The following is a 56,797-nucleotide window of genomic DNA, read 5'->3' on the forward strand; positions in this document are numbered from 1 at the left end:
TCTCCGTAGTACCGAATGGGTTACGGCTGTCGGTGGCCGCCACCGAGGCGGAGGTCCTGATGGTCTGCAGCAGCAATCCCGAATAGCTGGCGGTGGCGGAGACGGTATTTTCGTTGTACCCCTGCCCGGCGTCGCCCCCTCCCGGGTACATGAAAAAGTCGTCCCCCAGGTTGAGCCCGACAACATCCGTCGTGGTGAGGGCGGTGTTGTAGCTGGCGTACGTGCGTACTTTGGAGTAACTGTGGGAGACGTTGTCGGAGCTGGCGTACTCCACGCCGCACTTCAGATCGCCGAAGTTGGCATCACCGCGCAGGTTGTAGGTGGTGCTCTTGCTGAGGGGGACGATCACTTCCCCGTTCAGTTGCTTCTCCCTATGCACGGCCATGTTGCCTGAGATGGTGTAAAGGTTGCCAAGCAAATTGAGAATGAACCCGTTGGTGTAGCCGGTGGACTGGTAGGTTATATCGGGGTTCACCGCCACTGCGTACGACACCAGGATCTGGGTACCGGGCGCGATGTTGATTATCTCGATCGCCCCCTCCGCGACGTTGAGCCGGAAGTGCACGTTCTCGATGTACGTCGTATCGGGGTTCAAGCTGCGGACAGTGACGATGCGGACAACGGTCCCTTGAGCGTTAAGCGGGATATGTTCGCCCAACTGCGTCACCGTGTATGGCGCGTCAAGCACCGGTATTTCGGAGAGCAGGATCTTTTGGTCGGTCATTTTGGCCGTGTAGCCGAAGTTGAGCCCAAGCCTCGAGTTGGCGGGAAGCACCTTGTTGTAGCCCACCGCGACGCCGCCGCCGTAGTTGAATGATGTTCCACCGTAGGCGCGACTGTCGCTCACTTCGCCGGAGACCGTCGTATTCAGGCTCTGGAAGAGCTGGTGGGACAGCGAGGCGGCGGCACTTCTCGTGGTCTGGCTCTGGGGTTTGCCGGAAAAGTCCGACGTGGAGCTATCGGAGAGATCGAAGGCAAGGGACGCGGTCAGCGCCTTCCCCAGCCGCGCGGAAAAGGACTCCGACCAGTTGATGGTCCGGTTGGGCACGTCAACGGGCTTTATGTCGTTTACGCTGATCAGCGAGTTCAGCAGGTAGGACCTGCTCGCGTCCAGGGCGCTGGAGTTATTGATGGAGGCGCGGTAGGACCTGCTGTCGCGCGCGCCGGAGCGGTCGGACGTAAAGCTGAGGCCAAAGGCCGTGCTGCTCAAGTCGACGTCGTAGTTGCCCGAAAGCGACATGGAATCCGTGGTCGAGCTGTAGTCGACGTCGAGGCCGTTGGAGGTGGTTGTGCCGTGCCCGTAGCCTATCTGCAGCGGCACGATGTCGTGCATCAGCCGTCCGTAAACCGAGGTGCTGGTGCTGGTAATGGTGTGTGACGGCGTGTAGCCGTTGGCGATGAAGGTGGTGGTGCGAGAGGTGCTGACACCAAACGGCGTGGAGCTGGCGGCGAGCCCCGTGCCGACGATGTTGTACTGAGCGTCGAGAGCCGAGGCGCCTTTGCCGCCAAACTCGTTCTGGTAACTCGCTCCGGCGCTGATGTCGAAGAGCATCAGTTTGGGGTCGAAAATGGCGAGACTGGTCGCCAGGGAGTACCGCTCACCCAGGGACTGGCCGGTGGTCTTGGTGGTATCGGTGACACGCTGGTTCATGACGTAGGTCACCCCGACGGCCTGGCTCACATCACTGAACATGAGAAGGCTCGGTTGCTGGATGACCGCAACGTTACGCGCGGCGCCGCACAGGCGCGGCAGCGCCAGGCAGATCACGAAGCAGGGGAGCAGGATACGAACGTTCATGGCTAGCGGAGGAAATACGCAGAGGCGCCGCCATGGGGATCATGACAGTCCACGCAAAACATGCCGTTGGAGGAGACCTTCTGGTGCATCGCCAGCGCGAGCCGTTTCTCCTGGTGACATCCGGAACAAAGCTTGGCCTTCTCGGTCTTCATGAGCGCGGGGTAGTTGGAGGAGTGCGGTTCGTGGCATTCCAGACAACTGCCGACGGCAGCGGGGCCGTGAGCCATGCTCCCCTTGATGATCTTCGGGTGACACACGAAGCACAGCTGCGCCTTGGGCTTTATCAGTCCGGAATCCTGGGTCTTGTCGTGACAGGCGTTGCAGCGTTTCTCACGGTAGGGAAGGTGGCTGGAACCGGCAGCCGCAGCATCGGACGCCACCTTCACATTGTCCTTCTTTTTCTCGTCCTCCACCTTGGTGACCTGGTACTCCTGGCACAACTGTTCCGGTGGCGGGAGGCTGGGCACCCCATCAAAGATGGTGGACGTGACCTTATGCAAGGTGACCGGATCGCAACCGCATAGCACGCTCAAGGCATAAGCAATAAAAAGTATGGATCCTAGCTTCTTCAGCATCAGCGCTCCAGGTACGTGGTGGTCTACCAGGCTATTGTTTATCCCCAGTCTTTCCGCCCTTCTCCTTGGGTTCGGTCTTCACTCCCGGTTTCGGTTCGCCCTTAGGTTCGACCTTGGGTTCGACCTTGGTTTCACCCTGGGGCTTCCAGCCGGCCATAACGCCCATGCCATAAACGGCGACCAACTTATTGATGCTGCTTTTGAACTGGTTGGTGACAAATATGAGCTCCGTAAGCTTGAACCCCGGAGCTGCGTACTTCTGGAACAGCTCCACATGGTCCTTGGTGGTAACCACCCCGGCGGGGAGGTTGAGGGAGCCCTGCAGGAGCCCAGGACGGCCGAAATCCCCGAGGATCCGGCGTTCGGAGTTGAAAACCTGGACGACCCCATGTCCTGCGTCAACGACGAAAATGTTGCCGTCGTCGTCCACATCGATTCCCCTGGGACGGGTGAATTGGCCGGGAACGTCGCCGAGGGTACCAAAGGAGGAGCGCATGTTGCCGTCGAGGTCGTACTCCTTCACGGTACCGTTGCCGACGTTGACCACGTGGATGAAACCCTGCTTGTCAACTGTCAGGCCATTGGGCAGAGAGGGGTTCTTGGTGGAATCGGGGCTGTTCCCCAGGGTGTTGAGCACCTCCCCGGACTTGCGGTCCAGGACGAAAATGAGCCCGCTGGCGTTGTCCACGGTGACCACGAAATCCTTGTAGACGGCCACTCCGACCAGCGTCCTCTTGGCGAGCCCCTTCCCCAAGGATCTGAGGAACTTGCCGTTGTCGTCGTAGACGGCGATGTCCTTGCGGCCGGAATCGGCCACGTAGACGTTGCCGTCGTCATCGACCGCCACGCCGATGGGCTTTCTCAATTCGCCGGCACCTGCCTCGTCGCTCAGGTTGCGCATCGTGTTCTGCACGATATCGATCACGATGACCTGCCCCGACTCGACGTCGCAGACGTAGACTTTTCCCTTCTTATAGGCGATACCGTACGGCTTGCCGATGGAGGTGACGACCTGGGAGCCCCCCAGAAGCAGTCTTCCCACTCCGCCACTCGAACTACCCAAGTCGCTCGAGTTGTTGATCCCCATGAGGTACTGGATGTGCGGTTCATCGGGCGGCGGCGGGAAGAACGCCGGCGGCAGTTTCGGCTTCGAGGCCGCGCAGCCGGAAAGCGCGGCGCCCACGCAGAAGAATGCAATGAGACGCTTCAAGTTTTTACTCAAGGTGTCCGTGAGGGTCATGTCACTGCTCCTTTTGCACAAGCCCCGGGTAGCGGAGGGGGCGTTGAATGGTCACTAGTTGTACTTCACCGGGTTCTGCCGGTCGTAACTGAATGGTCTGTGGCACCCGGGTGCGCAACTGCCGCCGGTCCCGCTGACGGCGAAGTTGATGGGGATCTTCCAGTCTCCGAAGCGCGCGCCGTCCTTGTTGATCAGCTTTTCGCCATCGGCGGCATGCGGTTCATGGCAGATGCGACAGGTGCGCCCCTTGCGGGTCTTGACGTGCACGATGTGCAGGTTGCGGTTGCCGTTTCTGAACTTGGTGTAGATGGTCGTTTCGGGGAACCTGAGCAGATTCCTGTCGTGACACTTGAGACAGGCGTCGTAGAGGCCGTCCTGGTACGGCGCGTACAGGTCCTCCGGGTACTTGCCGCGCAAAAGCCGGAAATTGTCGGAGCCGTGCGGATCGTGGCAGGCGCTGCAGGAACCCTTCTGCAGCGGGCCGTGCAGGAACTTCTTGTCCTTGATCTCGGCCTGGATGTCGCGCAGGTTGCCGGCCTTGCCCTTCACGTGGCAGGAAAGACAGACTTCCATCTCGCTGCCGGAGAGAAGCTTCTTCGCCTTGGAGAAATGGGCGGAATGGCAGTTCGAGCACCCCCCCTTCTCCTGCATCGGTTTGTGCTGCACCTTCACCTGGGCGATCTGTTTGCCGACCTTCGCGTGGCACCCTACGCAGAGCTCCGGCGACTTGACCTTGAGAAACATTTCCACGGCAGAGCCATGCGGGTCATGGCAGGCCGTGCAGGGGTCCTTGGAGACGGGAGGATGCACGAAGGTCGCCTGCTTGAGCTGCGCCGCGAAATCGGCGTGGCACCCAAGGCAGACGTTGCGCGTCTTGTCCTTCATGAGGCGCTTTTCGACCGAGCTGTGAGGATCGTGACAGGAGTTGCAGGCGCCGACCGCGGCCGGCCCGTGCATGAATTTGGCCTTGAAGGGCGCGGCGTCGTGACAGTTGAAGCAAAGCTTGGAGCGGTCCTCACCCACGTCGAGGAGGAAGCGGTTGCCGCCGCCATGCGGGTTGTGACAGCTGGCGCAATCCCCTTCGCTCACCGGAGCGTGCACCACCTTCTTCTGGCCGGGTATGTCGTGACAGTCCTTGCATAGCGCCGACGCCTTGGCGGTCAACTCGAACGTCTTCGCCCCCTTCACAGGGTGCTCTTTTCCCTTTTGGCTATGACAGGGGGAACAATCACCCTCCTTGACCGGAGCGTGGGGATATTTGAGGGCGGAGAGGGGGGCGTGGCATTCCGTTGTCGTACAGGACGCACCGAGGGCCGGGCTGCAGCAGAAAAGCGCGAGGGCGGCCAGCGCAGTTGACGCTAAAGACAACACTTTCATGGAAGGCTTCCTAATCCGGGTGGTTAATGGGGTAAAAAGAACAGCACAACTGCGCGGTGCACCAGCGGAAAGAGAGTTTCGCTCCAGACCGCAGGACACATAATCACACAGTTTACCGGAGTATTATTCATGACCCTATAAGGAGAAAGGCCAACGATAAATATCACTATCGGAAAAACATTTCAATATTAAAGATCCCGCCGCACCGGCCGTAGAACCGCAGGGGGCGGGAGGAAATGGGTACCGGAAGAGGTGCCCGCGGGTCGAGGGCGGGCCGGGGTTACCCCTCCGGGTAGTCGGAGAGGGCGAGGAAGGTTTCCTTCAACTCGAAGGAGAAGATGGAGAACATCCTATCGGCCAGCCGGGTGGTGAGCACCGGCGGGAAAAGCGGCACGGCCAGGCGGTAGATCAGGTCCAGCATCCCGTCGTGGGGGTTCTCCTCGAGGAACAGGGCGCCGTACTGCAGGACCGGCGCGAAGAGAAGCGCCTCCTCCATGACGGCATCGTCCTCGCTGAAATAGGGGAGGATCATCTCCAGAGAAAAGCAAAGCCCGGAGCCGCCGGCATCTTCGGAGATGCTGAGCAGCAGTTCGTCCTGCGGCGAGCCGTACTCAAGTGCTTCGGGGGAAACGTGCCCCGCGGGGAGCACCATCACCTTGCCATGGACGGGATCGATGCCGTAGGGGGCACAGCGATTGGCGAGGAAGCGCTCCAGCTGCTGATATCCCTTGGTTTGCAGCCTCCCCATGCCGCGGTAGAAAGCGGGACGGAACAGGTCCCGGTTGGCGATCAGCTCCTCGAGCGGAACGAATTCCTGCTCGGCGGCGGACGGCCTGGCGCTCCTGATTTCCGCGTTATTCACCACGAGCCTTAGGTGCCTCTTGCGCTCGTCCTTGTCCTTGCTCACGTGATACCCCCTGATACTGACTGCCCTTCTGTAATACACCGCCGGGAAGACGGGTGTCAACCAGCAAAACCGGCGCAGGTCGACGGCTTAAAAAAACGCCGGGTCGCGCGGCTTGTGCGCGTTCCCGGCGTTTTCGGTGTGGTTCGGTTCCCGGCGCCCTTGCGCCTGGCTAGAAGAAGCGGGCTCCCGCCTTGAGTTCGTTGACCGAGATGGTCACCTTGCCGCCGTCGACCTTGGCGGGAAGATGGGAGGGGTTGCAGCCGCCGCCGGAAGCCGCACCGATGCGGTTGATGGCGAACTTCTGGTTGCAGTTGAGGCAGTTCATCTTGTCGCCCTGCTGCTCGTATCCCTTCTTCTCGTGGTAGCAGACGTCGCAGGCGTCGAAGGCGACGTGAAGCTGGCCGTCGCTCCCCTTCACGATGAAGAAGTTGATCTCTTTTCCGGCATCCTCGAACTTGTAGAAGTGCGCCTTGCCGTCGCTGACCTTGGCGACGGGAATGGTGACGCTGCCGGCCGCCGGCTTCACCTTCTCGTATTTCCCCATCCCGGGGAGGCTGAAGGCGAAGGCAACGCTCGCCATGGCCACCAGGGCGATGGCGATAAGGAGGAGGGTCTTGAATCCTTTTTTGCTCGACTGAACCATGTGTTGCTCCTTTTCGGGCCTGCCGGGCAGGCCGTGGCTGATCGCGCCACGCGAACGTGACGAAGAATATTTACTGAGCGCCGCCGCAGCCGCGCGAACCGCAGCATCCTCCGACGGCGGCCTTACCGCCGACGTCACGCCCTACCACGCTGCGGAACTGCTGCGGCGTGATCACCTGGGCCACCTGGGATTGGAAGCCGCATTTCCGGACGGCCTGGGCGAGTTTCTCGGGCGCGGTCTGCTTCGAGTCGTAACCGGCCACGACCAGACCCGACTCCAGGTCCACCTCCGCCGCCGCCACCCCGTTTTGGGACTGCAGGGTCTCTGTGATCTTCTTGACGCAGCTGCCGCAGGTCATGCCCGCCGTGCGCAGCACCACCACCTGGTCGGCGGTGGCCCCCACCCGCACGTAAAAGGCGAAAACGGCCAGGACGGTGACGACGACCAAAACCAGTGCACTGTTGAGGATCTTGTTTCTCATGGGCGGCTCCGACGGGCGCGGCAGGCGCTGGATGCGCCGGGGCTGCCCGGATGCTCACCCTTATTACAAGGAGCATGCCACGGTCCCGTGCGGAGCTAACCATCAGAGATCATTGTGCCCGGTGGAGAGGGGAACACCCGGGGCGGAAGCCCCCTGTGGAATATCCTGCAGGCACAGTAGGATTTTCCACAATTTCATCCCACAGCGGGGAGCAGCACCTTGAAGGTCGCCCCCCTACCCGGCTCGCTCGTCACCTCGACGCTGCCGCCGTGTCCCTCCACGATCTTTTTGGTGATCGGAAGCCCAAGTCCGGTGCCGCTTCCCTTGGTGGTGAAAAAGGGCTCGAAGATCTGGGAGATGGCTTCGGGGGCGATCCCGGGCCCCTGGTCGGTGAACCGGATCTCGACCCGGTCACCCTCCTGGTCGAAGGAGGTCGTTACCCGGACCGTCCCCCCCTCGGGCGAGGCCTGGATGCCGTTCAGCATGATGTTCAGGAAGGCCTGGCGCAGCTTCTCCGGGTCCGCCACCAGCCGCGGCAGCGTGCCGCAGCGGAGATCGAGGCTCACCCCGCAGCCGCGCGCCTGGGCGGTCAGCAGCGTCACCATGTTGCGCAGCTCCTCGTTGACGTCGCACTCCCTCTTGTCCGCGGGCTCGGGGCGCGCCATGCGCAGGAAGTCCTCCACTACCCGGTTCAGCCGGTCCGACTCCTTGACCAGGATCTCCAGAAACTCGCCGCGCTGCGCTGCGGGCGGAGCCTCCTCCATTAGGATCTCCGCCGTGCCGCGGATCGAGGCGAGCGGGTTCCTAATCTCGTGGGCAAGGATGGCGGAGAGCTCCCCCAGGGCCGACAGACGCTCGGCGCGCCTTAGCTGTTCTTCTATCCTGATGATCAGTTCCGACTGGGTCTTGAGCTGCCGGTAGGAATCCTCGAGTCCCTGCGCGGTCCGTTCCAGCTCCTCGCGCCGGCAACGCTCCTGCTGTGACAGGAAACCGGTGATCCCCCCCACGACGTTGTAGAGGATCACCTCCAGGTACTTCTCCATCTCCATGGCGATGTGCCCGCCCCACTGGAACAGGATGTGCGGGGCGTAGGCCAGGGTGACCAGGATGGCGCAGCCGATGCCGCCGCGGAACCCGAACCAGTAGGCGGCAAGTATGATGGGGATGTAATACAGGCGCTGGAAGATGTCGTGCAACATCCCGAGCCTGAGCGGCGTCAGGTAGTGCAGCAGGCTGATCGCCACGACGCAGGCGAAGAGTGCGCCCCCTTTGATAAGGCCCGCAGGCCTGCTGCCCGCTGTCACCTTACTCCTCCCACCCGATGCACGACACCGGGCAGAGCTCTACGGCCTGCGTCTGGATCACGTGCTCCGCGGCGCCGGCAGGGTCGTAACACTCCGACTTGCCGTGCGCGTCGAAGCGGAACACCTGCGGGCAGTTGGCGATGCAGATGCCGCAGCTGATGCATTGTTCCTTGTCCACCCATGGTCTTCTTGCCACCGACTCCCCCTTCTTCTTCGCGAGGTCGGCCCGGCGGGATGCCGGACCACTGGCCACTATAGCGCAGATGCCGGCCAACTTCCCAATGAAAAATGGCAGATGGCAACCTTGACAATCGCACCGGCCACCGGAAAATCGTTAGATTATTTTAAAGTTCAAGACAAGGGGGCGACATGCGCGCATGGCCGGACATGAGCGGCAAGATCTGCCTGGTGACCGGAGCCAGTTCCGGAATCGGTAGAGCCACGGCGCTCGCCCTGGCCCGGGAGGGGGCGACGCTGATCGGGGTGGGTCGCGACCCGGTGCGCTGCGAAAAGAGCGCGGAAGCGATCAAGCGGGGAAGCGGCAATTACCAGGTCGAGTTCTGGCGGGCCGATCTCTCCAGCCAGGAGGAGATCCGCGCACTCGCGCGCCGTTTCCGCGCGGTCTACCCGCGCCTGGACCTGCTGGTTAACAACGCCGGGGGGAGATTCGCCCGACGCCTCACCACGCCCGAAGGGGTGGAGATGACCTTCGCCCTCAACCACCTGGGGTACTTCCTGTTGACCCTGCTCCTTTGGGAGCGGCTGCATCAGGGGGAGCGGGCCAGGGTAGTCAACGTCGCCTCCGGCGCCCATCGCGGCTGTTCCGGCATCGACTTCGAGGACCTGAACCTCGAGCGGGAGTACGACGGCAGGAGGGCCTATGCCCAGTCCAAGCTGGCGAACCTGCTCTTCACCTACGAGCTGGCCCGCCGCCTGGAGGGAAGCGGGGTCACGGCCAACGCGGCGGCACCCGGAAACGTGCTGAGCCGCTTTGCGCTGAACAACGGCGCGGGGAGCTGGCTCTCCCATCTGGTCGGCTCCCTGAAAAGCGGCAACCTGGTCGGACCGCGCCGGGGGGCCCGCACCGTGCTCTATCTCGCCTGCGCCGGCGAGGTTGGGGGGCGAAGCGGCGGCTACTACGCGGCGGGGAAGGATACCTCATCCTCCCCCGCTTCCTACGACCGGGCCGCGGCCGAGCGTCTTTGGCAGATAAGCCTGGACCTTACCGGACTCGGGGACCAGGCGCGGCAAAGGAGACTGCCATGATAAACCTGCGCACGCTGACCTTGCTCCTGGCGCTTCAGGGATTGACCGCCGACTTGCACGCCGACGAGACCTACTACCCCTACCAGTTCTACGATGACTATTACCGACAACTGGAGCAGGGCCCGCCGCCGGCTCCCGCGCCGCCGGGGGAGGAGCCGGTCCGGCCGGAGCCGTCCGCGGCGAAGCGTCCCCCCTTGTTCCTGTTCCCGGCCGAGCTGGGGTTCGGCGTGGCGGCTGCGAGCAACGAGGATCTCTTTTACCTTGCCGGGACCTATTTCAAGGTGAGCGACGGGGGATGGTACCGTTCCCGTTCCTGGCGCGGGCCATGGACCCGGGTGCCGCGCGGCAAGCTCCCCCCCGAGCTCTCCCGGCACACGCTCGTCAAGATACGCACCCTGCGCAACCGGGAATTCCGTAGTTTCTGGGAGCTAAAGGGGAGCTACCGGGGACGGGTGTTCCGCCCGGGCGTCGAACCGGCGCCCCCGGCAGTGAAGCGGCCCAACTAGGCCACGATGCTGCCGCCTCAGGTGAATCCGGAACCGACCGTGCAGGCATAGCAGTGATCGGCGGCGGCAATGGCGGTTCCCGGGGGGGGGAGTTCGGTGAGGGCGGAGACGAGGCGTTGCTCTCCGCCGAGGAAGATGCCCTGGGCCAGATGGAAATCGCAGTCGTAGAGCCGCCCGCACCAGTCCACGGACAGCTGGCCGCGGCACATCAGACCGGCCACGGCACAGGGGTTGAAGCCCGCGCGGAGCTGCTCCAGGTAGCCCTCCAGGTTGCCCGATCGCTCCAGGAAACTGCGGAACCGCCCCAGCGGGACGTTGGCGAAGGTGTAGAGGTTGTGGAAACTGACGCCGTGTTTGCGGGCCAGGTCGCGCCGGAACTTCTCCTGGGCCTGGAGCTGCGGCGGCGGCAGGAAGGCCCCGGAGGGGTTGCTGACCAGGTCCAGTTCCAGGGGGCTCCCCGGCAGGCCGTACCCCAGCTCGTTAAGCCTCTGCAGTGCCCGGATGCTCCTTTGCCACACCCCCGCGCCGCGCTGGGCCTCGGTCTGGGCCTGGTTCCCGGCCGGCAGCGAGGCGACCAGCACCACCTTCAGCTCACGGTACAGCCGCAAGAGCGCTTCACCCCGCTCTCCCTCCAGCGACACCAAGTTGCTGCGCAGGATGAGCCTCGGGGTCTCCGATGCCAGCCCCCGTACCAGGAAGGGGAGTTCCGGGACCAGCTCCGGAGCGCCTCCGGTCACATCGATGCTGTCGAACCTGAAGCGGCGGGCACAGGCAATAACCTCCCCCATGACCGAGCGCGACATCATTTCGCTGCGTGCCGGGCCCGCCTCCAGGTGGCAGTGGCCGCAGGCGAGGTCGCAGGCGAGGCCGACGTTCACCTGCAGCGCCGTGGTCCGCTCCCGGGTGAGCGACAGGTCATGGCGCGCAAGACGCTCCCCGAAACTCTCCCCCTGCCTCCCCGTTGCCACGTCCATCCCCGTCTCCTAAAGCGAGAGTTTCTCGGCTATCTTGCGCATCTGCACACCGTGCACCAAAGAGGCGCCACCGCGAATCGCCGTCACCACGTGCAACGCTTCGGTCATCTCGCCCAGGTGCGACCCCTTCTCCAGGCAGGCCCTGGTGTAGGCGTCGATGCAGTAGGGGCATTGCACGGTGTGGGCGACGGCAAGGGCGATGAGCGCCTTTTCCCGTTCGGTCAGCTCCCCTTCGGCGAATACCTCGTTGTAGTAGTCGAAGAATTTCCCCGCCAGTTCCGGCGCGTCCTTGCCGATCTCGGCGAAGCTCCCCAGATCCTTGGGATCGTAGTAGGTTTCCATCTGTTCTCCTTTGCCGCAGGTGTCTCCGGCGGCGACGCCGGCGGTACTCACGCGGCGCGGGCGCCAGCATACCGGAAAGCCCACTGGGGGTAAAGAGGGAAAGCGCCGTCACGTTCATTAGTAAAAGAGGAGACGGGGACGCCGCCACCCCGTGCCGCACCGGCGACCGCGCCGCTGCCGGATCGGTGAACGCTGTCATCACCTCAGCTTCATGAAAAAGTCGCTTGAAATGGTGCAAGCTGTCATTATACTTGTGCCGAATCGACAGACAACAGCAGGGAGGAAGCATGGAGAACGAGGGGAGGAGGAAGTTTCTCGGAGTCTGCGTCGCCGGGGCCACGGCCGCCGCTGCGGTCGCCGCGGGATATCCGGTTTTCCGTTACCTGGCGCCCAAGTCCGGCCAGGGGGGCGCCGCCAAGCTGGTGATCCCGGTAGGGGAGCTCAAAGAAGGGGACGCCAAGTTTTTCGAATTCGCCGGTTCCTCGGCCGTACTGATCAAGACCAAGAGCGGTGAGTTGGTCGCCCTCTCCGCGGTCTGCACCCACCTTGGCTGCATCGTGCAGTGGGTCAAGGAGAAGCAGCAGTTTCTCTGCCCCTGTCACGGCGGCCAGTTCTCCACCGACGGCACGGTGCTGGGAGGCCCCCCGCCCCGTCCGCTCGCCAAGATCCCCCTCACCGTCACCGAAGGGAACATCACCATCGGCTAACCCCCAGGGAGGCAAACGCCCATGCTAAAGAGGCTGTACCGCTGGCTCGACCTGCGCATCGGGGTCGGCGAGATCGTGGAGAAGGAGCTGACCGGCTACCTGCTGCCGCGCAACATCAACGAATGGTATTCACTAGGAAGCGTGCTCCTGGTGATCTTCGCCCTGCAGGTGATCACCGGGATGCTGCTCATGATCTACTACGTCCCAGACGCCGACAAGGCCTTCAAGAGCGTCACCTTCATCATGAACGAGGTCCCCTACGGCTGGCTGATCCGGCTGTGCCACGCGGTGGGCTCGAACATGATGGTGGCGGTGCTCATCCTGCACATGCTCTCCACCCTGCTCATGGGGAGCTACAAGGCGCCGCGCGAGCTGAACTGGGTCACCGGCTTCACGCTGCTCGCGCTGGTGCAGGGGATCTCGCTCACCGGCTACCTGGCACCCTGGAGCCAGCTCTCCTTCTGGGCCACCACGGTCGCCACCAACAGCGCCAGCGCGGTCCCGGTAGTCGGCCCGTACCTGGTGGAGTTCCTGCGCGGCGGCAAGCTGGTCGGGCCGCCCACCCTGGGACGCTTCTTCGCCCTGCACGCGGCGGTTCTCCCCGTGGTGATCGCCGCCGTCATCGGTGCCCACCTGTTCCTGCTCAAGCGGACCGGCATCTCGGCGCCTCCCTTCGGCAGGGAGGGAACGGCAAACCCGTTCGAGGCGCAACAGTACCACTACCAGGGGCACCCAGGCGGCATACCGTTCTTCCCCAATTACGTGCTGCAGGACCTGACCTCGATCTCGATCTACTTCGCGGTGTTTCTGGCGGTGGTCTTCTTCTGGCCCGGCATGCCCTTCACCCCGGACGCTTTCGTGCCGGCCGACCCGTTCAAGACGCCGGCCCACATCAAGCCGGAGTGGTACTTTCTGGCCAACTACCAGACCCTGAAGATCTTCCCGAGCGAGTTGCTGGGGCTCTCGGTGCAGGCGGCGGCGATGACCTTCCTGGCGCTGCTCCCCTTCATCGACCGCTCTCCGGAGCGGCATCCGCTGAAGCGCCCCGTATTCCTGACCCTGGTGATAGCGGGCATCCTGCTCTGGATCGCCCTTAGCGTATGGGGGCACCTGTCATGATCCGCAAAAACACCCTGGCCATACTGGTCCTTGCCTCGTTCGCCTTCCTGAAGCCGGCCCTGGCCGCACCGGTGGAGCAGCCGGAGACGGTCTGCATCCAGTGCCACGGCACCCTGCCCGACCGGTTGGGAGCGCCGGTCAACCTCTGGCGCGGCAGCATCCACGCCGACAACGGCATTTCCTGCAACGGCTGCCATGGCGGCGACCCAAAAGACGCGGCCAACGCCATGACCCCGCAACGCGGGTTTCTGGGAGCACCCAAGGAGAAGGACATCCCCGCGTTCTGCGGGCGCTGTCATCCCGGCGTCTACAAGGATTACCTCTCCAGCGCGCACGGCAGGGCCCTCGGTGCCGGCGGCCCCACCTGCGTCACCTGCCACAGCAACCACCAGGTGGTGAAGGCGTCGCTCGCCCTCATCAACGAGAAGAGCTGCACCCGCTGCCACAGCTTCGACCGGGCCAGGGCGATCCGGGACGCCATGCAGCAGACCGAAGGGTATATCGACAACATCTCGCGCAGGATCGCCGACTTCCAGGTGAGCGGCGTGGATACCGAGAAGATGGCCAAGTCGCTGTTCTCGGTGAGAAACCGCTTCCACACCCTGTTCCACGACGTGGACGTGGCCCGGGTGAAGGGGGAGTCTGCCGCCATCAACAAGGAGTTGGGAAAACTGGATGCGGCCCTCAAGGAGATCGAGCGGTCGCATGAGAAAAGGCGGGTTGCGGGGGGGATCGCGGTCGGCTTCATGGTCCTGCTCGCGGTCCTGTTTCACCTGATGAAGAAAAGTTACGACTAGAGTTTTTTGAGGCCGAAAAGGAACTTCTGGTACTGGATCTGACCGTTCTCGGTGAGCGGATGGGTGATCCGTGCCAGGGGTTCCGCCGCCGGGGGGCCGTAGAGGACACCGGGGGGGACGTTCCTGGTGACCACGCTCCCCGCCACCACGACGGACCCCTCGCCGATGGCGACCCCTTCAAGGATAGTACAATTTGGGCCGATAAAGACGTCGTTGCCGATCACCACCCCGGTCCGGGCATCTTCGGGAGAATGGTTGCCCAGGTAGAAGTGGGCGAAGACAGTACAGCGCAGCCCGATGGTGACGTTGTCGCCGATCTCGATCTTTTCCGGGTGCTGGTCGTCTAGGTACACCAGCTGGCTGATCCAGACCTTTTTCCCCATCCGGACGCCGCGCACCTTGTGCAGCCAGGGACGTAGCGTGTATCCGCCAGGGGCGAACATGGCGAGCTTCCCCAGAACCCTCTGGATGATCCTGCCGCGCATCGTGCCTCGCATCGTCCCCCCTAGCCGGCGTTTGCGACGCCGGCCGCATTACCCTGCCGCTTTCCTTCCACGAACGCCGCCACCCGCCGCACCGAGTCGAGATTTTCAGGGATCAGTTCCTCGTCCGCCACCGCCACCTGGTAACGCTCCTGGAGGTAGGCCACCAGTTGCAGGATACCGGTGGAATCAACGATTCCTTCCCTGATGAAGGAGCTGTCGTCGGTTAGCCCGCCGGCATCACCGAAGAGGAAATTCTCAACCACGAAGTTTCTGATCTCATCCTTTAGGTTCATCTGTCGCCTCCTTTGCGTAAGCTGTCACTCCCACTCCACCTCTTCCACCAGAAGCGGCGGGAGGTGCAGGTAGCGGGTCGTCTTTCGCTTCGTGTCGATGTCCCGGAACACCATGCGCACCTGTTGGGGTTCGAGCCCCAGCACAGGGGCTGCGTTTTCCGCCGGGATGTCGTGGTTTCGGGCGTAGAGACAGAGGTCCATCATCTGGTAGGGAAGCGAGAAGTAGAACTCGTCCTGCCCCTGTGCCAGTGAGTAGGTGTCGGTCGTCGGCTTCCGGCTGCGGATTTCTTCCGGGATCCCCAGGAACTCGGCGAGCTGGTACACCTGGGACTTGTACAGATGGGCGATCGGCTTGATGTCGGCCGCGCCGTCGCCGAGTTTGACGAAGAAGCCCTGGTCGTACTCCAGGCGGTTGGGGGTCCCGGCGACGGCATAATTTAGCCGGTCGGCGTGATAGTACTCCAGCATCTTCCGGATGCGCTGTTTGAAGTTCGTGGCCGCCACGATCTCCAGGTAGGGCTGCAGGGGAAGACGCACCGTAGATTCTACCTTCTGGGGGTCTTGGGTGACCAGGTAAAAGGAGGTGAAGCGGGGCTGGTCCGTAACCCCGGAGATGACGATCTTGGAGGCCCAGCCGTCGCCGTACTCCGGGACGACGCTCCTCACCGCTCTGTCGTACTTGTGATAGAAACCGACGGACTGCAGGATCCCGGAGATGTCCTCCACCACGGTCGGGATGCCGAGCGTGGTGGCGATCTTGCCGCTCAGGGCCAGGGTTTCCCGCGCCGAATGCCGCTCGGGCATTTCCAGGCCGATCACCCGCTCCCGCCCCAGCGCCCGCACGGACAGCGCCGCCGTCACGCTGCTGTCGATCCCGCCGGAGAGCGCTACCACCACCCCTCCCCTCTTCACCTGGTTACGCATCAGCTCCCTGATCCTGGTACAGATCCGGTCGGTTTCACGCTGCGGGTCGAGGCTGAGCACCTCCGGGGAAAATCCTGTCATGGTTGTCATCGCGCACCTTCTTTCACGCCCCCACGCTACGGGGCGTGCAGTATGGATTCATGCTCTAGGCTTGACCTCGGCAGCCGACCTCAGGCACACAGGCTCAGGCAGGAGGCGCGGTCGATCTTGCCGCTTGGATACTTCGGCAGCGCCGCGACCAGCCTGATCTCTCCGGGGACTTTGTGCCTGGGAAGGCGGGCATGGCAAAAGGAGAGTAGGCCCCGGTCGCTGGGGGTGCCACCCAGCGGGACCGCCAGTGCCACCAGTTTCTTCCCCAACAGCGGGTCGTCCAGGCCGAGTACGACCACCTCCAGCAGGAAGCCGCAGGACATGAGCACCTCCTCCACCTCCTGCGGGTCGATCCGGTGTCCCCCCACCTTGAGCAGGTGATCCTTCCTTCCGGTCACGTAGAGATAGCCGTCGGCGTCGCGGTAACCGAGGTCGCCGGTGTGGTAGCCGTTACAGTCCAGCACCCGGGCGGTCGCCTCGGGGTCGTTCCAGTAGCCGAGCATGATGTTGGGTCCTGAGGCTACCAGTTCGCCGCATTCCCCCTCGTCAAGCTCCCCCCCCTGCGGGTCGAGCACCCGTACCGTCACGCCCGGGATCGCCCTTCCGATGGAACCAAGTTTTTCCGGAAGCCTTTCCGGCTCCACGTATGTCAGCCGCGCCGCGGCCTCGGTAGCGCCGTACATGATGAAAAGTCTCGTGTGCGGGGGAAGCACCTGCAGCAGCCTCTCCTTAATCTCGCGCGCCATATGCCCGCCGGCTTGCGTGCAGTAGCGCAGGCTTGGGAGCCGGTCCCGGAAGGACGCCAGCGGTGAGCGGTGCAGCAGGTACGCGTAGGTGGAGGGAACGCCGGAAAAGCCGGTCACCCCCTCTTCCGCCATCTGCCTGATCACCGAGGCGGTGTAAGCGAAGTTGTTGTTGATCACCACCGTCCCTCCCACCGCGATGTGGGTGTTGAGCAGCGACTTCCCCATGACGTAGAAGAACGGGAGCACCACCATCTGGATGTCGTTCTCGGTGAGGTGCAGGTATTGAACGATGGAGCGGGTGTTACTCACGATGTTGCCGTGGGAAAGCATCACCCCTTTGGGCTGGCCGGTGGAACCCGAGGTGTAGACGATGCTGGACAGAGCCTCGGCAGGGACGGCGCGGCTCCCTTCGGGGAGCTCCTCCCCCCTGACCGCCTCGTCCCACCCCCATACCAGGCGCGGTTCAGACACGGGAAACGAGGCGTCGGCGGCGAGCACGAAGCTGACCGAAGGGGGTGCCAGGGGGAGTTGTTGCAACAGATACCCCACCCCCTGCTCCAGAATGATTCCCGTCGGCTGCAGTTCATCGAGCAGGCGGCGCAGCGTCTCCTGCCCGGTCTCCACGTTCAGCGGCACCGCAACCGCTCCCGCCTTCAGCACGCCATAGTAACTGGCGACGTACTTCACGCCGTTTCCCATAAGGATCACGACCCGGTCTCCCGACCGTACTCCCCGCTGCACCAAAAACCCGGCCAGACGGTTCGCCGAGCTGTTGAGCAGCCGGTAGCTCACCCGCTCGCCGTCATGGACGACGGCGACCTTGTCCGGTCGTGCGGCGGCACTTGTTTCCAATAAAGTATGAACACCCTGCAGTTCCATGGCATCTCCAGGTCAGGGGCGGTCGGTGCTGTACTGCCACTCGCGCCCCTCTATCTTCCTCTCGCCACCATAGCGCACCAGGTCCGGGCTCAGCATCACCCCCGCCTTGTAGGAGGCGGACGCCAGGAACTGCCGGTGCAGGATCTCGGTGGAGATAACCCCCATCAGGGCCATGTTGGCGAACTCCCCGACCGTTCCCGGAGGGGCCTTAAGCACCCTTTGGTACAGACGCACCACCTTGCCCGCATCGAAGTACCCGCTCGCCCTCAGGCTTTCCACGGACAACAGGTCCTCCACATAATCGGCCGGTGCGGCCGCTGTAAAAAGCGCGCTCACCGGCGCCCGATAGGGGTGTTTTCCCCTGCGGGCGATCCGCTGCGGGAGGAGATCACGGCAGGCCCTGCGCAGTAAATACTTCTCCTGCAGCGCCCTCATCTTCCACTTTGCCGGCAACCGAAAGGCGAAGTCGATGACCCGGTAGTCCAGGAAGGGGTGGCGCATCTCCACCGAGTGCGCCATGGCGACCCTGTCTCCCTGGGAGGAGAGGAGAAAGCCGGCCAGAAAGAGTTCGATCTCCAGCACCTGCGCACGGGCGAAGAGGTCCCGGCCGTTGAAACTCTCCGGCAGCCAGCGAGCCAGTTCCTCCCGCGGGTCGTATCCTGACAGGCAGCTGCGGTATTCCGGAGACAGGAAGGCGAGGTTGCGGATCCCTCCCCCCCAGCGCACAGCATGGGAGAAGAAGGGGTCCTGACGCTGCTCCGGCATAACGGCGAAGAATTCCTGCAAAAACGAACGGCCTCGGGCGGGGTTATTGAAGATGTAGGGGTAGAGCCGTTCCAAAAGCCGCGGCCGCCGCATGGACTCCGGACGCCTCCCCCAGTAATCCCTGACTTTGGCCTCTTTGTACGTGGACGCGAGGCTTCCCGACGGCTCGCGCGTCAACGCCATCATCCCTCCTCTCGCGCTGGACGGCCCCGTCCTTTCCATCCGGCGTTTCGGCCGCGACCCGCTGACCATGCGGGATCTGATCCAGCTGGAGACCCTGGATGAACGGATGGCCGAGCTGCTGGAGGGGGCGGTGCAGACCAGGCTCAACATCCTCATCTCCGGCGGAACCGGCACAGGAAAGACCACGCTCCTGAACGTCCTTTCCGCCTTCATCCCGACCGATGAGCGCCTGGTCTCCATAGAGGATTCGGCGGAACTGCACCTGAAACAGGAACACGTGGTGCGCCTGGAGACCCGCCCTCCCAACCTGGAGGGAAGGGGCGAGGTGACCTCCCGCGAGCTGCTGCGCAATGCGCTCAGGATGAGGCCGGACCGCATCATCATCGGCGAGGTGCGCGGCGGTGAAGCCCTGGACCTGCTGCAGGCCATGAACACCGGCCACGACGGCTCCCTCTCCACGGTCCACGCCAACACCACCCGCGACGCCCTTTCACGGCTGGAAACCATGGTGCTCATGTCCGGGCTGGACCTTCCGGAACGGGCGGTGAAGGAGCAGATAGCATCGGCGCTGAACGTCGTGGTGCAGCTGGTGAGGTTCTCCGACGGCACCAGAAAGGTGATCAAGCTCTCTGAGATCACCGGCATGGAGGGAGGCACCATCATGATGCACGATGTCATGGTGTTCCATCAAAGGGGGATCGACCCGGAGGGGCGGGTCGTGGGGGAATTCCGGGCCACCGGCGTCAGGCCCCTTTTCGCCGAACGCTTCAGACTGTACGGTCACCAACTTCCCGAGATGATGTTCCGGGACTAGGAGCCGCCCATGCTTGTTCCTATCGTGGCACTTGTCTTTCTCACCACCCTCTGCGCCAGCTGCGCCGTCTGCCTCTTCGTCTTGCAGCGCAACGCCTCCGCCAGGACCGAGCTGAGAAGGAGACTGCAGCAGATGGCGCGCGGGACGACTGGGGACGCACAGCCGGAGCTGCGCGAGGCGCTGGGCAGGAAGGCGCGCCAGGCGGGGGAGCTCATGACCCGCCTGCCGCAAACGCGCAATTTGGCGAAGAGACTGGAGCAGGCCGGCATCGATATCCCCCCGGCGCTGCTGGTGACCGCAGTCGTGTCGGCGGCGTTTCTGCTTGCCGTGGTAACGGCGCTGGAGACCGGCTTGCTCCCTGCAGTGCTGTTGGCCGCCGCCCTGCCACCGCTGTCGGCCGAGGTCCTGATCAGGGTGAAGACCTCGCGCAGGATCGCCAGGTTCACCGAGCTGTTCCCGGACGCGCTGAGCATGATCGCCCGCTCCCTCAGGGCCGGCCAATCGCTGACCACCGCCATCCAACTGGTGGGGGAGGAGGTACCGGAGCCGGCGGGGACGCTGTTCAGGATCGCCTACGAGCAGCAGCAGCTCGGCCTGAGGCTGGTCGACGCCCTCGCCACAATGAACCAGAGGATCGAGAGCATGGATCTCAGGTTCTTCACCACCGTGGTGGCGATCAACGCCGACATCGGCGGGAACCTTTCGGAGCTTCTGGACAAACTCGCGCTGACCATCAAGGAAAGACTCAAGATTCGCAGACAGGTCAGGGTCTATACGGCCCAGGGGAGGCTGTCGGGCTATGTGCTCGGGGCGCTGCCGCTGGTGGCCTTTGGCTGCTTCACCATGCTCAGCCCGGAGTATGAGAAGGAACTTCTCAAGGAACCGCTGGGTCTGTACATCCTCGCCTTCGCCGCGCTGCTGCAACTGGTCGGCCTCGCCATCATCAGGAAGATCATCAGGATCCAGATCTGAGGTGCACCATGCTCTACCTGATCGCGTTCACGGTATTCTGCTCGGTGCTGCTGCTGTCGGTGGCCCTGTCCCGGTTTCTGCTGGCGAAAAGGAGCCCGGTGGCGCAGCGCCTGGCCGCCCTCTTTCCGACGGGAAAGCCGCTGCACCTCATGCCGGAGGTGGAGTCCGGCACCTGGGCCTACAAGCTGCGGCGCATCGGCGAACGGGTGAAGCTCCCGAAGCAGGATCATTCCCGCTACAGCAAGTCCCTGGTGGCCGCCGGATTCCACCGCGACAGCGTGCATGTCTTTCTCGGCAGCAAGATCCTCCTTGCCGTGACGCTGCCGCTCCCCTACCTGCTCCTCATAGCGGTCCCCAGGCATGCCTACTTCGACAGCGCCGGCATCGCGGTGTTGCTGGCCTGCGCCATCATCGGCTACCTCATACCGAGTTACTGGCTCTCCGTAAAGGTCAAGACCCGTCAACTGACGATCTTCCACACCCTGCCCGACGTGCTGGACCTGGTGACGCTCTGCGTGGAGGCGGGGCTCAGCATGGACGCTGCGCTGCTGCGCGCCTCGGAGTCCCCGCAGTTCGAGCATAACCCGCTGGCCCAGGAGATCCGCCAGGTCACCATGGAGATCAGGGCCGGCAAGCCGCGCATCGAGGCGCTAAAGGACATGGCGCAACGAACCATGGTAGACGATATGAGGGCCTTCACCGCCATGCTCTCCCAGACCGAGCGGTTCGGCACCAGCCTGAGCCAGGCCCTGCGTTCCTTCTCCGACGAGTTGAGAACCAAAAGGAGGCAGGCCGCCGAGGAGGCCGCCGCCAAGACCACGGTGAAGCTCATCTTCCCGCTCGTCTTCGCCATCTTCCCGGCACTGCTGGTGGTGATCCTGGGCCCGGCGGTGGTCCAGATCGCCAGGGTATTCAAGTAGGTGCAGTTCGGGCAGCACCAGGGAGGAAATTCCCGTCCAAGGAGGTGATCCCATGAAAGTCGACTTCAACACGTTCATCCTGCTGGTCATTTCCGTACAACTGGCACTGAGCTACGTGAGAGCCAGGAAGTAGTCCTCTGTCACCTTGCCGGCGTGCGGCGCGCCGGCAAGGACCTCACCCCATTCCCCCCGCACCGGCGCCGGTCGCCGCAAAGGCGGTCGAGGCGCCCTTTCGGCCTGACGCGCCGGCCGCCTCCACCCGATGAACACACGCCACCTGACAAGCTACCTGGTCCCATCCATCGCCGACCTGCTCCTGGCAACCGTGCTCTGCGCGCTGTTTTTCACCTCACCATCCCAGCTGTTGCGCGACGGGGACACCGGCTACCACATCCGCGCAGGAGAGGAGATCCTGAGGACCGGGACCGTCCCCCTCTTCGACATGTTCTCGCAGCACGTCCCGCCGCTTCCCTGGACGGCCCACGAATGGCTCGCCGAGGTGATCATGGCGCGGCTGCACCAGGCGGCCGGGATGAGCGGGGTGGTCGCGCTGTATGCGCTCCTTTTGGCGGCGACCTTCCGGCTTTTGTTCCGGGCCCTGCTCAGCTACAACGCCGGCGTCCTCCCCGCTACGGCGGTTACGCTGGCCACCCTCATCAGCTCAAAGCTGCACTGGCTGGCGCGGCCGCACCTCTTCACCTTCCTGTTACTGGTGCTCTTTCACTACCTGCTGGAGAGCTGGCAAAGGAGGGGCGGCCGGTCGCTGTGGTTGCTGCCGCCCCTCATGCTGCTCTGGGTCAACCTGCACGGAGGCTTCATCGCCGGGTTCCTGCTGCTGGCCGCCTATCTGGTCGGCACGGCGGCAGGCATGTTCGGCTGCACGCCTGAGACACGCCGTGCGGCGCGGGAGAAGGCGTGCCGGCTGGGCACCGCGGTCTTGGCCTGCCTGGCGGCGGCGCTGCTCAACCCCTACGGCTGGCACCTGCTCCTGTTCCCGCTCAGGCTGGTCTCGGACCGCTACCTGATGGAGCACGTGGCCGAATTCCTCCCCCCCTCGGTCCACAGCTGGCTCCCCTTCACCTGTCTGCTGCTGCTCCTGCTCGCCCTCTTCGCCCTGTCGCGTAAAAAGGCGCAGCCGACCGAACTGCTGCTGGTGCTGGGCTTTGCATACATGGCGCTGACCTCGGTGCGTTACATCCCCTTGTTCAACCTGGTCACGGCACCGGTGCTGGCAGCCCGGCTCGCTGAGTTGGGGCACAGTGGCGGCAGATCGGCGCGTTTTTTGACCGAGCTCTCGGCCCGCCTCGCCCACCTGGAGCGTCGCGCCCTGACGGTATGGGGAGCGGCTGCCGTCGCTGTGGTGATCGCGGCCGCCGCGGGAGGAACCTTCCGCCATTCGTTCGACCGCCGTTTGATGCCGGTGGACGCCTGCGAATTCGTATTGCGCACAGGGGTCAAGGGGAAGGTATTCAACAGCGACGAGTTCGGCGACTACCTCATCTACCGCGGCTACCCCGCCTGCCGGGTCTTTATCGACGGTCGGCTGGACATGTACGGAGCGCAGCGGCTCAAGGAGTACAACGAGGTGATCGATTTCCGGCCGGGGTGGGACCGCGTGCTGCAGCGGTACGGCATCAGCTGGATCATCTTCGAGGCCGATTCCCGGTTCGCCAGGTTTCTCCGGCAAAGGCCCGAATGGCAACTGATCTACGCAGACGACGTCGCCGACGTCTTCCAGAAAAAGCCCGCCCCCCGCTAGCCGCCCCCGCTATGCCGATCGACATCCCGGCGCCTCCGTGTAGAGGCAGCCTCCATCTCCTCCATCTCCTCCATCTCCCTCCATCTCCCTCCCTCCATCTCCCTCCCTCCATCTCCCTCCCTCCATCTCCCTCCATCCATCTCCCTCCATCCATCTCACCCTCCAACGCCCTCCGGCACTTCCGCCCCTTTCATGCCATTCCCCACACTTCCGATAAAGATAGCCCCCATCAGGAAATACCCAGCTCGACACAAAACAACTAAAGTAGCCGCCCTTCGTGCCGATATGTTCAGCATCCATATAACAGTGGTTGTTTATTTTCACGATGGTCTTTCAAGAACATCGGAAACCCTTGAAAGGGCGGCCCCAAATGGGTAAAAAAGTTTTTGTTAATAATATAAACATTATTCTGGAAGGACCGTCGATCGTGGAGCGCGCGCAGGAATTGCACCAGTTCCTCGTGGAGCGCCTCAACGAGGTGACGGTGAACAACTCCCCTGAAGCGGCGATCGACCTTGCCCGGGTGAGCGACATCGATGCCTGCGGCTGCCAACTGCTCGCGCTTTTCATGGAAAGCCTGAAGCGCCGCGGCACGACACCGGTCCTGGCCGCAGTGCCCGCCACGGTCAGGGAGCGGATCGAATCCCTCGGTTTTCGGGATCTTCTGGCGCTGCAGCCCGAGCCGTGAACCGGCCGGCGCGGCGAATAGCAAAGGAACTGGCATGACGACTCCCACAGGGGACAACAACAGCGTGGACCTGAACCGCTTCAACGGCGTGTTCTTCGAAGAATGCGCCGAGAACCTGGCCGAGATGGAGCAGATCCTCATCTCGCTGGGCGACCGGGAACCGGACCACGAGCAGATGAACGCGATCTTCCGCGCCGCCCACTCCATCAAGGGGGGGGCCGGGATCTTCGGCTTCCAGGACATGACCGTGGTGACCCACGTCATGGAGTCGCTGCTGGACCGGCTGAGAAATCACGAGATCACCTTTGTGCCGGTGATGATCGACCTCTTTCTGGAGGCGGGCGACGCCATCGCCATGCAGCTGGCCTGGCACCGCGAGGGGAAGGCGGTGGACCAGGAGGCGATCGACCGGGTGCGGGCCAAGCTGCAGCAGGCCATCGAGGCGGGCGGCGGCGCGGCATCGGAGCCCGCAGCCGTGGCCGAGCAGGGTGCGCCCCCGCAGGAGGAAGCGCTGCTGCCCCGGCGCTGCCGGCTTGCCTTCACCCCCGATCCGGAGATCTTCGCGAGGGGGATCCGGATGGAGAGCATCATCTCCGAGCTTGAAGAGCTGGCGGAACCGGGGGAGTTCGACTGCACCGCCCAGCTCGCAGAGCTCCCCGACCTGCCCGACGTCGACCCGGAGCGCTGCATCACCCGCTGGGACTTCACCCTCCTTACCAGGGCCAGTCGCGACCAGCTCCTGGACGTCTTCATGTTCGTGGCGGACGAGGAGCAGTTAGCCATCGAGGAGGAGCCGGTGGACCGGCGCAGCACGCCGGCAGAGCCGGCACCCGATGCGACACCGGTCCCTCCCCCCGGCAGACGCGCCTACGACAACAGCGAGACCGCCCCGGGCGCCTTCGGCAGGCGCGGCGGCGAGGCGGAGTCCTCCATCAGGGTCAATGTCACCAAGGTGGACCAGTTGGTGAACCAGGTCGGGGAGCTCCTGATCACCCAGGCGATGCTGAGCCAGATCGCGGTGGGACTCGACCCCATCCTGCACCAGACGCTGCAGCGGGGGCTCGCCCAGCTGGAGCGCAACACCCGCGACCTGCAGGGGAGCGTCATGTCGATCCGCCTGGTGCCTATCAGCATCGTCTTCAACCGGTTCCCGCGCCTGGTGCGCGAGCTGGCGGCCAAGCTCGGCAAGCAGGTCGAGTTCAAGACCGTCGGGGAGAGCACGGAGCTGGACCGGGGACTGATCGAGAAGATCGCCGATCCCCTGGGGCACCTGGTGCGCAACGCGCTGGACCACGGGCTGGAAACGCCGGACCGGCGGGCCGCCTGCGGCAAGAACCAGACGGGGACCCTGCAGCTTTCCGCCTCCCAGGTGGGGGGCAGGATCGTCATCGACGTGATCGACGACGGCGCCGGGCTGAACCGGGACAGGATCCTCGCCAAGGCGCTGGAGTGCGGCATCCCCTGCTCCGAGGCCATGAGCGACGAGGAGGTGTGGCAGCTCATCTTCGCCGCCGGTTTCTCCACGGCGAGCGAGGTGACCGACCTCTCCGGCCGCGGCGTGGGGATGGACGTGGTAATCAAAAACGTGCAGGCCATCGGCGGGCGGGTGCAGATCGCCTCCGAGGCGGGGCGCGGCGCGCGTTTCACCATCAGCCTCCCGCTCACCCTGGCCATCCTGGAGGGGCTCTCGGTCGCCGTCGGGGAGGAGAAATTCATCATCCCGCTCAACGTGGTGATCGAGTCGCTGCAGCCCAGCGCGGAGCAGCTGAAGAGCGTGAACGGCCGCGAGGTGGTCCAGGTGCGCGGCGAGTACCTCCCCATCCTGAAGCTGCACCGGATCTTCAACCTGGAGGCGGAGGTGACCGAGCCGCAACGGGGGATCCTGGTGCTGGTGGAGGCCGACGGGGAACGAGGGGCCATCCTGGTCGACGCCCTTTTGGACGAGCAGCAGGTCGTGGTGAAGAGCATCGAAACCAACTACCGCCGCGTCGAGGGGAGCGCCGGGGCGACCATCCTGGGGGACGGCCGCGTGGCGCTCATCCTCGACCTCCCCGAACTGTTCTCGATGCACAAGAAGCTGTAGCAGCAACGGGACAGGAACCTTCGCAGCCGGTCCCCTGAGAAAGGAGGCAACACCATCATGCAGACGGCACAGGTCAACGCGGTGCAACAACTGGCGACGGAGGCGGCTTCGGAGTACCTCACCTTCACCCTGGGGGACGAAAGCTACGGCATCGACATACTCAAGGTACAGGAAATCAGGGGGTACGACTGTGTCACCCGCATCGCCAACACTCCCCCCTTCATCAAGGGGGTCATCAACCTGCGCGGGGTGATCGTCCCCATCGTCGACCTGCGCATCAAGTTCAACGTGGGCGAGGCGACCTACCACGAGTTCACCGTGGTGATCATCATCAACGTGCTGAACAAGGTGGTGGGGATCGTGGTGGACGGCGTCTCCGACGTGGTCGCGCTCCCCGCGCAGAGCATCAAGCCCCCTCCCGAGCTGGGTGCGTCCCTGGACACCCGCTACATCACCGGGCTTGGGACCCTGAACGACGAGATGCTGATCCTGGTGGACATCGAGAAATTGATCGGCAGCGACGAACTGCAGATCGTTGACAGTACCGTGGAGAATACTCAGAAAGAGGCGGTGAACCTATGAAAATTACGCGATTCAAAGACTGGAAGATCCTGACCAAGATCCTGAGCATCTCGATAGCCACCATCGTCATGATGGTGCTCGGCGTGATGCTCTACGTGCTCCCCTTCATGCAGAACAAGCTGATGGACGAGAAGATCCAGGCCACCAAGTCGGTGGTCGACGTGGCCTACGACGTCCTGACCGCGAACCAGAACGCGGTGAAGGATGGGACCAAAACCCTGCCCCAGGCCCAGGCCGACGCCCTGAAGCAGATCTCCCAGATGAGGTACCAGGGCAGCGAGTACTTCTGGGTCAACGACCTGGACACCAAGGTGCTCATGCACCCGATCAAGCCGGAGCTGGTCGGCAAGACCCAGTACGAGAACAAGGACCCCAACGGCAAGAGGCTCTACGTCGAGTTCGTCAACGTCTGTAAAGAGAAGGGGGAAGGGGTGGTCGACTACATGTGGGCCAAGCCCGGCTCCACGGTCCCGGTCCCCAAGATCTCCTACGTGATGCTGATGAAAGAATGGGGCTGGATCGTGGGTAGCGGCATCTACGTCGACACCGTGACCGTCGAGATGAACAAGATGAAGTGGCAGATCATCGGCGGCACCGCGCTCCTGGCCGTGGTCATCTTCGTGTTCGCCTGGTTCGTCGCGCGCAGGATCAAGGAGCCCCTTGACCAGGCCATCGCCGCTTCCAAGCGCATCGCCTCGGGCGACCTCACCGCGCACATCGAAGTGGAGAGCAAGGACGAGACCGGCGAACTGCTCGCCTCCCTCAAGGAGATGAACGAGGGGCTGGCACACATCGTGGGCGACGTGAGAAACGGCGCCGAATCGATCGCCACCGCGACCGAGGAGATCGCGGCGGGCAACGCCGACCTCTCCCAGCGCACCGAGGAACAGGCGAGCGCCCTGGAGGAAACGGCCTCCAGCATGGAGGAGCTCACCTCGACGGTGAAACAGAACGCGGACAACGCCCAGGCCGCAAACCAGCTCGCCATCAACGCCAGCGGCGTGGCGGTCAAGGGGGGCGACGTGATCAACCGCGTGGTGCGCACCATGGAGAGCATCACCGACAGCTCCAAGAAGATCTCGGACATCATCGGCGTGATCGACGGCATCGCCTTCCAGACCAACATCCTGGCACTCAACGCAGCGGTCGAGGCGGCGCGCGCCGGCGAACAGGGAAGAGGTTTCGCCGTGGTCGCCGCCGAGGTGAGAAGTCTCGCCCAGAGAAGCGCCGCGGCGGCCAAGGAGATCAAGGCCCTCATCGAGGATTCGGTCTCCAAGGTCCAGGACGGCAGCCGGCTGGTCGAAGAGGCGGGACGCACCACCCAGGACATCGTCACCAGCATCAAGAGGGTGACCGACATCATGGCCGAGATCTCGGCGGCCTCGCTGGAGCAGTCCAGCGGCATCGAACAGGTCAACACCGCCATCACCCAGATGGACGACGTCACCCAGCAAAACGCCGCCCTGGTCGAGGAGGCGGCCGCAGCCGCGGAATCCCTCGAGGACCAGGCCCAGCAGCTGGTGGCGGTGGTGGCACGCTTCACCCTCGAGCAGGGGCACAAGAGCGCCCCCCCGGCCGCGGCGGAAAAGCGCAAGCTGACCCACGCCGCGGTACGCCCCAAGGCCTCCGAGAAGAAGGCGAAACCCGTAGCGATGGCAGCAGGGGTAAAAGCGCAGGAACGTCCCGCCCGGTCCTCCGAGGCCGCCGAGCCGGACGATGATTGGAAGGAGTTCTGAGAAGCGGAGCGCGCTTGGACGCGGCGCGCCCCCTGACGGGGGGGGGAGGCGCCGTGCCTCCCGGCGCTGCCGAGCAGGGGTGGAACAACTTCCAGTACCGCTTCACCCCTGACGACTTCGCCCGGGTGCGCGGCTTCATCTACCGCAACGCGGGGATCTCCCTCGCGCCGGGCAAGATGGACATGGTCTACAGCCGGCTGGCGCGCCGGCTGCGGGCCAGGGAGATGGAAAACTTTGCGCAGTACCTGGACCTGGTGGAAAGCGGCGACCTTCAGGAGGTGGAGGCGTTCATCAATGCCCTGACCACCAACATGACCTCCTTCTTCCGGGAACCGCACCACTTCCGGCTCCTTGCCGAGCGCCTGCGCCAGCGCCGGGACCGGAAGCAGGTGACCATCTGGAGCTGCGCCTCCTCCAGCGGCGAGGAGCCCTACTCCATCGCGATGACCGCGCTGGACGCGCTGCCTTCCGGGACCGGCCTGAGCGTACTGGGGACCGACATCGACACCAACGTGCTGAGCAGGGGGAGCGAGGGGATCTACCCGGTCGACCAGCTCCCCAAGATCCCGGAACCGTTCCGGAAGCGCTTCTTCCTCAGGGGGGAAGGGAGCAACGAGGGATTCATCAGGGTGAAGGAGGAGCTGCGCCGGGTGGTGACCTTCAGGCGGCTGAACCTTTTGGACGAGCAGTGGCCCATGCGGGGCAAATTCGACTTCGTCTTCTGTCGCAACGTGATGATCTATTTCGACAGACCGACGCAGCTCGCCGTGCTGGAGCGGATCTCCCGGGTCCTGCACCCGGACGGGCTCCTGTTCGTGGGGCACTCGGAGAGCCTGCATCACGCCCAGGAGCTGTTCCGGGTCTGCGGCAACACGACCTATGCCTTGAGGAGCTGAAGGTGCCGCACAAGAAGAAAAAAGGGGCAAACCGGCCGCCGGACGGCGCCAGGCTCAGCTACTTCGACCCGGAGTTCAACACGGTGGCGGTAAAGATCGTCGCCGGGGAGTTCTACGCCACCGGCGACCCCGTGGCCATCACCACCGTGCTGGGCTCCTGCGTCTCGGTCTGCCTCTACGACCCGGAACTGGGCATCGGCGGGATGAACCACTTCATGCTGCCGGAAGTGGCGCAGGGGGAGAGCACCCTTCCCTGCTCGGGGGCCTGCAACGACAGCGCGCAAAGCTGCGCCCGCTACGGCACCTGCGCCATGCGGCGCCTGCTGCACCAGCTGGAGCTCCTGGGCGCCAACCGCAAGCGGCTGGCGGCCAAGATCTTCGGAGCCGGGCGGGTCATGGACAGCAGCACCGACATCGGCGGCAACAACGCCGCATTCGCAGTCGATTACTTGAAGAAACACGGGATCCCGATCATCGCCTCGGACCTTGGGGAGTGCTGCCCCAGGAAGGTGGTGTTCTTTCCCAAAACCGGGCGCGCCCTGGTCAAGAGGATGCGCGCCCTGCACGCAGGAAGACACTGAATGCCCATCAAGGTGCTGGTTATAGACGACTCCGCCCTGGTCAGATCGCTTCTGACCGAGATCATCAACGCCACCCCCGACCTCAGGGTGGTGGGAACTGCGCCGGACCCTTTGGCGGCCCGGCAGCGCATCAAGGAACTCAACCCGGACGTGCTCACCCTGGACGTGGAGATGCCCAAGATGGACGGGCTCGCCTTCCTGGAAAAGCTGATGAGGCTGCGCCCCATGCCGGTGGTCATGGTTTCCTCCCTGACCGAGAAGAGCTCGGCGGTCACGCTGAAGGCGCTGGAGTTGGGCGCCTTCGACTTCATCACCAAGCCCAAGATCGACATCCGCAGCGGACTTTTGGAGTACGCCGAGGAGCTCACCGAGAAGATCCGCTGCGCCCGGCTCTCCTTCCGGAGAAGGGGGAGCGCCCCCGGGGGCGCCGCTCCGGTAGAGGCGAAGCTGAGCGCCGACGCGGTCCTGCCCAACCGCCGGCAGCACTTTTCCACCACGGAAAAGGTGGTGGCGATAGGCTCCTCGACCGGTGGCACCGAGGCGCTCAAGACCTTGCTGACCGCCCTCCCCGCGGACTGCCCCGGCATCCTGATCACCCAGCACATGCCGGAAACCTTCACCCGGACCTTCGCCGCCCGGCTGGACGGACTGTGCGCCCTGGCGGTCAAGGAAGCCGAGCAAGGGGAGCGGGTGCTCCCGGGACACGCCTACATCGCGCCGGGCAACCGGCACATGATGCTCGCCAGGAGCGGGGCCAACTACACCATCGCCCTCGATGACGGCCCGCCGGTCTCCCGACACCGCCCCTCGGTGGACGTGCTGTTCCGCTCCACCGCCAACTGCGCCGCCGACAACAGCCTCGGCATCATCCTGACCGGCATGGGAGACGACGGCGCCGCGGGGATGCTGGAGATGCACGAAGCCGGCGCGAGAACGCTGGCCCAGGACGAGGAAAGCTGCGTGGTGTTCGGCATGCCCCGCGAGGCGATCGCACGGGGAGGCGTCGACGAGGTGGTCCCCCTTTCCGAGATGGCGGGCCGCCTGGTGGGCTGGCTTGCCTCGCACGGCAAGCGCAGCTTCAGGGTGTGAGGCCGGTGGAGTCCACCGCAGCCGGGAGAACGACGTGAAGTTGCTGAAGACGGCACAGGACAGGATATCGATACCGCTACTGGTGAGCGCGATCATCGTGGCGGTCGTCATGATGGTCGGGAACCACCTGATGCTCGACCAGATCCGCGAGGAGGCGGTGCGCCAGGCCAACCGGCAGCAGGAAAGCAGCATGATGGCGTTTTGGGAGCAGATGAACCGTCGCGGGGGGCACTTCCACATCGACAACGGCAAGATGATCCTCGGCGACTATTACGTCCTCAACGGCGACAACGAGATACCGGACAAGATCTTCTGCATCACCGGCAGCCGGGCGACCATCTTCATGGGGGACACCCGGATCGCCACCAACGTGCTCAAGGAGGACGGCACCAGGGCCATCGGGACCAAGCTGACCGGCCCGGCCTACGACGCCGTGTTCCGGGAGGGGATCCGATACCGTGGTGAGGCGAACATCCTGGGCGCCCCGTACTTCACCGCCTACGACCCGATCCGCGACCAGAACGGCAAGGTCATCGGCGCCCTGTTCGTGGGGGTCAAGCAGAGCGAGTACCTGGCCCGCTACGACCGCATCAACGTGAAGATCGGCGTCATCAACGGCACGCTGGCGACCATATTCGTAGTGTGCGCCATCATCCTGGGCCTGAACCGAAAGCGCGCCGAGACCGAGATCAAGAGGCAGTTGAACTTCCAGCAGCAGATCATGGACACCATACCGAGCCCCATCTTTTCCAAGGACGCCCAGGGGCGCTACAACCTGTGCAACAAGGCGTTCCAAAGCTATGTCGGGCTCAGCAGCGACCAGTTGATGGGGCGCTCGGTCTTCGACCTGTGGCAGCCGGACCTGGCCCGGAAGTACCACGACATGGACCAGGAGATCATAGACGCGCCGGGAATCCAGATCTATGAGTCACAGGTGAACTACGCCGACGGCAGCGTGCGCGACGTGATCTTCCACAAGGCCGCCCTCCGGGACGACGACGGCGTGGCCCAGGGACTGGTCGGGGTGATCCTGGACATCACCGAACGCAAGGCGGTCGAAGAGGAGAGCCGCCGCATCGAAGCCCAGAAGCATCACTCGCGCATGATCGAGTCCCTGATGATCCAGTTGAACCACGACCTGAACACGCCCCTTACCCCGCTGTTTGCCCTGATCCCCATGATCCGCGCCAAGGTGAGCGACCCGGGCGTGGAGCGGATGCTGGAGATCTGCCAGCAGTGCGTGAACCAGATCCAGGGGCTGGCCGGCAAGGCGTTCGACCTGGTGCGCATCTCGTCGAGCCGGCCCCGTCTGATCCCGGTGAGCCTGTGCGCGGCGGCCGAGAGCGCCCTGAACGAGGTGGCGCAGCCCCTGGCGCAGCGCGGCGTGATCTGCTGCAACGCGATCCCGGCCGATCTCCAGGTACTGGGATCTGCGGAGCAGCTCACACTGCTGTTCAAGAACCTGCTCAGCAACGCGGCGCGCTACGCCGCGCAAAACGGCAAGGTGATCATCGGCGCCGAGTTGAAGGACACGGAGGTCGAGGTGTCGGTCCAGGACGACGGCATCGGACTGGACCAGGAGCAGCTCAGCCACGTCTTCGACGAGTTCTACAAGGCGGACGCAGCGCGGCACGACCTGAACACGCAGGGGCTGGGGCTGGCCATCTGCCGGAGAATCGTGGCCAACCACGAGGGGAAGCTGTGGGCGACCAGCGCCGGGGCCAACAGCGGCACCACCATGTTCTTCACGCTGAAGCAGGCGGGGGCACCAGGTGACGGGCGGGACTGACGAAATCTTCGAGGAAAGCTACCAGATATGAAACCTCTCTCCATAGCGCAGCTCAAAACCCGCATCGGCATCACGGTCGGCGTCGTCATCGCCGCGGTGATCGGCATCTTCGCCCTGGGTGCGAGCCGGTCACCGGCCGGGGAGCCGTTGCAGCAGTCGGTGCTGATTCTCGTGCTGTGCGTGGTGATCGTGATACTGACCCGCATCCTGTTCTCCCACCTGGCGCACCTGGAGGAGAAGCAGCGCATCATCCAGGGACAGCAGACGGAGCTCGCGCTCGCCGAGCAGCGGGAGCGGAGCCGGCTCAAGGCTTTGGAGCGGATCGCGACCGACGCGGAACTGGAGCAACTGCTCCAGGACGTGGTGCAGTTTGTCGAGGATTGCCTGCCCGGATCGCTCTGCTCCATCCTCCTCGTGGACGAGTCGGGGACCAGGCTGCGCCACGGCTGCGCACCGTCACTGCCGGCCGAGTACAACCAGGCGGTGGACGGGATCAGGATCGGCAAAGGGAAAGGGTCCTGCGGCACCGCGGCGTTTCTGCGGCAGCGCGTGGTGGTCGAGGACCTCGACCCGCACCCCTACTGGCACAACTTCCAGCCGGCCCGGGACGCCGGCCTCAGGGCCTGCTGGTCCGAGCCGGTCTTCGCCAGCAACGGCACCCTCCTGGGCACCCTCGCGCTGTACCATCGCGAACCGCGCGCACCGGGGGACGAGGATCTCCAGCTGATGGAATCGGCGGCCCACCTGGCCGGCATCGCCATCAGCCGGGTCCGCGCCGACGAGGGGCGCCACGTGCTGGAGGAACAGCTGCGCCACAGCCAGAAGATCGAGGCGGTGGGACAGCTGGCCGCCGGCGTGGCGCACGACTTTAACAACCTGCTGACGCCGATCATCGTCTACGCGGACATGCTGCTCAGGATCTCCCCCGAGGGAAGCCCCCAGATGCGCATGATCCAGTCCATGAGCTCCGCCGCCCACAAGGCGAGCGACCTGACCCAGAAGCTCCTCTCCTTCGGTCGCAAGCAGGTGCTGCACATGAACCTTTTGGACCTGAACGAGGTGATCACGTCCTTCAAGGAGATCATGCGCGCCACCGTCAGGGACAACATCGAGATCGACCTGCTGCTCTCCCCCGGCGCCGCCAAGGTGCAGGCGGACCGCGGCCAGCTGGAGCAGGTGCTCTTGAACCTCGTCCTGAACGCGCAGGACGCCATCGAGGGGAGCGGCGCCATCTGCATCGAGACCGGCCACCTGATCCTGGACGAGGAGTTCCACCGGCAGCACCCGGTCGCCAAGCCCGGCCACTACATCCTGCTCGCCTTCAGCGACGACGGCTGCGGCATGACCGAGGAGACGCTTAGGCACATGTACGAGCCCTTCTTCACCACCAAGGAGAGCGGCCGCGGCACCGGCCTCGGCCTGGCGACGGTGTACGGCGTCATCAAGCACCACGGCGGCTGCATCGACGTGAAGAGCCGGCCGGGACAGGGGACGAGGTTCGCCATCTACCTCCCCGCCAGCGCGAGTCTGGCCGAGCCCATCCTGCGCCCTCCCGCCGGGGCGGCGCCCCCCGAGCACGACAGCCGCGAGAGGACCATCCTGCTGGTCGAGGACAACCAGATGATCCGCGAGGTCGCCGCAGACCTGCTGACATCCTTCGGGTACCGGGTCCTGGTGGCGGAAACCCCGTCCCGGGCGCTGGAGTTGGCGCAGGCGGAGGAACAGGAGATCGACCTGCTGGCAACCGACGTGGTCATGCCCGAGATGACCGGCCCCGAACTGTACGAGAAGCTGCAGGAGCGCTACCCCTCGCTGCCGGTGCTCTACATCTCCGGCTACACCAACGCCATGCCCCCGCTGGACGAAAACCTGCGCCAGGAGGCGATCTTCCTGGCCAAGCCCTTCACCCTGGAGCAGTTCATGGCCAGGATCAACGAGATGCTGTACCATGTAAAGCCGCCCCACAGCGAGCCCCCGCCGCTGGACCACCGGACCATGGCCCAGCTCATCGAAGCACAGCAAGGCGTGCCTGCGCCGGAACATAAGGAACCTCAGCCATGAACAGACGGGTAATGATCGTAGACGACAACGAGTACGTAAGGGCATCGGTGGACATCATCTGCGAATCCGCGCAGATCGAGCTGGCCAGCGCGGCCGGCGGTCCGGAGTGCCTGGAGCAACTGGAGGCGGGATTCCGGGGGGTCATCCTGATGGACATCATGATGCCCGACATGGACGGCTGGGACACCATCAGGGAGATCGTGGACCGGGGGCTGTATCCCGGCAACATCATCGTCATGCTGACCGGCATGGGGGAGCCGGACTCCAAGATGGAGGGGCTGCAGGAGTACGTGTCCGACTACATGACCAAGCCGTTCGGCCCGGACGACCTGCTGGATTCCATCGAGTACTACCTGACCCTGCTGAACACGCCGGTCGGCCATGACGACTAGGAACCTGGTTGTCATAGGCGTCTCCACCGGTGGGCCGCTGACGCTCAAGGCGCTCTTCAGGGAACTGCCGCCGCTGAACGCTGCGTTTCTCATCGTGCTGCACATCACGCCGCAGATGGATTACCGCATCGCCCAGGGACTGGACGCCGTCACATCGATGCCGGTGAAGCTGGCCGAGGACGGCGAATTCCTGAAAACCGGCCACGTCTACATGGCGCCGGGGGGGCTCCACCTCCAGCTGACCGGCAACAACCGGGTGGTCCTGTGCGAAGGCCCCCGGATCAACTACGTCCAGCCGGCGGCCGACGTCACCATGCTCTCGCTGTCGAAACCGCTGAAAGGGAAACTGATCGGCATCGTGCTCACCGGCATGGGGCGCGACGGCGCCGAAGGGATCCGGCACATCCACGACATCGGCGGCATCACCATCGCCCAGGACCAGCAGTCCTCCACCATCTACGGCATGCCCAAGGCCGCCGCCCAGACCGGGGCCGTCGATTACGTCCTCCCCCCCACCAAGATAGCGGGGAAGCTGATGGAGCTATTGGAGCCGATGCGATAGGGGCTACTGCTGTCCGCCCCGCTCCCCCGGGGTACGCTCCAGCAGGAAATCCACGAAGGCGCGGTTGGCCAGCGAAAGGTAGGTGTCCTTCTTCCAGGCGATGAGCAGGTCGAGGTGCAGGGGCGGATCGAAGGAGACCGCGGCCAGATCGCTGTCCTCCGCGACGACCATCTTCAGAAAGATGGATATCCCGGTGCCGTTGCGCACCAGCGACTTGACCAGGGAGAAGAGGTTGGTCTCGAAGATGATCCTGGGCGCGCTGCCGGTACCCTTGAGCGCCTCGAGGAAAAACTCCCTGATGTAGTACCCCTCCTTGTAGAACACCAGCGGCTCCCCGATGAACTCGGCGAGCGTCACCGCGGGACGCCCGGCGAAGGGATGGTCCGGCGGCACGCAGACCACGATCTCCTCGCGCAGGAAACGGCGCACCTCCAGCGTGGCGGGAAAGGCGGCGCTCCCCCCGCCGGCCACCACCCCCATATCCAGCTCCCCCTCCCCGATCATCTTCTGGATACGCCCCGACCCCTCCCCGAGCACCGAGATGCTCAGTTGCGGATAGGCCCTCTTGAAGTCCCGAAAGATGTCGGGAAAGAAGTAGGCGCTGATCATCGGGGTGATGCCGATCCTCACCTCGCCCCTGGTGAGCCCCTTCAGCTCGGCCATCTCCAACTGGGCGCCGCGCAGGTCATCGAGGATGCGCCTGGCGTGGGAGAGAAAGATCTCCCCCTCCGCCGTTAGCGAAACCTTCTTGTCCTGGCGGTTGAAAAGGACCAGGTCCAGTTCCTCCTCCAGCTTCTTCACCGCCATGCTGATGGCTGGCTGCGCGATACGCAACGATTCCGCCGCCTTGGTGAAGTTGCTGAGCCGCGCCACTTCCAGGAAATACCTCAACTGCCTGATGTCCATGCTGCCCCCGCGCTTGATAATTAATTACTATCGAAGCGATAAGCATTATATATTTTTCTTATGACCACGCAACGGTTATAGTCCATTCCACGCCCCCCCCTTGCGAAGGTTCTTCCGAGAATTCCGGGGAGCCATCTTGTCCTCCATTAAATAACGAGACAAGGGCATTACGTTCCCCCTTTGCGAAGGGGGGACAGGGGGGATTTGCTTCGGAAACGGCAGGCAACAGCAGGAGTGAACAGCAATGGGATCCATCAAAAGCGGCACCAAAAGATATCGGCAGATCAACTGGGCCTTCTTCTGCGCGGGCTTCGTCACCTTCATCACGCTCTACGACGTGCAGCCTTTGTTGCCCGTCTTCACCCGGGAATTCGGCGTCAGCGCCATGTTCGCCAGCCTCCCCCTTTCCGTGACCTCCTGCGCCCTCGCCGTCTCCATGCTTTTCGCCGGGACCATCTCCGAGACGCTGGGGCGAAAAACGGTCATGGTCGCTTCGCTGGTGACCACCTCCGTCCTGGCATACCTGACGTCCCAGACCCAGAGTCTCGAGCAGCTGGTCGCGGTGAGGTTCCTGCAGGGGATCGCGCTCGCCGGGCTTCCGGCCGTGGCCCTTGCCTATCTCAGCGAAGAGATCGCCCCGGCCTCGCTCACCTCCGCCATCGGGCTCTACATAAGCGGCAACGCCATCGGCGGCATGACCGGCAGGATCTTCACGGCAACCATGGCCGAGGCCACCTCGTGGCGCACGGCACTGGCCATCATCGGCGCGGTCTGCTTCGTGCTGAGCCTCTATTTCGCCAAGAGCCTCCCCCCCTCCGAGAATTGCAAGCAGCGGCCGTTCGCGGTGCGTTACCTGTTCAGCTCCCTGTACCGGCAGCTGCAGGACCCCGGGCTGCTCTGCCTGTACGGAATCTCCTTCCTGATCATGGGGAGCTTCGTGACCCTGTACAACTACATCACCTTCCGGCTTCTGGGTGCGCCGTACCACCTCCCGGCCTCGCTGGTGAGTCTCATCTTCCTGGTGTACATGCTGGGTTCCTTCAGCTCTTCCATGATCGGGGTGCAGGTCGAGCGGTTCGGGCGCGGGCGGATGCTCTTTCTCACCATAGGGACCATGATCGCGGGGGCGCTGTGCACGGTGAGCGGTGAACTGGGCACCATCGTCACCGGGATCGCCATATTCACCTGCGGCTTCTTCGGCGCCCACACCATCGCCTCCAGCTGGGTGGGGAGCCGCGCCAAGACCGCGCGTGCTCAGGCCGCCTCCCTCTACCTCTTCTTCTACTACCTCGGCTCCAGCGTCTCCGGCACTGTCGGCGGGGTGTTCTGGACCTCATTCGGCTGGCACGGCGTGGTGCTCCTGATATTGGGGCTCTTGGGGGGCGGGCTGGTGCTTTTGAAGTTTCTCACCAGCTGTGCCGAGGCCGACTGCCCCGCCCGCAGCGCCGTCGCCTCCCTCGACATTCTGCGCAGCTAACCTCTCAAGTTCCAGACGTGCGTGCCGATAAAAGCCTCAGTAGTCAGGAGGAACACAGCATGCAGGAACTTATTCGAGTAGCGGACGGGGTAGCCATCCCCCTGGAAATGTTAGGGACCTGGGACAAGGTTTCCGAGTTGGCATCAAAGTACGGACGAGTCTTCGAGGCGGACCTGGGGCGGCTCGGGTTCAATTTGCGCCCCATCTACCATCTGAACAACTACATCGGCGGCGAGCAGGCGATAGCCTTCGGCACCGCCACCTCGTCGCGGCTGCAGTTCGTACTTCGACCCGACATCTACAAAGCCATGGTTGGCAGCGTAGTCCACTGACGTTCGGCCAGCGGGGGAGCCTCAGCTCCCCGCCAGCCCGTCCCAGCTTCCCCGCGTCCCCCCACCCCTCCGCTTCCCCCTGCCCCTTCGCCAGCCCCCAGTTCACCTTTCCCATCATTCCCCTAGCTCCCATAATCCCCATCGCTCCGCCCTACCCGACAAAAAAGATCCCGAAAACCACAAACCCGGTTTTTATGACTTAGGTCAAGGTCGCTGTCCGCATTAGCCGTTAAAGTCACAACATCGAAGCGGCACACAGGAGCCAACGGCTGCCAGAGGGACCGCATCAACAGATCAAGCAAAACCAGGAGAATGGATGAAGACCTTTTTGAAGAACCTTTTCGGTATGGGAACCTCAACTCAAAACAACGCTAAGGAGGAAGTGATGGACAACATGTTTTGCTACCAGTGTGAACAAGCCGCCAACGGTGGTTGCTCCAAAGTCGGTGTCTGCGGCAAGAAGCCGGAAGTAGCGGCTCTGCAGGACCTGCTCATCTACAGCCTGAAAGGGATCGCCTTCTGGGCCAATCTGGCCCGCGAGAAAGGCGCCAAGGACGCAGCCATCGACCGCTTCATGCTGGACGGCCTCTTCACCACCGTGACCAACGTCGACTTCGACGCCGAAGAAATCGCCAAGCTGGTACGCGACGCGGCAGCTCACCGTAACCAGGCCCAGGCGCTGTATGAGAAGGCCAACGGCGGTGCCTACACCGGTACCGTACCCGAAGCGGCGCAGGCGTTCCACGCCGGCACCACCTCCGAACTGGTCGCACTGGGTGCCAAGCACGGCGTCAAGAGCGAAGAGATCGACGCCGACGTCCACTCCGTAAAGGAAATCCTCATCTACGGCATGAAAGGCTACGCGGCATACGCTCACCACGCCCTGGTGATCGGCCTCGAGAACGATGAGATCTACGCCTTCACCCACAAGGCGCTGGCAGCCACCCTCGACCTGAAACTCGGCCTCATGGACTACGTCGGCCTCTCCATGGAGTGCGGCAGGATCAACCTGGTCACCATGGAGCTCCTGGACAAGGCCAACACCGACAGCTTCGGCCACCCGGTTCCGACCCCGGTTCAGCTGGGCACCAAGGCGGGCAAGGCGATCCTCGTTTCCGGTCACGACCTGCGCATGCTCGAAGAGCTCCTGAAGCAGACCGAAGGCAAAGGGATCAACATCTACACCCACGGCGAGATGCTCCCCGCCCACGGCTATCCGGGTCTCAAGAAGTACGCCCACCTCGCCGGCAACTTCGGCGGTGCATGGCAGGATCAGGCGAAAGAGTTCGTCGACTTCCCCGGCGCCATCATCTTCAACACCAACTGCATCCAGCGCCCGGCAGAGAGCTACAAAGACCGTCTCTTCACCTGGGGCCTCGTACAGTGGCCGGACGTCAAGAACATCAACGGCTGGGACTTCTCCCCCGTCATCGAGAAGGCGCTCTCCCTCCCCGGCTTCGAAGAGGCACCGGGCAAAGAGATCCTCACCGGCTTCGGGCACAACGCGGTGCTCGGCGTCGCCGACAAGGTCATCGACGCGGTGAAAGCCGGTCAGATCCGTCACTTCTTCCTGATCGGCGGCTGCGACGGCGCCAAAACCGGCCGTAACTACTACACCGAGTTCGCCGAGAACGTACCGAGCGACTGCGTCATCCTGACCCTGGCCTGCGGCAAGTACCGTTTCAACAAGCTCGACTTCGGCGACATCGGCGGCATCCCGCGCCTGCTGGACATCGGCCAGTGCAACGACGCCTACTCCGCGATCCAGATCGCCGTGGCCTTGGCCGGCGCCTTCAACTGCGGCGTCAACGACCTGCCGCTCTCCTTCATCCTCTCCTGGTACGAGCAGAAGGCGGTGGCGATCCTGCTGACCCTGCTCCACCTGGGCGTGAAGAACATCAAACTGGGACCGAGCCTGCCGGCCTTCATCACCCCGAACGTGCTCAACTTCCTGGTCGAGAACTTCAACATCGGCCCCATCGGCACCGCGGAAGGCGACCTGAAGCAGATCCTCGGGTAATCGTCTCGGCAACGAGGCCAGCAGCAAACGAAAAAGGCGGTCCCGGTTTCAACACCGGGGCCGCCTTTTTATTCGTCAACGGGTCGCGCTCCTCCCCCCGGCGGGGGGAGGCAGGGAGGGGGGAAATTGCCGACCATCCCCCTCCCTAACCCTCCCCCTCCGGGGGAGGGGACACTGCTAGTCGTCCTGAGCTATCTTCACTTTTGAGGACACACCATATATCCTAACGAGCCAGGAGGGTGTGTCATGAGATCGAATCGCAAGTACGATTCAGAGTTCAAACAAGAAGCGATCAAGTTAGTCATTGATGAAGGCCGAACCATCCGTGAGGTAGAGAGCAGCCTAGGGATCACCCATGGCGTTCTCAAAGGGTGGGTCCAGAAACATCGGGACCAACAAGATCCTGTAAAAGTTCACCATGCATCAGTTGAAGCAGAACTGAAGCACCTGCGTAAAGAGAACGAGAGGCTACTGCGCGAGCGTGAAATCCTAAAAAAAGCAGTGGCCATCTTCTCGACGGATCCGAATCGATATTCGGGTTCATAACCGAGCACCGCTCCGAATTCGGAGTTCAGGAGATGTGCCGAGTTCTTGGAGTGACTCGGAGTTGGTATTACGCCCACGCAGCCGGCCGGGTAACCAAGCGGCAGCGTGAAGACCAGGCACTTCTACCAGCTATCAAAAAAGCCTTTCATGACAGCGACAAGACGTACGGTGCAGTACGAGTAGTCAAAGAGCTGCAAAAGCAACAACAGTACGTCGGAAAGAACCGCGTCTGGCGCCTGATGCGTGAAAATGATCTGCGAGTGAAGACTAAGCGGCGATTCAAAGTCACCACCAACTCAGATCACAAACGGCCTGTCGCGCCAAACCTTTTACAGCGGAACTTCTCTGCTCCAGCCCCTAATCAGGTTTGGACTGGTGACATCACGTATATCGAGACTGCTCAGGGCTGGTTGTACCTGGCAGTCGTGCTGGATCTCTTCTCCCGCCGGATCGTTGGCTGGAGCATGAGCGACCGAATGACAGACGACCTGGTTGTAACAGCTTTTGCCAATGCCGCGGTGAAGCGTCGGCCAGGAGCTGGCTTCATCTTCCACAGCGATCGCGGTTCGCAGTACTGCAGTAAGCGCTTCGGTGCCACGATTAGCAAAGCTGGCGGCATGCAAAGCATGAGCGGCACCGGATGCTGCTACGACAATGCTGTGACGGAGACATTCTTCTCGACGCTGAAGAGAGAGTTGGTTTACCACTGCTCCTTCAAAACCCGGCAGGAGGCGCAAAGCCGGATCTTTTGCTACATCGAAGGTTTTTACAATCGCAAGAGGCTACACTCTGCCATCGGCTATTGCTCCCCGGAAGAGTTCGAGCAGCAGGAGTTGAAGATGGCAGCATAAGGGTTTCTAACGTGTCCTCTATTGCGAAGATAGGCCATCCTTTTTATCCTCATCTGAAACGACTGTCACGCTCTCGCAAATGATCTTCTTGCTGTCCTGCATGTCCGAATATTTAAAGCCGCCTCCCAACGTGGTCGGCGAGCAAACGTTATCGGGTGAATTGGCATTGACCAGGCAGATCGCGCAGGTCACGGTTGGATTATCAGTCAGTTTTTCCACTTCATTGACCAGGCCTTTGCTGTGCAGAAAGCAGATGTGATGTTCGTGGTCCCCTGCACAAATGCATTTATGATCGGATTCCATCAGGTTCCCCCTGTTGTTTTGTCTTGAGCGTGCCGACTCTCAGAATCGGCACATCGAATATGCTATCCCTTTTGTACTGCCCTGTCATCTGACAACTTGTCCAGACATTCTCCAGCTATTTCTGCATCGGCTTTTTCTTCTGTTTGAGCGCTTCCTTCAGCCGCTGCTGTGCCTGGGCGATCAGCATCTGGTGCGTCCCCTCGACGCTCTCTTCCTCTGCGGGGCGGCGCTGGATATAGCTGCCGTCGGACTGCATGTCCCACGCGGAACGGCGGTCCGCATCGTGGCAATCGAAGACGGTGCGCAGCTCGGCAGTCAGCTCAGGCGCCGTAACCGGGCAGAGGACTTCCACCCGCGCCTCGAGGTTGCGCTTCATGGCATCGGCGGAAGAGATGAAATACTCCTCGGCGCCGCCGTTCCTGAAATAGTAGATCCGGGAATGTTCGAGAAAGCGGCCGACGATGCTGACCACACGGATGTTGTCCGACAGCCCGGGGATGCCGGGGCGCAGCCGGCAGGTGTCCCGCACGTACAGGTCGATTTTCACCCCCGCCATCGACGCCCGGTACAAGGCCTTGACGATGTCGCCGTCCTCCAGCGCGTTCATTTTGAACCTGATCAGCCCGCCGCCGTTTTGCCGGTGCAGTTCGATCTCCCGCTCGATACGCGTGAGCAGCGCCTTCTTCAAAAGCTTGGGCGCCGGCATGAGGGCACGGTAGTTGCGCTTGGCCGTAAACCCGGTGGTGAGGTAGTTGAAGAGCTCGGTGACGTCCTGGGCGATGGCGTCGTCGCAGGTAATGAGCCCTATGTCGCTGTAGATGCGGGCCGTCTCCGTGTGGTAGTTTCCCGTGCCTATGTGGACGTAGCGCCTGAGCCCCTGGAAGTCCTGGCGCACCACCAGGATCACCTTGCAGTGGGTCTTCAACCCGACCACGCCGTAGGTGACGTGAATCCCCGCCTCTTCCATCACCTCCGCCAGGTGGATATTGGTGGCCTCGTCGAAGCGCGCCTTCAGCTCCACGACCACCGCCACCTGTTTGCCGTTTTGCGCCGCCTGCACCAGCGCGTCGATGATGCGTCCCTGGATCGAGGTCCGGTACAGGGTCATCTTGATGGCGCGCACCTTGGGATCGTTGGCCGCCTCGCGCAGGAAACGCTCCACGGAGGTGGAGAAGGAGACGTACGGGTGCTGCAACAGGATGGCGCCCAGGTCGCGGATGGTGTGGAAGATGTTCCGCTCGGCCGGTAGCTGAGGGTGATCGATCGGATGGTGCGGCGGGTCGTGCAGCCGCGGGTAATCGAGCCTGGAGATCTCGAAGAGGTCGCGCAGGGCGAGCATACCGGAAACCTCGAGGACGTCGTTTTCCTCGTCCAGTTCCAGCTCCGCCGCCAGGCGCCCCCGGTGCAGCGGCTCCATCCCCTCTCCGACCTCGAGGCGGACGATGGGAGCGAACTTGCGCTCCTTCAGCTCGGACTCGATCATCGACATCAGGTCGTCCGCCTCTTCCTCGTCCTTCTCGGTGTTGGCGTTGCGGGTGACCCGGAAGATCTCGCAGGAGACGATGAGCATGCCCGGGAAGAGCATGTCCAGGTTGTTCATCATGACCTGCTCGATGGGGATGAAGTGGTCCCCCTTGCCGACCCGGATGAAGCGGGGCGTGCCCAGCCCGACCGGCACCTTGACCCGCGCCAGGGAGTGCTCGCGCGATTTCGGGTAGCGCAGCGTCACCAGGAGGTTGAGCGACAGGTTGGAGATGAACGGGAAGGGATGCGCGGGGTCGATCGATTGCGGCGTCAGCAGAGGATAGATGTTGGTGTAGTAGTGCTCGCGCAACTGCTTCTTTTCTTTGGGGGTCAGGGTGTCGTAGCTCTCGATGACGATCCCCTTCCCCTCCAGGAGTTCCCGCACCTGGCGAAAGGCTTCCCTCTTGGCGGCCTCAATCTCCCGGACCGAGGCGTTGCACTCGACGACCTGCTGGCGCGGCGTCCGGCCGTCCAGGGTCAGCTCGTGCAGCCCCGCGCCGATCTGCTGCTTCAAACCGCCGATGCGCTTCATGGCGAATTCGTCGAGGTTGGAGCTGACGATGGCGACGAACTTGAGCCGCTCCAGCAGCGGGGTGCGCTCATCCATCGCCTCGTGCAGCACCCGTCGGTTGAACTCGAGCCAGGTGAGCTCGCGGTTCAAGTACCAACGGCTCTCGCCCAGGTCGAATTCGGACTGTTCGACGCCGGTCGGGTTCTTCGGCTTGGGCGGCTGTTTCGCGCCCGGCTTCGCCGCCTTGGCCACCTTGGGTTTGACAGCCTTGACAGCCTTGACAGCCTTGGCGGGTTTGGACTTGGCCCCTGCGGGCTTGTTCGCCTTGGCAGCTTTTGTCGCTTTGACTGCCTTGGAATCCTTGGCGGGTTTGGCTTCTTTGACCACCTTGCCGCTTTTGACCGCCTTGGCAGTTTTATCCTTGGCAGTTTTGCCGCTCTTTGACTTTGCCGCCGTGACGCCTTTATCCTGCTTCAGCGCCTTCAGCTTCGTCTCTTTCGGTCGCTGCGGGTCATCGGCAACACCCGGATTCGGGACGGCAAGCACAGTCACATTACCTTCAATGAAATGAGGATTACTCTCTAAAGGATCATCCGGGCCCTCCACCGCCTGGCCCGGAGTCATTCGCGGGATCTCAAGCACATCCTGCACGGCGGGCTGTTGCTCATTCACCAGGTGAAAGACTTCGTCTTCTTGCTCGGCTTTCTGTGGTCCAACGGGTTTGGTCTCCATGACCTTGGTCTCCGGAGCTGTAGGATGATAATATTGTTACATTATTATCTGACTAAGGCAACCGTTGCCCCGCCGTTTGAGTATCGCTGACAGAGAAAGGCCCCCGCCGGTTCTGTTGTGCTTGCCGATCGGGGGCCTTTTCCTGTTGCCGCTATTGTCGTTATTCCACAGGCGGGATCTTTCGTCCCCGCACCGCCCTCTTCCTCAATATCTTCATAACCTCAGTCGAGCTCAGCTCAGTCTCCTTCTGTTTGCGCCGCTCCACGATGACCACAACCGGTGCTTCCTCTTCCTTGCCATCCCTGTCGCCCATGGTCCACCTCCAGCTGCGGCGGCTTTGCGCCGCAGCATCCGGTTAATGACGAACATTTTATCTTCATTGCCTCGCCTTGCCAGCGCTGTCCGGTCAGATACGTGCAGTTTTCAAAATCGAACCGTTTCCAGCTCTCTCCCTCCCTTGGCGGGCCTGCGCGCCGAAGCGCTTCGTCCCGCGAAGGCGGGAGGGGGCAGGGGGGTGGGTGACGTTGCCATGACCGCAAATGTGGCACCTACCCCCACCCCCTACCCCCCTCCCGCCAGGGGAGGGGGTACTTTTGGCGCATTGCTTATCCCATGTCCCCCTCTATAATCCTAAAGTCCAATCCACGCAGTCCGTAAGGAAACCGATGAAGATACTCCTTCTGGCAATGCCGGACGCCGCCAACAACTTCCATCGCATCATCAAGGTTCCCAACCTGGGCCTCTGCTCGATCGCGGCGCAGCTCAAGCTGCACGAGGTAAAAGTCGTGGACCTGGTGCTGGTGCATCGGGACATCCAGGCCTGGCTGCAGCGCTTCCTGCAGGAATTCAGGCCGGACGTGGTCGGCATCAGCAGCATGAGCTTCCAGTACGAAAGCGCCCTCAAGGTGATGTCGATCTGCCGCGCCTGTGTTCCGCAGGCCAAGCTGGTGCTGGGCGGCTACCACGCCACGCTCTCCTGCCGCGAGTTGACCGGTCATGCGCCTCCGTTCGATTTCCTGGTACGCGGTGAAGGGGAGCACTCCTTCCCGGCTCTTTTGGAGGCGCTGGACGGGCAGCGCTCCTTCTTCGACGTCCCCGGACTCTCCTGGCGGCGCAACGGAAGCTTCATCCACAACCCGACCGCTCCCCTGCTCGACCTGGCCCGGCTGCCGCTGCCCGATCGCGGCGCCAGGGTACTGGACGGCTTCACCTATTTCGATCGGAAACTGGACTGTGTGGAAACCTCGCGTGGCTGCACCAAGACCTGCACCTTCTGCTCGATCACCGGGATGTACGGTACCAGTTTCCGCTGCCACCAGCTTGAGCGGGTGATCGAGGACCTGAAAGAGCTGCAACGAAGGGGGACCCGGACCGTGCTGCTGGTGGATGACAACATCACCCTGGACAGCCGCCGCTTCACCAGCCTGGCCCGCGCCATCGTGGAGCACGGGCTGAACAGCATGGAGTACCTGGTCCAGGCCTCGGTGACCGGGATGGTGGCCGACCCGGAACTGATCCCGGCCTTGGCCCGCGCCAACTTCGCCATGGTCTTCCTGGGTATCGAATCGGTGCTTCCGCAAAACCTGGCTTTCTTTCAGAAGGGGGACATCCGGGAGAAAACGGAGCGGGCGGTGCGCCTGCTGCGGGAGCACGGCATCGGGGTCATGGGGGGATTCATCATCGGCAACCCGGACGATGGGCCGGAGGAGATCCGGGAGGTTTTCCGCGCCTCGCGCAGGCTGGGGATCGATCTTCCCTACGTGCAATGCGTGACGCCGTATCCCGGAACGAGGATCAGGGAAGAACTGTTGGAGGCGGGCCTGGTGACCAATCCCGACCGGCTGAGCAGGTACACCGGGTTCATGTGCAACGTGAGGACTAAGCGGCTCAGCACCGGGCAGTTGAACCGGATCATGAACTGGGAGAATCTGAAGGCCTTTTTCAGCCCCTCCATGTTCATCGGCAACTACTTCGTTCGGAAGCGCGAGAAGGGCGGCCTCAAGGTCCTCCTGAACAACCTGGACCTGATCAGGGGATTCTTCACCGGCGACCAGTTCCGCTCCCGGCACAGGTTCTAACTTCCGTTCTACTTCTAACTTCCGTTCTACTTCTAACTTCCGTTCTACTTCTAACTTCCGTTCTACTTCTAACTTCCGTTCTACGTTCTACGTTCTACGTTCTACGTTCTACGTTCTACGTTAGGAACCGCCCCCCCTAGTCCCTAGTCCCTAGTCCCTAGTCCCTAGTCCCTACCCCCTAGCCCCTGCCTTCACACCTTCCTCAACAGGCAGGCATGGGCCGAGAGGCCGGCGCCGTAGGCGAGCAGAACGCACCACTCGCCGGAGGGCATCCCCTCCTGCAGCATCTCTTCCAGGACGAACCACACCGTCGGCGATGACATGTTGCCGTACTGGGAAAGAACCTTCCTCGTGGCCCGAAGCCGTTCTTCCGGAATCCCCACCTGGTCCCGCACCGCGTTGATCACCTTCTCTCCGCCCGTGTGCAACGCCCACCCGATCTCTTTTTTGGCAAGGGATGACCCGGCCAAAAGATCATCCACCACTTCGGCCGCGGCCTTGCCCACCAGTTTGGGGAGGTCGGTCGACAGCTGGTTGTGCAGCTGCCCCCCTTTGTGCACGAACCGTATCGCCTCCCGCTGCTCCGGCACGTAGCGGCCCGCCGAACGGTGCAGCTCGAACCCTTCCGGCCGTTCCCACAGCACCGCGGCTGCGGCGCCGTCTCCAAAGAGCGCGTTGGAGAGGATCAGGCTCAGGTCGTTGCCCATCTGGAACGCGGCGCTGCAGATTTCCACCGCGACGCTCACCACCACCCCGCCCGTCATCCTCAGCATCGACTCGGCCACCTGGAGATTGGGAATGGCACCGCCGCAACCGCTGCCGACCAGGTCGTACAACCTGGTGCGGGGGGCCAGCCCCAAGCGCTGCGCCAGGTAGGTCGAGATCCCCGGACAGATGTATCCGGTGCAGGTATTGACGACCAGCCCGTTCACTTGCTGAACGGACAATCCCGCCTTTTCCAGGGCCCGGGTAACCGCCTGGGCGGCCAGGTTCACCGACTCTTCCGTGAAACGGGCCACCCTCTGGTCTTGTGTCTCGCTGAAGATCCGGGCGGGGTCGTCCACCGCGAAATGCCGCTTCTCGATGCTCGGGTGCTCGAATGTCGCCCGGATCAGCCCCATGCTTCTCGATGTCAGCGTGTCCCTGAAATGCTCACGAACCAGATCGGCGGCAAACCTCTGGCAAGCGCTGAAGCGCGGCACGGCGGACGCTATCGAGGCGACATAGGCTCTTGCTGGTAGTACTGGTGGGGGCTGCCCCCCGGTAACGGCTGCGTCGGTCATGCTCCCCTCCTCCCCGCAATACCCCAGAGTGCGCCGGAGTACATGTCATTGAAAGCTTCCTGGTAAAGCTGCAACAGCTCCTGCCGGTACTGCTCATCCACCCGTACCGCCTCCAGCGTCCAGCGCTCACAGTAACCGCACCGGGAGCAATCGCTGCCCCGGCAGTCGATCCCCCTCATGCCGTCCAGGAAACCGTCCAGAAGCCGGTTGTCGATATACACCGGATCCCACCGAAGCCCTGCCACCAGGCCGCGCTTCTCGGCCAAGCGCTTCAAACGGAGCAGCCCCGTCTGCCTGACGGCCAGAGGCCTCAAGAAGAACCTGACGAATCTCCTGAGATCCAACAGGCTGCCACCCTGCGCCGAGTCGGTCTTGTAGCCGTAAGGCTGGATCAGGTCCAGCAGGTTGCCGTCGAAACGCCCCTCGGCATAGGCCCGCACCCGGCGGGTCAGCACCTCGGTCGGCGCACCGCGCTCCAGGATCTTGAAGGAATCGAAGCCGAGCTCGGTATAGGCCTTGAGGTCCTCGGGGCGGATGAACTCCGAGCGCAGGTAGTGCGACGGATCGGCCAGCTTGGCTGCCGAACACTTGAGAGCACAGTAGTCGATCATGAAACCGCGGCTTGCGTGCCCCTTCTGCGAGGCGTGCGAGAGGTTCACCATGTGCTGGCCGGAGAGGGGGCAGAAGATGAGGCAGTTGGAGTTGGCGATCAACTGCAGCTCCAGTCCTACCGACTGCCGGATCGCGCGCAGCATGGCGAATTCGCGGTTCACCGCGATCGACTCCAGCGTGATGCAGTCCGCCCCGAGATCCTCCCAGAACCTCGCCTTCGCCACGCAGTCCACCCTGGCGTACACGCCCACCCGCACCTTGAGACGCGGATGACGCTTCTTGATGATGGGAAGCAGGAAGGGAAGCGATACCGTCACCGAGGTAACGCCGCAATCCTCGACGAACTCGAGCAGTCGTTCCAGGTCAGCCTGCCCCTTACCCATGAACTCGCGGTTATCCATGCACGCGGGATTCACCAGGTAGTTGAAGCCGATGCCGCGCCGCGCGGCTTCCTGCACGTGCGCCCGGAATCGCGCCTTGCCCAGCGGAGCCAGCATGAATGAGGCCCGGCCTCCCCCTACGCTGTCGGAGGAGAGCTTTCCGAACAGCTCGGCAACCGGGTACCCCTCCAGGGCCGGCACAAGATCGGGTTGGAAGTTGGTAGCCACGGAAAACTTCATGCGATATCCCCGGAAACGACCAGCAGCCAGAAAGGCTCCCGGCGAATGGTGATGGAGGCGGCTCCGGCCTGCAGCGCCGATTGGCGGAGCTCATCCTCAGTGAACGCTTTCAGGACCGAGAGCGGGCCGTCGTAGCGGGTCATGCGGTTGCGGGTGAAGATCCTGGTGAGCAGGTAGATCAGGATGTAGGCGATCCAGCTCCTGCGCAGGTCGATGACGATGAAGCCTCGCCGCGCCACCCGGAGCATCTCCTGCAGCGCCGTTACCACGTCCGGCTCCTTCATGTGATGCAGGGTCTTGCTGCACAGCACGAAGTCGAAGCTGTGGTCCCGAAAAGGAAGCTGCAGCGCATCGGCCACCAACAGCCTGATCTCCGGGTACGTCGCGGCGTATCGCCGCGCTATGTCGATGGTCCGACTGTTGAGGTCGATGCCGGTGACCTCGATGTCGATCCCTTTCTTTCTGGCCCACTCCACGAGGGCAACCGGAAGATCGGCCGAACCGGTGGCGACATCGAGCACCGAGAGGTGCCGTTGCCCCCGCACCTTCGCCGAAAGATGCTTGAGAAGCGCACTGGTGTCGCCGAGGTAACGGTTCACCGTCCTCAGGTCGGAGAGGCTCCCTTCCAGTTCCTCCAGGGTGCAGACCTCCGGAGGAAGGTCGAGAAATTCGAGGGTGGTCCTTTTGCGGGGGATCAAAGACATAGGGGCTCGCGGGGGCCAACAGGTTATTTAGGCCATTTGGGGCTGGTCAGCTCGATGCGCCAGACGGGACCGCCCGTGGCGAGCGGCCCCTCGAACTTCACGAAGGCGGGCACCTCGTCCATGATGGTCCAGATGTGGTTGTCCGGCGGGCTCTTGCCCAGGAGCGCGGCAGGGAGCCTCAGCAGGCCGAGGTGCGGCTTCAGGACATAGTGGATGGCGCTCTTTTCCACATCGCCGATCTGAATCCTGGTGCTCCCCGCCGGCGCCATCTCCAGCTCGATCACCCTCGGAGTCGGGGTGAAAGCGACCATGTGGATCGTTTCCCTGCTCCCCTTGGTGAGGTTCTTCATCACCGTGGGAACCATCCCGTTATAGACATCCGGTGGGAGTTCCATCTCGCCCTCGAGCACCTTCTCGTGCCCGTCTTTCCCCTTCACCTTGACCCGGTAGGCGCCGGTGGCGCGCTCGAGGGTGACATCGAGGTCGTCCTCGAATGATTTCCCCTTCTGGATCAGCCGGTAGCTCTTCAACAGGAATTTGTGCTGCTGCGAGAAGACCACCGTTTCGTCGTGCAGCGAACCGTCCTTGAAATAGAGGACGACCCGCGTCTTTATCTCTCCTTCCCGGGGCAGTTGCAGAAAATCGCCGGACGCGATGCGCTGGCCGGCGGAATCGTTCAGCTCCAAAAAGCCCCGTACCATCCCTTCGCTGAAACGGACTGCGACGGGTGCCCCAAACGCCGGGCCGCAGGAGAGGAGCAGCAGCATGGACAGCAGGCAGCACAGCAACGAAGGCAAGGACGAATGGTCATGGACAGGCTGCATATGCTCTCCTTGAGGGGGCCGGCCCGTCTCGGCACGCGCCCCGTCCTCCGGCCGTTTGTGCGCAACATCGGGTAGCCGCCCCGGAATTCGACTCGTGGATGGTAGCGCATCTAATAGCAGCTAGTGGCGCCGCACCGGGGTGCCCCCCTGCCCCCGCCACGTCCCGAGTGCCCCCTTGGCAAATCCCGCATAGCGCCAGAAAGGGGTCGGCAGCCCGATCGCGGTACCGATGCGGCGCAGGGTGCCCAGGATGGGGGCCTGGGTGTCGGTGAGGTGGATGCAGCGGCCGTGGTGCACCCCACTGTCCAGCAACGCCCGAGCCCGCTCCGGGGTAAGCTTCGGCGAGAAATAAAAGGACGGCATCAGCAGGTCGTCATCCGCACGGACCGCCCCCTCCTGCAAGGCAAGCCGGTGCAGCCCCGTCCCCGGGTAGACACGGATCCCGGTGGTGATGAAGGCGCCGTCCTTGCTGCCGACATGGCGGTTCAGGAAAGCCACCGTCCGCCCCAGCGTCTCCTCGTCCTCTTCCGGGCCGCCTACGAGAAAGCACCAGAGCGCCCGCAGGCGCGAACGGCCCAGCAGCTCGGCGGCCCGGTTGACGTCGTCCTCGTCAAATCCCTTCTGCAAGGCGGCCAGCGTGGCTCCAGCAGCACTCTCGGGGGTGATCACCAGCGACGTCATCCCGGCCCGTTCCATCAGCCGGAGTTGCTGCGCCGTCAACCCTTTGGGCGAAAGGGAGGAAGCGCAGAACCGTGCCTTCACGCCGCGCCTCAGTACCTCTTCCAGCAGCAGCTCCAGGTACCCCTCCGGCTCGTTGAAGATACTGTCCACGAACTCGAACTCTCCGGCTGAATTTTGCCGCATCGATTCGATGATCTCATCCACCACCGCAGCCGGGTCCCTCACCCGCCAGGATTCCCCTTCTACCCGACGGTAGGTGCAGTAAAGGCAGCGATGGGCACAGCCGCGCTTTCCCTGCACCGGGAGCACCGGCTCCCGTGCCAGGTACCTCCCGGCATCGATCCATCGGTGCAGCCGCGGCATCACCCAGTCGACGCACGGTGCCACGGGTTCGACGCACTGTGCCCGGGATTGCTCGCCGTGCCGATGTGGCGCCCCCTCTCTGCGGACCACCCCGGGCACCCGCCCGGCTGCATCTATGTCCCGCGCGCCGAAAAACGCTACCGCCGCCCGCTCTCCCTCCCCCACCACGGCATAATCAAGCTCCAGGTACTCCAGGACCTGACGAGGCAGGATGCTCACCCCGGCACCTCCGATAAGGACGCGGGCGTCGGAGTGTCCCTTTATCGCGCGCACCACCTCCCGTAACTCCGGAAGGTACGACTTCGGTGCCAGGAAGTTGCAGTTGTCGAGATTCCTGACAGAAAGGGCGATGCCGTCCGGCGCGAATTCAGCGAGGGCAGCTTCGACGGCGACGACCGGGTTTCGGACGAAGCAAAGATCCAGGAACCGAACCTGAAAACCCGCCAGCCGTAGCGCTTCGGCCACCCAGGCGGCCCCGAGCGGAGCCACCGGCTGCGGTGCGGTTTCCCTGTTCGTGCTGATCATGAGTATGCGTGACGCCACGTGCAGGAACTCCCGGCACTGTACTTTGTGCCTCCCTTTGCAGCCACAAAAAGGTATTGAACGCCATAAGCCCCCGTAGTAAAATGGTTCTTATGGAGGGAAGCAACAAACAAGACCCTTGACAACTAAATCAAAAACAACTCCGGATGCATGAAGCGACATCCGGGGTTGGTAACTGACGTCCGGTAGGCCAGGCCGAAAGGCTCTTTATCTCCTCCGTTAGGGTACAAAAAAACCTGAAAAGGATGGATCCGGTAGTAACCTCCTAGTAATAAAAAACCATCCTCACGGATAGAGCAGGCTCTACTTGAACGTCAGTTATTTTTTCAGAAAAAGCTCGATGATGAATTTCATCGGGCTTTTTTTATGCCTCCGGTTTACCAACTCCACTCTCTTGATCCGGGCGCGAGCCCATCTCCTTCCTCTAAAGATCCAGAAAAAGTAACAGCCTCTTAGAACAGATCTCAATAGTAGCAGACTTCATAAATTTCGCTGCCGCATGTCACGATCTCTTGCGGTTTCTGTTAAACTACCCGACATGGACTTCGCTGACCTTCCCCTGAACCAGTGCCGCCTCTCGGAGCGTGAGGTACTGGCATATCGCTGTTACGGCAGCGGGCCGGCACCGGTCGTCTTGGTGCACGGCCTGGCGGCGAGGTCCGAAACCTGGGCCGACCTCGCGCCGTTGTTTCCCGCCGACCGCTACACTCTCTACCTTCTGGATCTTCTCGGTTCGGGGGAATCCGCCAAGCCGAAGCAGGCTGACTACTCCATCCGGGGACACAGCCTCCGCCTGCTGGCCTTTCTCGATCAGCGGGGACTGGAGCAGGTAACCCTGGTGGGCCATTCTCTCGGTGGAGCGGTGGTATTGCTTGCCGCGGTCGAAGCGATGCTGCGGGGTGCTCAAAGCCTCCTTGCCGCCATGGTCATCATGGCCGGGCCGGGATACATACAGCGGCTTCCGCTCATGGCCGAGATTTTCGAGAACCGGATAGCCGCTGCGTTGTTTATCGCCCTCTACGCGCCGGACCTTTGGATCAAGGTTGGGCTGAAGATGGCCTACTATGACCATAACCTGGTCGACCGCGAGCACATCGCCAGGTATGCGCCCTGTTACCGCAACAGGAAAGCGAAGCGCGCCCTGGTGGAAACCTGCCGCAGTCTCATTCCGCTGGACCAGGAACAGATCGCGGCACGCTACGGGGAGTTACGCCTGCCGGTACTGTTGCTTTGGGGACGTCACGACCGGATCGTACCGCTGTCACAGGGAACGCGTTTGCAAGCAGCGATTGCCGGCGCCGAACTCCAGGTGATAGACGAATGCGGGCACAACCCGCAGGAGGAAAAGCCAGCGGAAACATTCGCAATCTTCGAGAGTTTCATCTCGCGGAACATCCGCGTGACTGATTGAATACCACGAGGGCATTGATCTTGAGCAGGTGAGGTGATATCTTTTGTGTGTTCTAGTGACTATTACATTCATTAAGGAGATGGAGCAATGACAGCACGCTTGATCGCAAGAATTATCGTTGGCATGACGGCCGTTGCCTTGTTAGCAACCGGTTGCGCCACCAATCCAGATGGCAGCTACGAATTCAAGAGAACGGGCTTGGGCGCTTTAGGTGGTGCGGTACTGGGGGCAGGAGCCGGTGCACTGATCGGCGGCAAATCCCACCGCGGACGCAACGCCGCCATCGGCGGCTTGACCGGCGCCGTAGTCGGCGGCGGCATCGGCAACTACATGGACCGTCAGGCCGCCGCTCTCAAGAAGGAAATGCCGCAGGCGGAGGTGGTGCGTGACGGCGACAAGGTCTACGTGGCGCTTCCTTCAGGCATCCTGTTCGACGTGGGGAAAGACACGCTGAAGCCTGAGGCGAAGGATGCCCTCGGCAAGGCGGTCCCCACCCTGCGCGACTCCCAGACCACCATCGTCATCGAAGGGCACACCGACTCCTCCGGCTCCGATGCCGTCAACCAGCCCCTCAGCGAGCGCCGTGCCGGCCGGGTGCGCGACTTCCTCATCTCGCAGGGCGTTCCGGGTTCCAAGATGGCAGCAGTCGGCTACGGCTCCACCCGCCCCGCGGTCCCCAACGACTCGGATGCCAACCGGGCCTTGAACCGCCGTGTGCAGATCGAGCTCTCCCCGAACGAGAAGCTCAAAGCCCAGGGTGGCAGCGGCAACAACTGATTCACCGGAGATCCCACGCAAAAAGCGGGGCGCCTGCATAGGCGCCCCGCTTTCATTTCGGCACGATCTTCTTCACCGCCGTTACTTCACGAACGTCCCCTTCTGGTACTCCTCGAAGGCCACCTGCAGTTCCTCCCGGGTATTCATCACGATGGGCCCGTACCACGCCACCGGCTCCCCGATCGGTTTGCCCGATATCAGGAGAAAGCGCACCGGCTTGCCCTGGGTGGTCACCGAAACGACATCGCCGTCTTCGAACAGTATCAGGTTCTCCGCTCCGCATTCGCAACGGCGCTCCAGGTCGAAATAGTTGGTCCCTACCGCGTCGTGCTCATATGCGTTGCGTTCATGGTCGAAGTACCCTTCGCCGTCGATGACATAGGCAAGAGCGGTGTATCCCCGCTTGATGGCGTGCGTGAAGCAGGACTCTTCCGGCATGGTCACGTCGAGGTACTCGGGGTCGGCCACCACGTCCCGCACCGGTCCCTGGACGCCGCCTGCGGTGCCGGCGATGACCTTCACCTTGATCCCGTTCATGGTTACTTCCGGGATCTCTTCGGCTACGATCCCCCGGTAGCGGGGCGGCATCATCTTGTGCGAGGCGGGAAGGTTGGCCCAGAGCTGGAATCCCCACATGAGTCCCTCGTCGTCCCCAAGGGGCATCTCCTGGTGAATGATGCCGCTGCCGGCGGTCATCCACTGCAGGTCTCCCGGTCCGATCACCCCCTTGTTGCCCATGCTGTCGCCGTGCTCCACCCTGCCGTGCAGCACGTAGGTGATGGTCTCGATGCCCCGGTGAGGATGCCAGGGAAACCCCTTCAAGTAGTGGGGCGGATAGTTGGAATGAAAATCGTCCATGAGCAGGAACGGATCGAAGAGGGGGACCTCCTCGTTGCCGAAGGCCCGCTTCAGATGCACCCCCGCCCCTTCGATGGTAGGCTTGCTTTTCCAGACCTTCCTGATCTTGCGCAGAGTATCCATATTCGCTCCTTTCCCGTTTTCCCTTGTAGAACGTGATCGCCAACGCACCTCACCGCGCGGCCAGAACTTTCAGCAGAGCCTCCGCGGCAGGCGCCGAGGATGCCGGGTTCTGCCCCGTCACCAGAGTGCCATCCACCTCGACGTAAGGTGCCCAATTACCCCCGTGCCGGAACTGCGCCCCCCGCTCCTTCAGCCGATCCTCCAACAGGAAAGGCACCACATCGGTCAGGCCGACGGCCTCCTCCTCGGCATTGGTGAACCCGGTGACACGCTTACCCTTGACCATAAAATCGTTATCCTTCCCTTTCACGTCTCCCAGGGTCGCCGGTGCGTGGCAGACCGCACCTACCGGCTTGTCCGCCTTGGCGAAGGCCCCGATCAGCGTTATGCAGTCCATATCGACGGCAAGATCCCACAACGGGCCGTGCCCCCCCGGTAAGAAGATGGCATCGTAGTCGTTGACCGAAACCTCCCGCAACCGCGTGGAGTGGGCCAGGTCATCCTGTGCGGCCTGGTCCGATTTGAAGCGCAGAGTCGCTTCTGTTTCGTTCTCCGGCAAATTGCTCTTCGGATCCACCGGCGGCATCCCACCTCTGGGTGATGCTATGGTGACTTTGGCTCCCGCGTCACGAAAGACGTAATAGGGTGCGGCCAATTCTTCCAGCCAGAAACCTGTCTTCTCCCCTGTGTCCCCCAGTTTGTCGTGGGAAGTGACTACCATCAGAATATTCATGACTGTCTCCTTTAACTGGTACATGAATCAGCAGGTTGATGTGATGTCTTTGCACACCTGTATGTGTGTACAACATTCAGGTGGATTATCAACCCGAAGAGGAGAACGGCAGCTGGCGATGCGCAGTTTTCAAGTGGGGACAGCACGGTGCGGGCCGGAGAGGTTGACAGTGCCAATAACCGTGCTTACGTTTTATTAAAACCACACCAGGAGTCTCATCATGAGCGAACAGGATGTTGAAATAGTCGAAGCTGAAGTGAACGGCAAAGAGCACGGGGGCGGGCTGGTGCTTGCTTCGGAGGTCCTGCCACTTGGACTTCCCATCATCCCCCTGCGTCCGCGTCCCGCGTTCCCCAACATGCTGGTACCGATGGTATTGAACGACCCGAACCAGGTACAGGCGGTCAAGCGGGCCATGGAAACGCCGGGGCAGGCGATAGGCCTGGTGCTGGTGAAGGACCCGGACAAGCCGGACGGCGCCGACAACCTGCACAAGGTCGGTGTCGCGGGCAAGATCGTCAAGATGATGCACCTCGACGACCAGAACGCCCAGTTCCTGCTCAACACACTGGAGCGTTTCACCATGGCCGAACTGCATGAAAACGACGGTGCCCTCTTCGCCAGCGTGAATTACCAGTACGGCACCGAGCTTTCGGTAAA

At 62.9% G+C, this 56,797-nt stretch carries 56 protein-coding genes (2 of these 56 running past the window's edge); 29 read left to right on the top strand and 27 right to left on the bottom strand.

Translation table 11 applies throughout. The annotated features are described in order from the left end of the window. The 9 genes from KP004_RS14865 to KP004_RS14905 all read right to left on the bottom strand — a co-directional run. Positions 1-1,798, bottom strand: partial view of a hypothetical protein gene (locus KP004_RS14865; RefSeq protein WP_216799280.1) — the 5' portion only. 140 nt of this gene lie to the left of the window's left edge; the window shows 1,798 of its 1,938 coding nt (coding positions 1-1,798); the start codon lies at positions 1,796-1,798; its stop codon lies beyond the left edge, outside the window. A 2-nt stretch (positions 1,799-1,800) separates the two neighbouring features. Next, entirely contained in the window at positions 1,801-2,325 is a 525-nt protein-coding gene (locus KP004_RS14870) for a cytochrome c3 family protein (protein WP_239027052.1), read from the bottom strand. Between the two features lie 79 nt (positions 2,326-2,404). Continuing rightward, on the bottom strand, positions 2,405-3,613 hold the full coding sequence (locus KP004_RS14875) for an NHL repeat-containing protein (RefSeq protein WP_216799282.1): 1,209 nt from the start codon (positions 3,611-3,613) through the stop codon (positions 2,405-2,407). Positions 3,614-3,667: 54 nt separating this feature from the next. Beyond that, the gene (locus tag KP004_RS14880) at positions 3,668-4,990 is read right to left on the bottom strand and encodes a cytochrome c3 family protein (RefSeq protein WP_216799283.1); all 1,323 of its coding nucleotides are present in this window, start codon (positions 4,988-4,990) and stop codon (positions 3,668-3,670) included. A 280-nt stretch (positions 4,991-5,270) separates the two neighbouring features. After that, positions 5,271-5,897, bottom strand: a complete 627-nt coding sequence (locus KP004_RS14885; RefSeq protein ID WP_216799284.1) for a hypothetical protein — start codon at positions 5,895-5,897, stop codon at positions 5,271-5,273. Between the two features lie 169 nt (positions 5,898-6,066). Next, entirely contained in the window at positions 6,067-6,540 is a 474-nt protein-coding gene (locus tag KP004_RS14890; RefSeq protein WP_216799285.1) for a DUF2318 domain-containing protein, read from the bottom strand. A 70-nt stretch (positions 6,541-6,610) separates the two neighbouring features. Then, entirely contained in the window at positions 6,611-7,021 is a 411-nt protein-coding gene (locus KP004_RS14895) for a heavy-metal-associated domain-containing protein (protein WP_216799286.1), read from the bottom strand. Positions 7,022-7,215: 194 nt separating this feature from the next. Then, positions 7,216-8,325: a two-component system sensor histidine kinase NtrB gene (locus KP004_RS14900; protein WP_239026825.1), complete on the bottom strand. Its 1,110-nt coding sequence runs from the start codon at positions 8,323-8,325 to the stop codon at positions 7,216-7,218. Between the two features lies 1 nt (position 8,326). Continuing rightward, a complete protein-coding gene (locus KP004_RS14905; RefSeq protein WP_216799287.1) occupies positions 8,327-8,521 on the bottom strand; it encodes a ferredoxin in 195 nt (64 codons plus the stop codon). A 173-nt stretch (positions 8,522-8,694) separates the two neighbouring features. Between KP004_RS14905 and KP004_RS14910 the strand changes: the two genes are divergently transcribed. Beyond that, complete coding sequence (locus KP004_RS14910) at positions 8,695-9,591, top strand: SDR family oxidoreductase (RefSeq protein ID WP_216799288.1); 897 nt, start codon at positions 8,695-8,697, stop codon at positions 9,589-9,591. Then, positions 9,588-10,097, top strand: coding sequence for a hypothetical protein (locus tag KP004_RS14915; RefSeq protein WP_216799289.1), 510 nt, complete (start codon positions 9,588-9,590; stop codon positions 10,095-10,097). The genes KP004_RS14910 and KP004_RS14915 overlap by 4 nt, the downstream gene beginning before the upstream one ends. Positions 10,098-10,114: 17 nt before the next feature. On the opposite strand, the gene arsS is transcribed toward KP004_RS14915, so the two are convergent. Together arsS and KP004_RS14925 are read right to left on the bottom strand one after the other, a co-directional pair. After that, positions 10,115-11,071 (bottom strand): arsenosugar biosynthesis radical SAM (seleno)protein ArsS, encoded by a 957-nt coding sequence (arsS, locus tag KP004_RS14920; RefSeq protein WP_216799290.1) that lies wholly within the window; start codon positions 11,069-11,071, stop codon positions 10,115-10,117. Positions 11,072-11,080: 9 nt separating this feature from the next. Next, positions 11,081-11,413 (bottom strand): arsenosugar biosynthesis-associated peroxidase-like protein, encoded by a 333-nt coding sequence (locus tag KP004_RS14925; protein WP_136526164.1) that lies wholly within the window; start codon positions 11,411-11,413, stop codon positions 11,081-11,083. Positions 11,414-11,700: 287 nt separating this feature from the next. Here KP004_RS14925 and KP004_RS14930 point away from each other — a divergent pair, with 287 nt between their 5' ends. Genes KP004_RS14930 through KP004_RS14940 form a run of 3 tightly spaced genes read left to right on the top strand, consistent with a single transcriptional unit; the run spans position 11,701 to position 14,036 of the window. Next, a complete protein-coding gene (locus KP004_RS14930) occupies positions 11,701-12,120 on the top strand; it encodes a QcrA and Rieske domain-containing protein (RefSeq protein WP_216799291.1) in 420 nt (139 codons plus the stop codon). A gap of 21 nt (positions 12,121-12,141) precedes the next feature. Further along, positions 12,142-13,239 (top strand): cytochrome b, encoded by a 1,098-nt coding sequence (locus tag KP004_RS14935; RefSeq protein ID WP_216799292.1) that lies wholly within the window; start codon positions 12,142-12,144, stop codon positions 13,237-13,239. Beyond that, a complete protein-coding gene (locus KP004_RS14940) occupies positions 13,236-14,036 on the top strand; it encodes a cytochrome c3 family protein (RefSeq protein ID WP_216799293.1) in 801 nt (266 codons plus the stop codon). The genes KP004_RS14935 and KP004_RS14940 overlap by 4 nt, the downstream gene beginning before the upstream one ends. On the opposite strand, the gene KP004_RS14945 is transcribed toward KP004_RS14940, so the two are convergent. From KP004_RS14945 to KP004_RS14965, 5 genes are all read right to left on the bottom strand, one after another. Further along, complete coding sequence (locus KP004_RS14945; RefSeq protein ID WP_239026826.1) at positions 14,033-14,533, bottom strand: DapH/DapD/GlmU-related protein; 501 nt, start codon at positions 14,531-14,533, stop codon at positions 14,033-14,035. The genes KP004_RS14940 and KP004_RS14945 overlap by 4 nt on opposite strands. 8 nt (positions 14,534-14,541) lie before the next feature. Continuing rightward, positions 14,542-14,814, bottom strand: coding sequence for an acyl carrier protein (locus KP004_RS14950; protein ID WP_216799294.1), 273 nt, complete (start codon positions 14,812-14,814; stop codon positions 14,542-14,544). Positions 14,815-14,838: 24 nt separating this feature from the next. After that, the gene (gene nadE / locus KP004_RS14955; protein WP_216799295.1) at positions 14,839-15,828 is read right to left on the bottom strand and encodes an NAD(+) synthase; all 990 of its coding nucleotides are present in this window, start codon (positions 15,826-15,828) and stop codon (positions 14,839-14,841) included. Between the two features lie 80 nt (positions 15,829-15,908). Then, the gene (locus KP004_RS14960; RefSeq protein WP_216799296.1) at positions 15,909-17,453 is read right to left on the bottom strand and encodes a class I adenylate-forming enzyme family protein; all 1,545 of its coding nucleotides are present in this window, start codon (positions 17,451-17,453) and stop codon (positions 15,909-15,911) included. A 12-nt stretch (positions 17,454-17,465) separates the two neighbouring features. After that, positions 17,466-18,401 (bottom strand): asparagine synthase-related protein, encoded by a 936-nt coding sequence (locus KP004_RS14965; protein ID WP_302467677.1) that lies wholly within the window; start codon positions 18,399-18,401, stop codon positions 17,466-17,468. Between KP004_RS14965 and KP004_RS14970 the strand changes: the two genes are divergently transcribed. The 15 genes from KP004_RS14970 (at position 18,361) to KP004_RS15040 (ending at position 35,325) form a co-directional block, all read left to right on the top strand. Continuing rightward, positions 18,361-19,215: a TadA family conjugal transfer-associated ATPase gene (locus tag KP004_RS14970; protein WP_302467678.1), complete on the top strand. Its 855-nt coding sequence runs from the start codon at positions 18,361-18,363 to the stop codon at positions 19,213-19,215. The two genes, KP004_RS14965 and KP004_RS14970, sit on opposite strands and share 41 nt — an antisense overlap. A 9-nt stretch (positions 19,216-19,224) precedes the next feature. Beyond that, on the top strand, positions 19,225-20,187 hold the full coding sequence (locus tag KP004_RS14975) for a type II secretion system F family protein (RefSeq protein WP_216799298.1): 963 nt from the start codon (positions 19,225-19,227) through the stop codon (positions 20,185-20,187). A gap of 8 nt (positions 20,188-20,195) precedes the next feature. Further along, positions 20,196-21,107 (top strand): type II secretion system F family protein, encoded by a 912-nt coding sequence (locus KP004_RS14980; protein ID WP_216799299.1) that lies wholly within the window; start codon positions 20,196-20,198, stop codon positions 21,105-21,107. Between the two features lie 262 nt (positions 21,108-21,369). Beyond that, a complete protein-coding gene (locus tag KP004_RS14985) occupies positions 21,370-22,866 on the top strand; it encodes a hypothetical protein (protein ID WP_216799300.1) in 1,497 nt (498 codons plus the stop codon). Positions 22,867-23,311: 445 nt separating this feature from the next. Next, on the top strand, positions 23,312-23,554 hold the full coding sequence (locus tag KP004_RS14990; RefSeq protein ID WP_216799301.1) for an STAS domain-containing protein: 243 nt from the start codon (positions 23,312-23,314) through the stop codon (positions 23,552-23,554). A 34-nt stretch (positions 23,555-23,588) separates the two neighbouring features. Continuing rightward, entirely contained in the window at positions 23,589-25,637 is a 2,049-nt protein-coding gene (locus KP004_RS14995) for a chemotaxis protein CheW (RefSeq protein WP_216799302.1), read from the top strand. Between the two features lie 57 nt (positions 25,638-25,694). Then, positions 25,695-26,219 carry a chemotaxis protein CheW gene (locus KP004_RS15000; protein ID WP_216799303.1) on the top strand — a complete coding sequence of 175 codons (525 nt, stop codon included), beginning with the start codon at positions 25,695-25,697 and terminating at the stop codon, positions 26,217-26,219. Next, positions 26,216-27,955 (top strand): methyl-accepting chemotaxis protein, encoded by a 1,740-nt coding sequence (locus KP004_RS15005; protein ID WP_216799304.1) that lies wholly within the window; start codon positions 26,216-26,218, stop codon positions 27,953-27,955. Before KP004_RS15000 ends, KP004_RS15005 begins: the two co-directional genes overlap by 4 nt. A 53-nt stretch (positions 27,956-28,008) precedes the next feature. Continuing rightward, a complete protein-coding gene (locus KP004_RS15010) occupies positions 28,009-28,851 on the top strand; it encodes a CheR family methyltransferase (protein WP_239026827.1) in 843 nt (280 codons plus the stop codon). A gap of 2 nt (positions 28,852-28,853) precedes the next feature. Beyond that, positions 28,854-29,432 (top strand): histidine kinase, encoded by a 579-nt coding sequence (locus KP004_RS15015; protein WP_216799306.1) that lies wholly within the window; start codon positions 28,854-28,856, stop codon positions 29,430-29,432. After that, complete coding sequence (locus KP004_RS15020) at positions 29,433-30,521, top strand: protein-glutamate methylesterase/protein-glutamine glutaminase (RefSeq protein ID WP_216799307.1); 1,089 nt, start codon at positions 29,433-29,435, stop codon at positions 30,519-30,521. It begins immediately after the preceding gene. A 34-nt stretch (positions 30,522-30,555) separates the two neighbouring features. Further along, positions 30,556-32,310, top strand: coding sequence for a cache domain-containing protein (locus tag KP004_RS15025; RefSeq protein ID WP_216799308.1), 1,755 nt, complete (start codon positions 30,556-30,558; stop codon positions 32,308-32,310). A gap of 27 nt (positions 32,311-32,337) precedes the next feature. After that, positions 32,338-34,371, top strand: a complete 2,034-nt coding sequence (locus KP004_RS15030; protein ID WP_216799309.1) for a GAF domain-containing protein — start codon at positions 32,338-32,340, stop codon at positions 34,369-34,371. Further along, a complete protein-coding gene (locus KP004_RS15035; RefSeq protein ID WP_216799310.1) occupies positions 34,368-34,763 on the top strand; it encodes a response regulator in 396 nt (131 codons plus the stop codon). The genes KP004_RS15030 and KP004_RS15035 overlap by 4 nt, the downstream gene beginning before the upstream one ends. Next, positions 34,753-35,325, top strand: coding sequence for a CheB methylesterase domain-containing protein (locus KP004_RS15040; protein WP_216799311.1), 573 nt, complete (start codon positions 34,753-34,755; stop codon positions 35,323-35,325). Before KP004_RS15035 ends, KP004_RS15040 begins: the two co-directional genes overlap by 11 nt. Before the next feature lie 3 nt (positions 35,326-35,328). Here the strand turns inward: KP004_RS15040 and KP004_RS15045 are convergent, their stop codons facing one another. Continuing rightward, on the bottom strand, positions 35,329-36,231 hold the full coding sequence (locus tag KP004_RS15045; protein ID WP_216799312.1) for a LysR family transcriptional regulator: 903 nt from the start codon (positions 36,229-36,231) through the stop codon (positions 35,329-35,331). A gap of 244 nt (positions 36,232-36,475) precedes the next feature. On the opposite strand from KP004_RS15045, the gene KP004_RS15050 reads away from it, so the two are divergent. From KP004_RS15050 to KP004_RS15070, 5 genes are all read left to right on the top strand, one after another. Next, on the top strand, positions 36,476-37,708 hold the full coding sequence (locus KP004_RS15050; protein WP_216799313.1) for an MFS transporter: 1,233 nt from the start codon (positions 36,476-36,478) through the stop codon (positions 37,706-37,708). Positions 37,709-37,767: 59 nt separating this feature from the next. Next, positions 37,768-38,040, top strand: a complete 273-nt coding sequence (locus KP004_RS15055) for a hypothetical protein (RefSeq protein ID WP_183348426.1) — start codon at positions 37,768-37,770, stop codon at positions 38,038-38,040. A gap of 385 nt (positions 38,041-38,425) precedes the next feature. Further along, the gene (gene hcp, locus KP004_RS15060) at positions 38,426-40,060 is read left to right on the top strand and encodes a hydroxylamine reductase (protein ID WP_302467679.1); all 1,635 of its coding nucleotides are present in this window, start codon (positions 38,426-38,428) and stop codon (positions 40,058-40,060) included. Positions 40,061-40,306: 246 nt separating this feature from the next. Next, positions 40,307-40,606 (top strand): transposase, encoded by a 300-nt coding sequence (locus KP004_RS21615; protein WP_216500633.1) that lies wholly within the window; start codon positions 40,307-40,309, stop codon positions 40,604-40,606. Continuing rightward, complete coding sequence (locus KP004_RS15070; protein ID WP_239027054.1) at positions 40,603-41,457, top strand: IS3 family transposase; 855 nt, start codon at positions 40,603-40,605, stop codon at positions 41,455-41,457. Before KP004_RS21615 ends, KP004_RS15070 begins: the two co-directional genes overlap by 4 nt. 18 nt (positions 41,458-41,475) lie before the next feature. Here the strand turns inward: KP004_RS15070 and KP004_RS15075 are convergent, their stop codons facing one another. The 3 genes from KP004_RS15075 to KP004_RS15085 all read right to left on the bottom strand — a co-directional run bounded on the left by KP004_RS15075 (position 41,476) and on the right by KP004_RS15085 (position 44,840). Beyond that, a complete protein-coding gene (locus KP004_RS15075; protein WP_216799314.1) occupies positions 41,476-41,760 on the bottom strand; it encodes a hypothetical protein in 285 nt (94 codons plus the stop codon). 115 nt (positions 41,761-41,875) lie between these two features. Further along, a complete protein-coding gene (gene ppk1 / locus KP004_RS15080; RefSeq protein WP_239026828.1) occupies positions 41,876-44,527 on the bottom strand; it encodes a polyphosphate kinase 1 in 2,652 nt (883 codons plus the stop codon). A 160-nt stretch (positions 44,528-44,687) separates the two neighbouring features. Then, on the bottom strand, positions 44,688-44,840 hold the full coding sequence (locus KP004_RS15085) for a hypothetical protein (RefSeq protein WP_216799315.1): 153 nt from the start codon (positions 44,838-44,840) through the stop codon (positions 44,688-44,690). 352 nt (positions 44,841-45,192) lie between these two features. Between KP004_RS15085 and KP004_RS15090 the strand changes: the two genes are divergently transcribed. Further along, complete coding sequence (locus tag KP004_RS15090; protein ID WP_216799316.1) at positions 45,193-46,605, top strand: B12-binding domain-containing radical SAM protein; 1,413 nt, start codon at positions 45,193-45,195, stop codon at positions 46,603-46,605. A gap of 191 nt (positions 46,606-46,796) precedes the next feature. Here the strand turns inward: KP004_RS15090 and KP004_RS15095 are convergent, their stop codons facing one another. From KP004_RS15095 to KP004_RS15115, 5 genes are all read right to left on the bottom strand, one after another. Further along, positions 46,797-47,888, bottom strand: a complete 1,092-nt coding sequence (locus KP004_RS15095) for a type III polyketide synthase (protein WP_216799317.1) — start codon at positions 47,886-47,888, stop codon at positions 46,797-46,799. Further along, positions 47,885-49,120 (bottom strand): U32 family peptidase, encoded by a 1,236-nt coding sequence (locus KP004_RS15100; protein WP_216799318.1) that lies wholly within the window; start codon positions 49,118-49,120, stop codon positions 47,885-47,887. The genes KP004_RS15095 and KP004_RS15100 overlap by 4 nt, the downstream gene beginning before the upstream one ends. Next, complete coding sequence (locus KP004_RS15105; protein ID WP_216799319.1) at positions 49,117-49,824, bottom strand: methyltransferase domain-containing protein; 708 nt, start codon at positions 49,822-49,824, stop codon at positions 49,117-49,119. Before KP004_RS15105 ends, KP004_RS15100 begins: the two co-directional genes overlap by 4 nt. Before the next feature lie 23 nt (positions 49,825-49,847). Continuing rightward, positions 49,848-50,648, bottom strand: coding sequence for a hypothetical protein (locus tag KP004_RS15110; protein WP_239026829.1), 801 nt, complete (start codon positions 50,646-50,648; stop codon positions 49,848-49,850). A 120-nt stretch (positions 50,649-50,768) separates the two neighbouring features. Beyond that, complete coding sequence (locus KP004_RS15115) at positions 50,769-52,217, bottom strand: B12-binding domain-containing radical SAM protein (protein WP_216799320.1); 1,449 nt, start codon at positions 52,215-52,217, stop codon at positions 50,769-50,771. A 556-nt stretch (positions 52,218-52,773) separates the two neighbouring features. Between KP004_RS15115 and KP004_RS15120 the strand changes: the two genes are divergently transcribed. Both KP004_RS15120 and KP004_RS15125 read left to right on the top strand, forming a co-directional pair. Further along, positions 52,774-53,646: an alpha/beta fold hydrolase gene (locus KP004_RS15120; protein WP_216799321.1), complete on the top strand. Its 873-nt coding sequence runs from the start codon at positions 52,774-52,776 to the stop codon at positions 53,644-53,646. 87 nt (positions 53,647-53,733) lie between these two features. Beyond that, entirely contained in the window at positions 53,734-54,423 is a 690-nt protein-coding gene (locus KP004_RS15125; RefSeq protein ID WP_216799322.1) for a YiaD family glycine zipper/OmpA-like lipoprotein, read from the top strand. 81 nt (positions 54,424-54,504) lie between these two features. Here the strand turns inward: KP004_RS15125 and KP004_RS15130 are convergent, their stop codons facing one another. Together KP004_RS15130 and KP004_RS15135 are read right to left on the bottom strand one after the other, a co-directional pair. Next, positions 54,505-55,404, bottom strand: coding sequence for a pirin family protein (locus tag KP004_RS15130; protein ID WP_216799323.1), 900 nt, complete (start codon positions 55,402-55,404; stop codon positions 54,505-54,507). Positions 55,405-55,453: 49 nt separating this feature from the next. After that, a complete protein-coding gene (locus KP004_RS15135) occupies positions 55,454-56,137 on the bottom strand; it encodes a type 1 glutamine amidotransferase domain-containing protein (RefSeq protein ID WP_216799324.1) in 684 nt (227 codons plus the stop codon). 220 nt (positions 56,138-56,357) lie between these two features. Between KP004_RS15135 and lon the strand changes: the two genes are divergently transcribed. Continuing rightward, positions 56,358-56,797 carry the 5' portion of an endopeptidase La gene (gene lon / locus KP004_RS15140; protein WP_216799325.1) on the top strand. 1,957 nt of this gene lie beyond the right edge of the window, so the window shows 440 of its 2,397 coding nt (coding positions 1-440); it begins with the start codon at positions 56,358-56,360; its stop codon lies off the right edge, out of view.

The organism is Geomonas oryzisoli (genome assembly GCF_018986915.1).
In the GTDB taxonomy this organism is placed as follows: domain Bacteria; phylum Desulfobacterota; class Desulfuromonadia; order Geobacterales; family Geobacteraceae; genus Geomonas; species Geomonas oryzisoli.

Coding starts and splice junctions, on each gene's coding strand:
- KP004_RS14875 (WP_216799282.1), bottom strand. CDS start 3,613: ATGACCCTCACGGACACCTTGAGTAAAAACTTGAAGCGTCTCATTGCA.
- KP004_RS14880 (WP_216799283.1), bottom strand. CDS start 4,990: ATGAAAGTGTTGTCTTTAGCGTCAACTGCGCTGGCCGCCCTCGCGCTT.
- KP004_RS14890 (WP_216799285.1), bottom strand. CDS start 6,540: ATGGTTCAGTCGAGCAAAAAAGGATTCAAGACCCTCCTCCTTATCGCC.
- KP004_RS14895 (WP_216799286.1), bottom strand. CDS start 7,021: ATGAGAAACAAGATCCTCAACAGTGCACTGGTTTTGGTCGTCGTCACC.
- KP004_RS14910 (WP_216799288.1), top strand. CDS start 8,695: ATGCGCGCATGGCCGGACATGAGCGGCAAGATCTGCCTGGTGACCGGA.
- KP004_RS14915 (WP_216799289.1), top strand. CDS start 9,588: ATGATAAACCTGCGCACGCTGACCTTGCTCCTGGCGCTTCAGGGATTG.
- arsS (WP_216799290.1), bottom strand. CDS start 11,071: ATGGACGTGGCAACGGGGAGGCAGGGGGAGAGTTTCGGGGAGCGTCTT.
- KP004_RS14925 (WP_136526164.1), bottom strand. CDS start 11,413: ATGGAAACCTACTACGATCCCAAGGATCTGGGGAGCTTCGCCGAGATC.
- KP004_RS14930 (WP_216799291.1), top strand. CDS start 11,701: ATGGAGAACGAGGGGAGGAGGAAGTTTCTCGGAGTCTGCGTCGCCGGG.
- KP004_RS14935 (WP_216799292.1), top strand. CDS start 12,142: ATGCTAAAGAGGCTGTACCGCTGGCTCGACCTGCGCATCGGGGTCGGC.
- KP004_RS14940 (WP_216799293.1), top strand. CDS start 13,236: ATGATCCGCAAAAACACCCTGGCCATACTGGTCCTTGCCTCGTTCGCC.
- KP004_RS14945 (WP_239026826.1), bottom strand. CDS start 14,533: ATGCGAGGCACGATGCGCGGCAGGATCATCCAGAGGGTTCTGGGGAAG.
- KP004_RS14950 (WP_216799294.1), bottom strand. CDS start 14,814: ATGAACCTAAAGGATGAGATCAGAAACTTCGTGGTTGAGAATTTCCTC.
- nadE (WP_216799295.1), bottom strand. CDS start 15,828: ATGACAACCATGACAGGATTTTCCCCGGAGGTGCTCAGCCTCGACCCG.
- KP004_RS14960 (WP_216799296.1), bottom strand. CDS start 17,453: ATGGAACTGCAGGGTGTTCATACTTTATTGGAAACAAGTGCCGCCGCA.
- KP004_RS14965 (WP_302467677.1), bottom strand. CDS start 18,401: ATGGCGTTGACGCGCGAGCCGTCGGGAAGCCTCGCGTCCACGTACAAA.
- KP004_RS14975 (WP_216799298.1), top strand. CDS start 19,225: ATGCTTGTTCCTATCGTGGCACTTGTCTTTCTCACCACCCTCTGCGCC.
- KP004_RS14980 (WP_216799299.1), top strand. CDS start 20,196: ATGCTCTACCTGATCGCGTTCACGGTATTCTGCTCGGTGCTGCTGCTG.
- KP004_RS14985 (WP_216799300.1), top strand. CDS start 21,370: ATGAACACACGCCACCTGACAAGCTACCTGGTCCCATCCATCGCCGAC.
- KP004_RS14995 (WP_216799302.1), top strand. CDS start 23,589: ATGACGACTCCCACAGGGGACAACAACAGCGTGGACCTGAACCGCTTC.
- KP004_RS15000 (WP_216799303.1), top strand. CDS start 25,695: ATGCAGACGGCACAGGTCAACGCGGTGCAACAACTGGCGACGGAGGCG.
- KP004_RS15005 (WP_216799304.1), top strand. CDS start 26,216: ATGAAAATTACGCGATTCAAAGACTGGAAGATCCTGACCAAGATCCTG.
- KP004_RS15020 (WP_216799307.1), top strand. CDS start 29,433: ATGCCCATCAAGGTGCTGGTTATAGACGACTCCGCCCTGGTCAGATCG.
- KP004_RS15030 (WP_216799309.1), top strand. CDS start 32,338: ATGAAACCTCTCTCCATAGCGCAGCTCAAAACCCGCATCGGCATCACG.
- KP004_RS15035 (WP_216799310.1), top strand. CDS start 34,368: ATGAACAGACGGGTAATGATCGTAGACGACAACGAGTACGTAAGGGCA.
- KP004_RS15040 (WP_216799311.1), top strand. CDS start 34,753: ATGACGACTAGGAACCTGGTTGTCATAGGCGTCTCCACCGGTGGGCCG.
- KP004_RS15045 (WP_216799312.1), bottom strand. CDS start 36,231: ATGGACATCAGGCAGTTGAGGTATTTCCTGGAAGTGGCGCGGCTCAGC.
- KP004_RS15050 (WP_216799313.1), top strand. CDS start 36,476: ATGGGATCCATCAAAAGCGGCACCAAAAGATATCGGCAGATCAACTGG.
- KP004_RS15055 (WP_183348426.1), top strand. CDS start 37,768: ATGCAGGAACTTATTCGAGTAGCGGACGGGGTAGCCATCCCCCTGGAA.
- hcp (WP_302467679.1), top strand. CDS start 38,426: ATGGACAACATGTTTTGCTACCAGTGTGAACAAGCCGCCAACGGTGGT.
- KP004_RS21615 (WP_216500633.1), top strand. CDS start 40,307: ATGAGATCGAATCGCAAGTACGATTCAGAGTTCAAACAAGAAGCGATC.
- KP004_RS15075 (WP_216799314.1), bottom strand. CDS start 41,760: ATGGAATCCGATCATAAATGCATTTGTGCAGGGGACCACGAACATCAC.
- ppk1 (WP_239026828.1), bottom strand. CDS start 44,527: ATGGAGACCAAACCCGTTGGACCACAGAAAGCCGAGCAAGAAGACGAA.
- KP004_RS15085 (WP_216799315.1), bottom strand. CDS start 44,840: ATGGGCGACAGGGATGGCAAGGAAGAGGAAGCACCGGTTGTGGTCATC.
- KP004_RS15090 (WP_216799316.1), top strand. CDS start 45,193: ATGAAGATACTCCTTCTGGCAATGCCGGACGCCGCCAACAACTTCCAT.
- KP004_RS15095 (WP_216799317.1), bottom strand. CDS start 47,888: ATGACCGACGCAGCCGTTACCGGGGGGCAGCCCCCACCAGTACTACCA.
- KP004_RS15100 (WP_216799318.1), bottom strand. CDS start 49,120: ATGAAGTTTTCCGTGGCTACCAACTTCCAACCCGATCTTGTGCCGGCC.
- KP004_RS15105 (WP_216799319.1), bottom strand. CDS start 49,824: ATGTCTTTGATCCCCCGCAAAAGGACCACCCTCGAATTTCTCGACCTT.
- KP004_RS15110 (WP_239026829.1), bottom strand. CDS start 50,648: ATGCAGCCTGTCCATGACCATTCGTCCTTGCCTTCGTTGCTGTGCTGC.
- KP004_RS15115 (WP_216799320.1), bottom strand. CDS start 52,217: ATGATCAGCACGAACAGGGAAACCGCACCGCAGCCGGTGGCTCCGCTC.
- KP004_RS15120 (WP_216799321.1), top strand. CDS start 52,774: ATGGACTTCGCTGACCTTCCCCTGAACCAGTGCCGCCTCTCGGAGCGT.
- KP004_RS15125 (WP_216799322.1), top strand. CDS start 53,734: ATGACAGCACGCTTGATCGCAAGAATTATCGTTGGCATGACGGCCGTT.
- KP004_RS15130 (WP_216799323.1), bottom strand. CDS start 55,404: ATGGATACTCTGCGCAAGATCAGGAAGGTCTGGAAAAGCAAGCCTACC.
- KP004_RS15135 (WP_216799324.1), bottom strand. CDS start 56,137: ATGAATATTCTGATGGTAGTCACTTCCCACGACAAACTGGGGGACACA.